This window comes from Cohnella xylanilytica (genome assembly GCF_014212175.1).
Classification (GTDB): Bacteria; Bacillota; Bacilli; order Paenibacillales; family Paenibacillaceae; genus Cohnella; species Cohnella xylanilytica.
Genome location: NZ_JACJVR010000084.1, coordinates 1 through 57,671, shown reverse-complemented (window position 1 = coordinate 57,671; position 57,671 = coordinate 1). Strand labels below are relative to the sequence as shown.

General features: G+C 62.5%; 47 protein-coding genes (1 of these 47 running past the window's edge). 39 read left to right on the top strand and 8 right to left on the bottom strand.

Going from position 1 to position 57,671, the window contains the following annotated elements; translation table 11 throughout:
• The 3 genes in view from abc-f to H7B90_RS21925 are tightly spaced (at most 53 nt apart) and all read left to right on the top strand, a layout consistent with a single transcriptional unit that may run on beyond the window.
• Positions 1 to 848: the end of a ribosomal protection-like ABC-F family protein gene (gene abc-f / locus H7B90_RS21935; RefSeq protein ID WP_185138038.1), read on the top strand. 1,072 nt of this gene lie to the left of the window's left edge; the window shows 848 of its 1,920 coding nt (coding positions 1,073-1,920); its start codon lies beyond the left edge, outside the window; the stop codon is at positions 846 to 848.
• Between the two features lie 53 nt (positions 849 to 901).
• On the top strand, positions 902 to 1,600 hold the full coding sequence (locus H7B90_RS21930) for a hypothetical protein (protein WP_185138037.1): 699 nt from the start codon (positions 902 to 904) through the stop codon (positions 1,598 to 1,600).
• A gap of 13 nt (positions 1,601 to 1,613) precedes the next feature.
• Positions 1,614 to 2,381 carry a nucleotidyltransferase domain-containing protein gene (locus H7B90_RS21925; protein ID WP_185138036.1) on the top strand — a complete coding sequence of 256 codons (768 nt, stop codon included), beginning with the start codon at positions 1,614 to 1,616 and terminating at the stop codon, positions 2,379 to 2,381.
• A gap of 132 nt (positions 2,382 to 2,513) precedes the next feature.
• Here the strand turns inward: H7B90_RS21925 and H7B90_RS21920 are convergent, their stop codons facing one another.
• The 5 genes from H7B90_RS21920 to H7B90_RS21900 all read right to left on the bottom strand — a co-directional run bounded on the left by H7B90_RS21920 (position 2,514) and on the right by H7B90_RS21900 (position 6,131).
• On the bottom strand, positions 2,514 to 3,236 hold the full coding sequence (locus H7B90_RS21920; RefSeq protein ID WP_185138035.1) for a DUF4386 domain-containing protein: 723 nt from the start codon (positions 3,234 to 3,236) through the stop codon (positions 2,514 to 2,516).
• Positions 3,233 to 3,466, bottom strand: coding sequence for a helix-turn-helix transcriptional regulator (locus H7B90_RS21915; RefSeq protein ID WP_185138034.1), 234 nt, complete (start codon positions 3,464 to 3,466; stop codon positions 3,233 to 3,235). The genes H7B90_RS21920 and H7B90_RS21915 overlap by 4 nt, the downstream gene beginning before the upstream one ends.
• Before the next feature lies 1 nt (position 3,467).
• Complete coding sequence (locus H7B90_RS21910; protein WP_185138033.1) at positions 3,468 to 3,914, bottom strand: hypothetical protein; 447 nt, start codon at positions 3,912 to 3,914, stop codon at positions 3,468 to 3,470.
• A gap of 155 nt (positions 3,915 to 4,069) precedes the next feature.
• Entirely contained in the window at positions 4,070 to 4,528 is a 459-nt protein-coding gene (locus tag H7B90_RS21905; protein ID WP_185138032.1) for an AraC family transcriptional regulator, read from the bottom strand.
• Between the two features lie 148 nt (positions 4,529 to 4,676).
• Complete coding sequence (locus H7B90_RS21900; protein ID WP_185138031.1) at positions 4,677 to 6,131, bottom strand: glycosyltransferase family 4 protein; 1,455 nt, start codon at positions 6,129 to 6,131, stop codon at positions 4,677 to 4,679.
• A 423-nt stretch (positions 6,132 to 6,554) separates the two neighbouring features.
• On the opposite strand from H7B90_RS21900, the gene H7B90_RS21895 reads away from it, so the two are divergent.
• From H7B90_RS21895 to H7B90_RS21845, 11 genes are all read left to right on the top strand, one after another.
• Positions 6,555 to 8,342 carry a cache domain-containing sensor histidine kinase gene (locus H7B90_RS21895; protein WP_185138030.1) on the top strand — a complete coding sequence of 596 codons (1,788 nt, stop codon included), beginning with the start codon at positions 6,555 to 6,557 and terminating at the stop codon, positions 8,340 to 8,342.
• Positions 8,314 to 9,951: a response regulator gene (locus H7B90_RS21890; RefSeq protein ID WP_185138029.1), complete on the top strand. Its 1,638-nt coding sequence runs from the start codon at positions 8,314 to 8,316 to the stop codon at positions 9,949 to 9,951. Before H7B90_RS21895 ends, H7B90_RS21890 begins: the two co-directional genes overlap by 29 nt.
• Before the next feature lie 79 nt (positions 9,952 to 10,030).
• Positions 10,031 to 11,569, top strand: coding sequence for an ABC transporter substrate-binding protein (locus tag H7B90_RS21885; protein WP_185138028.1), 1,539 nt, complete (start codon positions 10,031 to 10,033; stop codon positions 11,567 to 11,569).
• A 292-nt stretch (positions 11,570 to 11,861) separates the two neighbouring features.
• Positions 11,862 to 12,731, top strand: a complete 870-nt coding sequence (locus H7B90_RS21880; RefSeq protein WP_185138042.1) for an ABC transporter permease — start codon at positions 11,862 to 11,864, stop codon at positions 12,729 to 12,731.
• 14 nt (positions 12,732 to 12,745) lie between these two features.
• Positions 12,746 to 13,630 (top strand): carbohydrate ABC transporter permease, encoded by an 885-nt coding sequence (locus H7B90_RS21875; protein WP_185138027.1) that lies wholly within the window; start codon positions 12,746 to 12,748, stop codon positions 13,628 to 13,630.
• A 25-nt stretch (positions 13,631 to 13,655) separates the two neighbouring features.
• Complete coding sequence (bglX, locus tag H7B90_RS21870; protein WP_260411152.1) at positions 13,656 to 16,205, top strand: beta-glucosidase BglX; 2,550 nt, start codon at positions 13,656 to 13,658, stop codon at positions 16,203 to 16,205.
• Positions 16,206 to 16,220: 15 nt separating this feature from the next.
• Positions 16,221 to 18,506, top strand: a complete 2,286-nt coding sequence (locus H7B90_RS21865; protein ID WP_185138026.1) for a glycoside hydrolase family 3 C-terminal domain-containing protein — start codon at positions 16,221 to 16,223, stop codon at positions 18,504 to 18,506.
• Entirely contained in the window at positions 18,503 to 20,458 is a 1,956-nt protein-coding gene (locus tag H7B90_RS21860; RefSeq protein ID WP_185138025.1) for a beta-N-acetylhexosaminidase, read from the top strand. The genes H7B90_RS21865 and H7B90_RS21860 overlap by 4 nt, the downstream gene beginning before the upstream one ends.
• Before the next feature lie 305 nt (positions 20,459 to 20,763).
• Positions 20,764 to 22,254 (top strand): DHA2 family efflux MFS transporter permease subunit, encoded by a 1,491-nt coding sequence (locus H7B90_RS21855; RefSeq protein WP_185138024.1) that lies wholly within the window; start codon positions 20,764 to 20,766, stop codon positions 22,252 to 22,254.
• On the top strand, positions 22,251 to 23,738 hold the full coding sequence (locus H7B90_RS21850; RefSeq protein ID WP_185138023.1) for a multicopper oxidase family protein: 1,488 nt from the start codon (positions 22,251 to 22,253) through the stop codon (positions 23,736 to 23,738). Before H7B90_RS21855 ends, H7B90_RS21850 begins: the two co-directional genes overlap by 4 nt.
• A gap of 24 nt (positions 23,739 to 23,762) precedes the next feature.
• Entirely contained in the window at positions 23,763 to 24,623 is an 861-nt protein-coding gene (locus H7B90_RS21845; protein WP_185138022.1) for an NAD(P)H-binding protein, read from the top strand.
• 133 nt (positions 24,624 to 24,756) lie between these two features.
• Here H7B90_RS21845 and H7B90_RS21840 read toward each other — a convergent pair whose 3' ends face one another.
• Positions 24,757 to 25,152 carry a VOC family protein gene (locus H7B90_RS21840; protein ID WP_185138021.1) on the bottom strand — a complete coding sequence of 132 codons (396 nt, stop codon included), beginning with the start codon at positions 25,150 to 25,152 and terminating at the stop codon, positions 24,757 to 24,759.
• 248 nt (positions 25,153 to 25,400) lie between these two features.
• Between H7B90_RS21840 and H7B90_RS21835 the strand changes: the two genes are divergently transcribed.
• The 9 genes from H7B90_RS21835 (at position 25,401) to H7B90_RS21795 (ending at position 32,498) form a co-directional block, all read left to right on the top strand.
• The gene (locus H7B90_RS21835) at positions 25,401 to 25,868 is read left to right on the top strand and encodes a MarR family winged helix-turn-helix transcriptional regulator (RefSeq protein WP_260411151.1); all 468 of its coding nucleotides are present in this window, start codon (positions 25,401 to 25,403) and stop codon (positions 25,866 to 25,868) included.
• A complete protein-coding gene (locus H7B90_RS21830) occupies positions 25,865 to 26,185 on the top strand; it encodes a luciferase domain-containing protein (RefSeq protein ID WP_185138020.1) in 321 nt (106 codons plus the stop codon). Before H7B90_RS21835 ends, H7B90_RS21830 begins: the two co-directional genes overlap by 4 nt.
• Positions 26,186 to 26,188: 3 nt before the next feature.
• Positions 26,189 to 26,557 (top strand): VOC family protein, encoded by a 369-nt coding sequence (locus H7B90_RS21825; protein WP_185138019.1) that lies wholly within the window; start codon positions 26,189 to 26,191, stop codon positions 26,555 to 26,557.
• A gap of 105 nt (positions 26,558 to 26,662) precedes the next feature.
• Positions 26,663 to 27,316 (top strand): GntR family transcriptional regulator, encoded by a 654-nt coding sequence (locus tag H7B90_RS21820; RefSeq protein WP_185138018.1) that lies wholly within the window; start codon positions 26,663 to 26,665, stop codon positions 27,314 to 27,316.
• A 291-nt stretch (positions 27,317 to 27,607) separates the two neighbouring features.
• Positions 27,608 to 28,426 (top strand): metallophosphoesterase family protein, encoded by an 819-nt coding sequence (locus tag H7B90_RS21815; RefSeq protein ID WP_185138017.1) that lies wholly within the window; start codon positions 27,608 to 27,610, stop codon positions 28,424 to 28,426.
• Between the two features lie 36 nt (positions 28,427 to 28,462).
• Positions 28,463 to 29,251, top strand: coding sequence for a tyrosine-protein phosphatase (locus H7B90_RS21810; protein ID WP_185138016.1), 789 nt, complete (start codon positions 28,463 to 28,465; stop codon positions 29,249 to 29,251).
• 36 nt (positions 29,252 to 29,287) lie between these two features.
• Positions 29,288 to 30,652, top strand: a complete 1,365-nt coding sequence (locus H7B90_RS21805) for an ABC transporter substrate-binding protein (RefSeq protein ID WP_185138015.1) — start codon at positions 29,288 to 29,290, stop codon at positions 30,650 to 30,652.
• Positions 30,653 to 30,684: 32 nt separating this feature from the next.
• Complete coding sequence (locus H7B90_RS21800) at positions 30,685 to 31,656, top strand: carbohydrate ABC transporter permease (protein WP_185138014.1); 972 nt, start codon at positions 30,685 to 30,687, stop codon at positions 31,654 to 31,656.
• Between the two features lie 23 nt (positions 31,657 to 31,679).
• Positions 31,680 to 32,498: a carbohydrate ABC transporter permease gene (locus H7B90_RS21795; protein ID WP_185138013.1), complete on the top strand. Its 819-nt coding sequence runs from the start codon at positions 31,680 to 31,682 to the stop codon at positions 32,496 to 32,498.
• Positions 32,499 to 32,548: 50 nt separating this feature from the next.
• On the opposite strand, the gene H7B90_RS21790 is transcribed toward H7B90_RS21795, so the two are convergent.
• Positions 32,549 to 33,196 (bottom strand): GntR family transcriptional regulator, encoded by a 648-nt coding sequence (locus H7B90_RS21790; RefSeq protein ID WP_185138012.1) that lies wholly within the window; start codon positions 33,194 to 33,196, stop codon positions 32,549 to 32,551.
• A gap of 172 nt (positions 33,197 to 33,368) precedes the next feature.
• Between H7B90_RS21790 and H7B90_RS21785 the strand changes: the two genes are divergently transcribed.
• The 16 genes from H7B90_RS21785 (at position 33,369) to H7B90_RS21710 (ending at position 56,505) form a co-directional block, all read left to right on the top strand.
• Positions 33,369 to 34,262, top strand: coding sequence for a phosphate/phosphite/phosphonate ABC transporter substrate-binding protein (locus H7B90_RS21785; protein WP_185138011.1), 894 nt, complete (start codon positions 33,369 to 33,371; stop codon positions 34,260 to 34,262).
• A gap of 37 nt (positions 34,263 to 34,299) precedes the next feature.
• Positions 34,300 to 35,085: a phosphonate ABC transporter, permease protein PhnE gene (gene phnE / locus H7B90_RS21780; RefSeq protein WP_185138010.1), complete on the top strand. Its 786-nt coding sequence runs from the start codon at positions 34,300 to 34,302 to the stop codon at positions 35,083 to 35,085.
• Complete coding sequence (locus H7B90_RS21775; RefSeq protein WP_185138009.1) at positions 35,085 to 35,876, top strand: PhnE/PtxC family ABC transporter permease; 792 nt, start codon at positions 35,085 to 35,087, stop codon at positions 35,874 to 35,876. The genes phnE and H7B90_RS21775 overlap by 1 nt, the downstream gene beginning before the upstream one ends.
• A gap of 24 nt (positions 35,877 to 35,900) precedes the next feature.
• On the top strand, positions 35,901 to 36,707 hold the full coding sequence (phnC, locus tag H7B90_RS21770; RefSeq protein WP_185138008.1) for a phosphonate ABC transporter ATP-binding protein: 807 nt from the start codon (positions 35,901 to 35,903) through the stop codon (positions 36,705 to 36,707).
• Between the two features lie 27 nt (positions 36,708 to 36,734).
• Positions 36,735 to 37,538 carry a tyrosine-protein phosphatase gene (locus H7B90_RS21765; protein WP_185138007.1) on the top strand — a complete coding sequence of 268 codons (804 nt, stop codon included), beginning with the start codon at positions 36,735 to 36,737 and terminating at the stop codon, positions 37,536 to 37,538.
• Positions 37,539 to 37,777: 239 nt separating this feature from the next.
• Entirely contained in the window at positions 37,778 to 38,482 is a 705-nt protein-coding gene (locus H7B90_RS21760) for a CTP synthase C-terminal region-related (seleno)protein (RefSeq protein ID WP_185138006.1), read from the top strand.
• Positions 38,483 to 38,757: 275 nt separating this feature from the next.
• Entirely contained in the window at positions 38,758 to 40,548 is a 1,791-nt protein-coding gene (locus H7B90_RS21755) for a sensor histidine kinase (RefSeq protein ID WP_185138005.1), read from the top strand.
• On the top strand, positions 40,523 to 42,118 hold the full coding sequence (locus H7B90_RS21750; RefSeq protein WP_185138004.1) for a response regulator transcription factor: 1,596 nt from the start codon (positions 40,523 to 40,525) through the stop codon (positions 42,116 to 42,118). The genes H7B90_RS21755 and H7B90_RS21750 overlap by 26 nt, the downstream gene beginning before the upstream one ends.
• A 202-nt stretch (positions 42,119 to 42,320) precedes the next feature.
• Positions 42,321 to 46,259, top strand: coding sequence for a sugar-binding protein (locus H7B90_RS21745; protein WP_185138003.1), 3,939 nt, complete (start codon positions 42,321 to 42,323; stop codon positions 46,257 to 46,259).
• Positions 46,260 to 46,397: 138 nt separating this feature from the next.
• Positions 46,398 to 48,404: a hypothetical protein gene (locus H7B90_RS21740; protein ID WP_185138002.1), complete on the top strand. Its 2,007-nt coding sequence runs from the start codon at positions 46,398 to 46,400 to the stop codon at positions 48,402 to 48,404.
• 871 nt (positions 48,405 to 49,275) lie between these two features.
• On the top strand, positions 49,276 to 50,247 hold the full coding sequence (locus tag H7B90_RS21735; protein ID WP_376701745.1) for an ABC transporter permease: 972 nt from the start codon (positions 49,276 to 49,278) through the stop codon (positions 50,245 to 50,247).
• Positions 50,248 to 50,263: 16 nt separating this feature from the next.
• Positions 50,264 to 51,184 (top strand): carbohydrate ABC transporter permease, encoded by a 921-nt coding sequence (locus tag H7B90_RS21730; RefSeq protein WP_185138001.1) that lies wholly within the window; start codon positions 50,264 to 50,266, stop codon positions 51,182 to 51,184.
• Between the two features lie 80 nt (positions 51,185 to 51,264).
• Positions 51,265 to 52,845, top strand: a complete 1,581-nt coding sequence (locus H7B90_RS21725) for an ABC transporter substrate-binding protein (RefSeq protein WP_185138000.1) — start codon at positions 51,265 to 51,267, stop codon at positions 52,843 to 52,845.
• Between the two features lie 152 nt (positions 52,846 to 52,997).
• Positions 52,998 to 55,208, top strand: a complete 2,211-nt coding sequence (locus tag H7B90_RS21720; RefSeq protein WP_185137999.1) for a GH92 family glycosyl hydrolase — start codon at positions 52,998 to 53,000, stop codon at positions 55,206 to 55,208.
• Between the two features lie 173 nt (positions 55,209 to 55,381).
• A complete protein-coding gene (locus H7B90_RS21715; protein ID WP_185137998.1) occupies positions 55,382 to 55,918 on the top strand; it encodes a DUF5946 family protein in 537 nt (178 codons plus the stop codon).
• Between the two features lie 2 nt (positions 55,919 to 55,920).
• A complete protein-coding gene (locus H7B90_RS21710; RefSeq protein WP_185137997.1) occupies positions 55,921 to 56,505 on the top strand; it encodes an MBL fold metallo-hydrolase in 585 nt (194 codons plus the stop codon).
• Between the two features lie 35 nt (positions 56,506 to 56,540).
• Here H7B90_RS21710 and H7B90_RS21705 read toward each other — a convergent pair whose 3' ends face one another.
• Positions 56,541 to 57,467: a type II CAAX endopeptidase family protein gene (locus H7B90_RS21705; protein ID WP_185137996.1), complete on the bottom strand. Its 927-nt coding sequence runs from the start codon at positions 57,465 to 57,467 to the stop codon at positions 56,541 to 56,543.
• Positions 57,468 to 57,671: the final 204 nt, after the last annotated feature.

Sequence of the window (57,671 nt, the reverse complement as noted above, 5' to 3'; positions counted from 1 at the left end):
TTTACGGCGAGAGGGCGATGCTGATCGGGGAGAACGGCTCCGGCAAGTCGACCCTTCTGAAGCTTCTGCTTGGGGAGACCTCCGCGGACGGCGGGGAAGCGCGGCTCGGCTCCCGGGTCGACGTCGGGTATCTCTCCCAGCAGCAGCTGCCGGACCGTCCGAAGCAGTCCGTGCTGGACTACTTCCGGGAGCAGGCCGGAATGGAAGAAGGGGAGGCCCGCGGCCGGCTGGCGGCCTATCTGTTCTACGGCGCGGACGTGTTCAAGCCGGTCGGCCTGCTCTCCGGCGGCGAATGGACTCGCCTTCGGCTGGCGCTCCTCGTGATCCGGAAGCCGAACCTGCTCGTTCTGGACGAACCGACGAATCATATGGACATCGCCTCGAGGGAGGCGCTCGAGGAGGCGCTGGACGATTACCCGGGGACGATTCTGATCGTCACCCACGACCGCTACCTCATTAACCGGTTGGCGCAGAAAATATGGGAGCTGGACCGGGGGCGCCTCTCGGTCTACCTGGGCGGCTTCGACGATTACAAGGCCGAGAGCGCGCGGAGGAAGGCCGCGGCCATCGCCGGCGAGACGGATGAGCGGTCCCGGCCCCGGCGGCCCGAGCCGAATCGGACCCCGCGAGCCGAGGTGCGAGGCGAGCGAGACGACCGCGCCGGCGAGAAGCTCGAAGCGGAGATCGCGGAGGCGGAGCGGAGGCTGGCGGAGCTCGATGCCAGGATGGAAGAGTGGGAGCCGAGGGCGGAAGCGGCCTCCGAATTGGAGAGAACCTGGGCGGAGCGGGAGGCTCTCCGGGAACGGCTGGAGCGGCTGATCGAGCGATGGGTCGAAGTACAGGGATGACCGACGGATGGACGGATCCCCCATAATCGAGGAAGAGGAGGCGAGGCGCGGCGATGATACGGCGATGGATGTACCGGGCGGAGTGGAAGGACGGGCAAGAGGAGGAAGGCGTGCAAGCGCTCCGGAGGAGCGGGGAAGCGCAGGCGCTGAATCAAGTCAAGCGGGGCCGATTGATGACGGTTGCCGCCTTCAGCTGGAAGAACAACGTGTTCCTGTACTACGAGTCCATAGACGGCCATGCGGAGCCCGACGAGATCGCGGGGGAAGCGGAGCCGTACTTGAAGGATTGGCCGGGGCGAAGCGAGCCGCGGAAGTGGATCGAGATGATCGACGTGTTCCACTTCAACGAGCCGGCCGATGCCGAGCATTGGCTGCGCAAGCACCCGGTCGAGAGAAGGGCGGGGAGAGTCGCGCATCTGAAGCCGGAGAAGGTCGCGAGCTACGTTTACTACCACTATCAGCTTCAGGAAGAGAGGGCCTTCCCCGGACCGAAGTACGAGATCATCGGCATTCACGAGAACCTGCTCTTCGGCTATCAAGAGTTCCCGAGCGTGACGGAGGAGCCCGTAGTGCCGGGACGCCTGAGCACCAAGGGGACGCCCGACAATTGGAGCGACTCGCGGATGGACTTGCACTTTCAGCCGTGGGAAGACGGGCATCTGTATTTCAAGCCGATCGACACCGTCTTTGCCTACTACATCGGCGAAGCGGCAGGAGACGCGCATCAAGCGAATGAAGGATGGAATAAATAAATGAGGTGATCCGATGGGGAACCATCAGCCGGAACAATCGTGGATCGAACATATAGCGGAGCGGCTCGCGGCCGTTCCCGGAGTCCGGGCGGTGATGCTCGGAGGGTCCCGGGCGACGGGCGAGCACCGTCCCGACAGCGACTTCGACTTCGCCGTCTATTATCGCGGGCGCTTCGAGCCCCAGGACATTCGGCGATTGGGATGGGAAGGGACCATCTCCGAGATCGGAGGATGGGGCGGCGGCCTTATGAACGGAGGGGCTTGGCTGAAGGTCGAGGACCGTCCGATCGACGTTCATTACCGAGATCTGGACGAAGCGGAGAGGTATGTGGAGGAGGCCGAGCGGGGGATCTTCCACGTCGAGCGTCTTCCGTTCTACCTAGCCGGCATTCCCTCCTACGCGATCGTCGGGGAGCTGGCGTTGGGACGGACCTTGGCCGGCTCTCTTCCCAAGCCCGAGTATCCGGCCTTGCTTCGCGAGAAGGCGCATCACTTCTGGCACGAGTCCGCGCTGCTCAATCTCTCCTATGCGGAGGGGGCGTACGCGGCCCGAGGCGATGCCATCGGCACGGCGGGAGCCTTGGCCCGAGCGGTCGTCGAGGAATCCCACGCGCGATTGGCGGCTCGGGGAGAGTGGGTTCTGAACGAGAAAAGAATCGTGCAACGGGCGGGACTCGCCCATCTGGGTTCTTCATTCGCGAGCCTGTCCGAGGAGCCTGCCCGTCTCCAATCCGTCATTCGGGAGATTCGGGACGAGATCGCGAAGGCCCCGAACGGATAAGCTGCGGGGCGGCATGCCGCCTCCGCAGCCATCCTGTGTTCCGCGTCGACGACCTCGGCTTCCGTCAGGAGAGGTCCGGCGCGAGCGATCTTGTAAACGCGACACGATACGCGGTTCACGCCGGCGGAGCGCTTATCCGGCAAGCGCTTCGCTTTTTCTTTTGGACAAGGACAGGGAAGCCAGCGCGGATTTATCGAACCCTCTCGCGAGGAGCCATACGGCCAGCGTCATCTCGTTGGCGAATACCGGAAGCGACAGGATCGCTCCCCACGCCGACACTTGGGGGAAGACGCCGAACATCTCGAGCATCGCCGCGACAAATACAAGGGCGGCCCCCGTCATCCCCAGGATAGGGATAAACCTCGGCAGCAGCCTGGACCGATAGAATACATAACTGTACATCATCGTATTGATCCCGAGCATGAAGTTGGGGCCGAGCAGGAAGGTCCAGTCGTGCACGCCATGCATCAAGGTGCCCGCGGCCCGGTAAGAGGCCGCGTCGAGCGCCCCGCCCGCCGCGAACTCGCGGCCCAAGGTGAGCAGCGACAGAACCCCGACGATGCCGATCGTGATGACGACGGCCTCGAGGAAGCGGAAGCAGACATGCCAGAGAGCGATCGTCTCGTTATATTTTCTCAGCAGCGGGAACATCGTCGTCGCGGTGCCGACCGCCGACACGACCAGAATCAACTCCATGACGGCTCCCAGCACGATCTGATTCCCGTGTTCGGACCCCTGCTTCAGATAGTCGTCTCCGTTCAGGATCGGGCCGTACAGCAGAAGACCGACAATCGACGATACGGCGGCCAGAATGAACAGGACTCCCGTTATTCTCGCGGCTTGGTTCGTACTCATGGGGCGTTGCCTCCCTCGTTATCCTCGTAATAGAATACCTCTTCCAGCGGCAACCCGAAGGCGCGGGCGATCCGGAAGGCCAGCTCCAGAGACGGGGAGTAGTTCCCCTTCTCGAGGGACACGATCGTCTGTCTCGTGACTCCTGCCTTGTCAGCCAATTGCTGCTGCGTCATCTCGTTCTGATTGAACCGCAATCTTCGGATATGATTGCCGACAAGATTTTTGCCCATCTTAGACCCCTCTCCGATAGTGATAAAGCCGGGATAGCGAGCCCGTCACGTCGGACAGGAATCCGGAAGCGACCAGAATCATGAACATGAGCGGCGAAGGCTCGCTTGCGACCAGCGAGGCCATGGCCAGAAGGAAGCCGAGCACGAACACGGCGAACGAGTTCCGGATCGACTTCAAGCGGATGAGCTTATCGAGCTCGTCCTCGAACGTCGGCTCCTTCTCCCCGGTCGTCATCCGGAAGACGATGTTGAAGACGATGCTGATGAGAATGTGCGCGACGAGGGTCACCGCCGTCAGTACGAGGACGAAGGAGCCCCAATAGCGGAAGGTGTCGGCCGACTCCAGCCCTCCTTCGGGATGCTGAGGGTACCTGTACAAGCAGTAGACGGTGAAAATAAGGATTGCACTGATCAAATTTAGAATGCTTTTCTTCTCCTGGTAAGTCATGATCGATTCCTCCCGTGCGTTCTCGTCCGCATCGAAGTAAAGTGTCCTGCACATAATGTAATACAAAGTATCCACGATGTAAAGTACATTTTACATTGATGGCCGACGAAGGACGAGAAACGCGGGGAGAACGGGGATGAGGATTTAACGGCTTGTTATGAAAGTTTTAGGGGGACGCATATCTCGCACCATTCATTGAGAATCATCTCCCCGGAATACCGCTCGAGAATCGGCCTGCCTTCGTTGATGCGATATCCGCCGCTTCGGATCGCCGGAATAAGCTCGGCCCATGCCCTTCGAACCTCTTCGGCCGTATGCCGGATCAGGCAGATCATGTATTCTCCGCCGGGCAGCTCGGCGACGGCGACGGTCTCGTCGGCCGGATCGTCTTCCGCGAGGACGATGCAGGCGTCGAATCGGCAGGCGTCGGGCGGGGTGGAGGCGGGGTCGTCCTGCGGGACTCCGAGGAGGATGGCCGATTCGGTGAGCAGATTTCGGCGTGCGGCCCATCCCTTTAGCTTCTCCATGGCTTGAACGTTGGCGGGTCCGTAAGGACCGGTCTGCCGCACGTAGGCGACGCGGTAATTCGGCAGGGTCTCGACTCTCGTTTGCATCGTGAACACCATTCCTTTGACGGGTAGTTTGGGTACAATTCGTAGGCTAACATGATATAAAAGGAAATTCATCCCTTTTTTTGAATCAAGAAGAAGAGCCTCCGGCATCCGCCGGGGGCTCTGCTCGGTTAGCGCAAGATACTCTCGATTAGAGGGCATGGGCGAAATAAACGTTCTCATAGGCGAACGCCTCGTCTTCGACGGTCCGCGTCGGCGTGTTCCGGAGGTTCCTCTTGAGCGAATTCAGAAGGGCGGGAGCCTTGAGGAGCCGTTCGATCCGCCGGGCCAGATCCCGCGCGCTTCCTGCTTGGAACGTCAGTCCGTTGATGCCGTCTCGAACGGCTTCCGCCATCCCGCCGATATTGGAGACGAGGGCGGGAACGCGGGACGCCAACGCTTCGTTCAGCGCGAACGGATAGTTCTCATACCAGATCGACGGGACGACGGCGACGTCGCTCTCCCGATAGATTCGCGGAATGTCCGCCTCCGAATACGGTCCGTAGAACGCGATTCGCGGGTCCGCGGACGCCATCTCCCGCACGGCGTTCGTGTACTCGGGATCTCCGGAACCGTATATCCGCAGCCTTAGCCTGGAGGACGGGACCCACGACATGGCCTGGACCAGCACATGAACGCCTTTGTGCCGGGTAATCGAGCCTCCGTACACGAGCGTCAGGGGCGAACGTTTATCGTAAACCTTCGTATTGGGGACTAACGATTCCGGGCGCAAGCCGTGGTTCAACACGTCGACGCGAAGCGAAGGATAAACGTTCCTTACCATCGAGGCCAGGAACGCGGACGGAGACAGCAGCCGGCTGGCCGATTCCAGAATAGGCAGGTAATTCGCGAGTCGTTCCGAGACGTTCGCCAACCCGCAATGGGCCAGGCAGGCGGCCCCGCCCTCGGGACCGGAGCACAGCTCAAGATTATCCCGAAGCAGGAGGGATTTGGGGCAGACCATCCAGAAGTCCGTCAACGTGATCACGTAGGGGATGCCTCTCCGCTTCGCCGCTTGCGCGAAGTCGAGAGCCCTCGAGGGATGGCCGATGTGAACGATCGACGGCTGCTCGCGTTCCAGGATATGCTCGGCAAAAGCGGGAAGGCTGGCGTCCGCGATCTGGAAGCTCGCTGCCGGATCGAGCCGTCGATGGCGGTACGCCAGCACGGGAACGCCTTCATACTCGCTCCAGACGACGTCCCCGATCGCGTTCAGGCTGTCTTCCGCGACCGTCTGGCCGCAGGTGACGACCTTGACGCGATGTCCTTTGCCCTGCATCGAGCGGGCCATGTTCAGCACGAACTTCTCCGTTCCCGTGAAGGACTCCGGATAGAAGACATGCACCAGATACAGAATGCTCAGCCGTTCCCCGGAAGCTTGGCGGCTATTCGGCTGGGGAACGTAAACATGGGGATCCGGCGCCGGGGTGAAGCGTTCGGCGCGGTTTGCGACCTTTTGTCCCGCCCTTCGCTTGCTGTCCGGCCGTCTCGGCTGTCCCCGGGAAGATCGTCGTCCTCCCGGCTTGATGCCGCTCCTCCGGGGTCTCTTGGCGCGGGAGCGGCGGATGGCCGTTCGCGTCGCGCGGCGTCTCCTGATCCGGACCACGAGGCAGCCTCCCTCCTGATGAATCGCCTATTCGAGCTTAGATCATCCTATGTTTGCGGCGCGGCCATGCTTGGGTAGACGTCCAATCCGTTCGGGTACCGCTTTCCGGATTCCGAGGATTATCGGTTCACGTTCTCCTCTCCAAGCGGATCGATTTCGAAGCCGCCTTAACCTACGCGCCCGGGCGAGGGGCTTCCGCCGGAATTCCGGACCGATCGTTCGACTTCCCGCGGCTCCTCCGAAGTTGTCGTCAAAGCGCAAGAGAGTAGTCGGGTTACGCATAGACCATCCTGACGGCGTCCTGTATCCTATTAAGGAACGGCCGGCCTCGGAGAGCGCCGGCCGATTCGCCCGAACAGGGATTGCATCCCCGCGAATCCGGGATATGATGATAAGATCATCTCTTCGATCGGGGGTACCCGAATGCTCAAGCGCCTGACGTCCATTCCGTGGAATTCGATTCCGGTCAAGCTCGTGCTTGGCCTATTAGGCATTACTCTTCCGCTGATCGGGCTGCTGCTCTACAACAATTCCTATAGCGTGAACGTGATTCATAGCCAGGTCGCCGCTTCGAACAAGAATCTCATCTCCATCTACATGAAGCAGATCGACGACCAACTAACGGAAGCGGAGCGCCACCTCGCCGGGCTGACGGCGACCGACCTGAACGTTCAGGCCATGGCCGAGCCGGTGGCCGAGGACGACTATGTTCTCGCGAGAAGCGCCGTTTACCGCCGGCTGACATCCGATCTATCGGTCTACCCTTACCTCGACGGGTTCTACGTCTATTCGTTGGCAAGGCGCGACGGCGTGGAGGCTTATAAAGGCCGGCTAACCTACGAAGAGCTGGAGGGGATCCGCCGAACGATGAACGACGAAGTCTCCGAATTGGCCAAGCGGCCGCGATACGAGAACGTCGCATGGAAGGTGAGGCGAGTGGGCGGAGAGTACGTCCTGATTCGGCTCATTCGCGACGGGGGTCTGTATGCCGGAGCCTGGGTAAGGGCCTCCACGCTGCTGGAGCCGCTCAAGGGAATGCGCACCGGCGAGACGGGCGCCGTCCTGCTCGTGGACGATCGGGGACGCGCGCTGCATGCGACGAGGAGCCTCGAGGCCGAGGATCTGGATCTGACGCGGGGATTCCGGAATTATTACCTCTCCGGCCGGAAGGACGATTATCTGATCGTCGGGGAATCTTCGGCCAAGGGCGGGTTCAGCCTGGCCGCCGCGATACCCGACCGTTCCATTCTCGAGAATTTGCCCTACCTGACCAGGGCTGCCGGCATCGTCATTCTGCTGGCGCTGCTCATGCTGCCGCTCGGCTTCTTCGCTCTGCGCCAGGCGATTCTGCTGCCGCTGCGGAGAATGGTGGCCGCAATGCGGCTGATGGGCGAGGGCAACCTCCATATCCGGATCGATTCCTCGCGCGCGCCGGACGAGATTCGGCTCGCGAACCGAACCTTCAACACGATGATCTCGAAGATCCAGGAACTCAAGATTCACGTCTACGAGGAGCAATTGCGCAAGCAGCGGGCGGAGCTCAGGCAGCTCCAACTGCGGGTCAACCCGCATTTTTTCATGAATTCGCTCAACATCCTGTACAACTTGGCGCAAGTCAGGCAGTTCGAGCCGATCCAGGAGATGACGATGAACCTGGTGCGCTATTTCCGCTACATGTTCCAGAGCCATCCGTCGCTGGTGCCGCTAAGGGACGAGCTCCGGCATATTCGTCATTATCTGCGCATCCAACAGATGAGGTTCCCGAATACGTTCCGAAGCGAGATCCGGATCCCCGAGTATCTGGAGACGTTCGCTCTCCCCCCGCTCTTGCTGCAGACCGTCGTCGAGAATTCGATCAAGCACGCCGTCAAGCCGGACGAGCCGATTCTGCTCGCGATCGAAGCCGAGTTGGATGATCTGGCCGAGGAACCGTTGGTGCGCATCGCGATCCGGGATACCGGCGAAGGCTATTCCGAGCGGGCCCTCGCGGATATCCGCGAAGGCCGCGTTCCGGTCGACGAGCGGGGAGAACACATCGGTCTCTGGAGCATAAAGGAACGATTGAAGCTGCAATACGGGGACAAGGCCTGGATGGAGTGCTACAACGACGATCCCCACGGAGCGGTGACGGAGTTGGCCATTCCGCTGAACGCCGACCCGGAGCCGAAGGAGGGAACCGACCATGCGGAGCATTCTGATCGTGGACGATGAACCGATCGCCGTGGAGGGCCTAAGGTCGGGGGTCGACTGGCCGTCCGTCGGAATCGGCCGGGTGATGGCCGCCTACGGCGTCGATCAAGCGAAGGAGCTGTTCGGCCGGGAACGGGTCGATATTCTGCTGTGCGACATCGAGATGCCCAGGGGGACGGGACTCGAGCTGCTCGAATGGGTGCGTCGGCATCATCCCCGGACCGAGACGATCTTCCTGACCTGTCATGCCGACTTCCATTACGCGAGACAGGCGATTCAGCTGGGCTGTCTGGATTATCTGCTGAAGCCCATACCATACGAGGAGCTCAAGGTCGTCCTCGCCAAGGCGATCCGCAAGCTGGACGAGGATGAGCACCGAAGCGAATTCAGCCAGTTCGGCAAGTTCTGGCTCCAGTATCAGCCGATGCTGATCGAGCGGTTCTGGCTCGACATTCTGAGCCAGGCCATCCCTGCGCGGGCGGAAGCCGTCCGGCAGGCGGCCCGGGAGCGCAACATTCCGTATTCCGAGGAGCTCGTGTTCCTTCCGATCCTTCTGCGCATGCGCCGCTGGTACAAGGAGTACACTCTCCGGGACAAGAAGACGATGGAATACGCGCTGCGCAAGGCGGCCGAGGAGACGCTTATGCAGCGGCCGGATCTCGGCCTCTTGATCCCCGCCGGGGACGACGCGATGCTGTTCATCCTGAACGGCGGGAAGGAAGCCCCCGATCCGGTCGAGCTTCGGCGGCGGTGCGAATCGTACATCGCCTCCTGCCGGGAGTACTTCCAATGCGACGTGTCCTGCTACATCGGCGAGCGGGTCCGGGGACACGAGATGGCCGCCATGCTTCAGCGCCTGCTGCGGCTCGATGCCGACAACGTCGCGAGCGACGATCGCGTCGCCTTCCTCGGCGAGCTTCCCGTCCCCGCCTGCTCCTATACGCTTCCGGATATGGGACTCTGGGGCATCATGCTGAAGGAAGGGGCCCGGGACAAGGTGATCGGGGAAGCCGAGAGCTTCATCCTGCGGCAAGTGAAGGAAGGCCGACTGACGCCGGAGCTTCTGACGCTGTTCATTCAGGACTTCCAGCAGATGGTTCATTACGTGCTGCAGGTGCAAGGGATTCAAGCCCATCGGTTGCTCGGCGATCGCCAGTCGGCGGACCTGTACGCGCGGGCCGGACGCTCGGCCAAGGACGCGTTGAACTGGATCCGCCATGTCGTCGGGAAGTCGCTGGACTTCGCCGCTTCGCTCGAACAGGCGCCGAGCGTCGTAGAGCGGGCGAAGGCCTACATCCGGGAGCGCTTGGCCGAGGTCATCTCCAGGGAGGATATCGCCGGGCACGTGTATCTCAACCCGGATTATCTGACGCGAGTCTTCAAGAAGGAGACCGGTCTGTCCATCTCGGATTATCTGCTGCAGCAGCGCCTTGGCATCGCCGCCGAGCTGCTGGCGAACACGGACCTCTCCGTAGGCGCGATCGCCGCCCGGATCGGGTATGCGAACTTCTCGCACTTCTCCCGTATCTTCAAGAAGTATATGGGCGTCAACCCGCTCGATTACCGGCAATCCCGGATACAGCCGGGTGCATCGGGCGAAAGTCGGGAAAGTGACAAAGGGAAGTCGTGAGAACGGCGGAGGGGGGCGTCCCGCCTGCCTACAATGGAGTTAGCTTCGCAGAATATAAGCAAAGGCGGGGAACACAACCATGAAGAGATCGGCAGCGGCATCATCGGCGTTGCTGCTCGGCTTGACGCTGGCCTTGTCGGCGTGCAGCGGCAGCAACGGCAGCGATGGCAGCAATGAGGGGAGCGCCGCCGCGAGCGGCGGGGCTTCGGCGTCGGCGGCGCCGGGCGGACCGGTCGAGGAGCTGACGGTAGCCTTCCCGAGCACGAGTACGCCGAAGGACATGCAGATGGTAGAGGACGCGATCAACCGGATCGCGGAACAGAAGATCCAGGCCCGTGTCAAGCTGAATCCGATCAGCGCGGGCGAGTGGGTGCAGCAGACCAACCTGATGTTCACGAGCAACGAGAAGCTGGACCTGATGTTCGTCTCCGGCGCCCTCTATAACAACATGGTAGCCAAGGATCAGCTGGTTCCGCTGGACGAGCTGCTGGACCGGTACGGCGACGGAATCAAGACGGCCATCGGCGAGGATTACCTTCAAGCGGCCAAAGTGAACAACAAGATCTACGCGGTTCCGACCGTCCGGGATATGGCTTCGAGCTACGGCGTGTCGATGCGCAAGGATCTGGTCGACAAGTACGGCATCGACATCGGGGCGATCAAGTCGCTGGACGATCTGGGCAACGTCCTGAAGACCGTCAAGGACGGGGAAGGCTTCGCGCCGCTGATTCCGTCCTCGCCGGGCCAGACGTATCTGGAAAATTACCTGTTCTACGACAAGCTGGGAGACGGCATCGGCGTGCTCCCGAACTACGACAACGGCCTGAAGGTAACCAACCTCTACGAGATGCCGGAATACAAGGAGCTGCTGACGAGGCTGCGCGACTGGTATCAGAAGGGATATATCCTGAAGGACTCCGCTACGAGCAAGTCGACTCCCTGGGAGCTGATCCGCTCGAACAAGGGCTTCGCCTACTTCGCGGGAATGAAGCCCGGCTTCGCCGCGCAGGAATCCCAAGCCGCCGGCACGGCGATGGTTGCCGCGGAGCTGCTCCCGCCCGTCGCCATGACCGGCACCGTCACGGGCGCGATGTGGGGCGTACCGGTCAATACGAAGCTGGAGGACAAAGCCGTCCAGTTCCTGAACCTGATGTATTCGGATAAAGACGTCGTCAACTTGCTCGACTGGGGCATCGAGGGCACGCATTACGTGAAGACGGCCGGTCAAGACAACGTCATCGAATACCCGGCCGGCGTCGATTCTACGACGAGCGGGTACAACATGCCGCTCGGCTGGATGTTCGGGAACCAGTTCCTGTCCTACGTCATGAAGGGGAACGACCCGGACATCTGGAAGACGACGGACGAATTCAACAAGGCCGCGAGCCGCTCCAAGGCGCTCGGCTTCGGATTCGACCCGACGCCGGTCAAGACCGAATACGCCGCCGTCTCGAATGTCATCACGCAATACGAGATGCCGCTCGAGACCGGCAGCGTGGATCCGGAGAAGGTTCTGCCCGAATTCATCTCCAAGCTGAAGGCGGCGGGTATCGACAAGATCATCGCCGAGAAGCAGAAGCAGCTGGACGAGTGGGCCAAGGCCAACTCCGCGTCTTAATCGATTCAACCCGATTCAACCCAATTCAACCCGATCCAAGCCCGATCCACCTAGCGTGGGCCGGGCTTGCTTGGCGTTCGGATTCGGCGTGCGAAGACATCCCCGACGCGAAGGTCGGCAAAGCGCAAGGCGGAAGTCGTTCGGGCGGTAGAGGGCGGACGCGCGAGTCCGCTAACATGGGGAGGTAATCGGCAGACGCCGCACAAGAAAGGGGAGAGACGCGGTGACCACCACCACCCTAGCTCGCCGCAGCAAACGAAGAAGCCTACGCCGGTTCCTGCCGCTGTATCTCATGCTGGTGCCGGGACTCGCCTATCTGGCCGTCAACAACTACCTGCCGCTGTTCGGCCTCGCGATCGCCTTCAAGGACATCAACTACCGGAAGGGGATCTGGAACAGCGACTGGATCGGGTTCCGGAACTTCGAGTACCTGTTCAAGACCAGCGACGCTTGGCTGATCACGCGCAATACGCTGCTGTACAACGCGGCGTTCATCGTGCTCGGGCTCGCTCTCGCCGTCGCCATCGCCATCCTGCTCAGCGAGATCCGCAACCGGTTCGCCTCGAGGCTGTACCAGAGCATCATCCTTCTGCCGTTCCTGATCTCCATCATTCTGGTCAGCTACCTCGTCTACGCGATGCTCAGCATGGATACCGGCTTCCTTAACAAATCGGTGCTTCCGGTGCTGGGTCTCGATCCGATCGACTGGTACTCGGAGCCAAAGTATTGGCCCTTCATTCTGACCGCCGTCCATCTCTGGAAGGGCGCGGGGTATTCCTGCATCGTCTTCCTGGCCGCCATCGTCGGGATCGATCCGGAGTATTACGAAGCGGCCAAGCTGGACGGAGCTTCCAAGTGGATGCAGATCCGCAAGATCACGATGCCGATGATCACGCCGGTCGTCATCATGCTGACGCTGCTGGGCATCGGGCGCATCTTCTACTCGGACTTCGGGCTGTTCTACCAGGTGCCGATGAACTCGGGCGCCCTCTTCGAGACGACGAACGTCATCGATACCTACGTGTTCCGCGGGCTCATGCAGCTGGGCGACATCGGAATGTCCTCGGCGGCCGGCTTCTACCAATCGCTCGTCGGCTTCGTGCTCGTGCTCGTCTCCAATTACGTCGTCCGCACCATCAATAAGGAGAACGCCTTGTTCTAAGGAGCGATCAATCTATGGATCAAGAAAATAAGGCCTGGCAGTGGACGGCGCATCTGGTCATGATCGTCCTCTCGGCCGCGTGCGTCCTTCCGTTCCTGCTTCTGTTCATGGCCTCCGTCACCGACGAGAAGGCGATCGTGAACGACGGCTACACGCTGTTCCCGTCCGCCTTCAGCCTCGGTGCCTACGAGTATTTGTGGAAGCAGTCCGGGCAGATTTTCCACGCTTACGGCATTACCGTTCTGGTCACGGCCGTCGGGACGCTCGCGAGCCTGCTCGTCACGTCCCTGCTGGCGTATCCCTTGTCGCGCCGGGACTTGCCGGGCAGCCAGACGCTGGCCTTCATCGTGTTCTTCACGCTGCTGTTCAACGGGGGCCTCGTGCCGACCTACATGGTTTACACGCAGGTGTTCCATCTCAAGAACACGCTGTTCGCGCTGCTGATCCCCTGGCTGCTCATGAACGGCTTCAACGTGCTGCTGATGCGCACGTTCTTCTCGACGACGATCCCTTCGGCCGTGCTGGAATCGGCGAGTATCGACGGGGCGGGCGAGTTCCGGACGTACTGGCGCATCGTCCTGCCGCTGTCGCTTCCGATTCTGGCGACCATCGGTATGTTCCAGGGGCTCGGCTATTGGAACGATTGGAACAACGGGCTTGTATTCGTCACCAATCCCGATCTGTACAGCCTGCAGAACGTGCTTAACCGGATCATGAGCGACATTCAGTTCCTGACGGCCAACAACCGGATGGGGACAGGCCAGGCTCTGGCTCAGCTTCCGGGAGAGACGTTCCGGATGGCGATCGCCGTCATCGGCGTCGTTCCGATTCTGGTCGCGTACCCGTTCTTCCAGAAGTACTTCGTCAAGGGCATGACCATCGGTGCCGTCAAAGGCTGATGCTGGAATTCAACCGGAGAGAGGGATGGATAGTATGATCGGCATGTGGCACGCGATCGCGGACTTGCCGCGGGCGAAGCTGAAGGTGCAATTCAAAGTATCGAAGAGGGCGGGTTACGCCCTGGATGCCGTCATGGAGCCGTACCCGATTCCGCTGCGGTTCGATTCGGTTACGGCTGAAGGGACCAAGCTTCGGGCAACGGGGAAGTCGTTCCTGAATCCGGCCGAGGAAGTCTTCGCCGAGCTGGAATTCGGAGAGTCGACGTTCGAGGGGCTCCTTCACGCGCCTCCGCTCGGCACGCTGCCGCTTCATGGGGAGAGAGGGCGCGGTCCGTTCATGTCGGAATCGCTGATCGAAGAGGTGAAGCCGTATCGGAAGAGGGAGGCAGCCCCCCGTTCGGACGAAGAGATCCGGGAAGCGACGGAGGCGCTGCTAAGCCGGATGTCGCTCGCCGATAAGGTCGGCCAGATGTGCCAGTGCATGGCCTCGAACTTCTCGTTCGGGGGGGCAGTCGATTCCGATCCGCCGGAGAAGCTGATCGCCGAAGGGCGCGCGGGCTCGGTGCTCGGCGCGTTCGATATCCGCCGCGTATTCGAGCTGCAGAAGATCGCCGTCGAGCAGTCGCCGCACGGCATCCCGCTGCTGTTCAACGCGGACATCATCCACGGTTCGCAGACGATCTTCCCGGTCCCGCTCGCATGGTCCTGCAGCTGGGACATGGACGCGATCCGGGAAGCTTGCGCGATCGCGGCCAAGGAGGCGACCGCTTCGGGCATCGTATACAACCACGGCCCGATGGTCGACGTCTCCCGCGATCCCCGTTGGGGAAGGGTCGTGGAGGGCGCGGGCGAGGACCCGTTCCTGGGAGGCTTGATCGCGAAGGCGCAGGTGGAGGGCTATCAGGGCCCGGGCACAAGCGAGTCCTGGTTCAGCGAGGAGACGATGATCGCCTGCCTGAAGCACTTCATAGGGTACGGAGCCGCCGAGGGAGGCCGGGACTATAACACGGTCGATATCTCGGAAGGGACGCTGCGCAACGTCTACCTTCCGCCGTTCCGGGCGGGGATCGAGGCGGGGGCGGGCTCGGTCATGAATGCGTTCAACCTCTATCAAGGCGTGCCCGCCGCGGCGAACGCCTTCCTGTTGAAGGATCTGCTCCGCGGCGAGCTCGGCTTCGGCGGCATCCTCATCTCGGACTACGGAGCGGTCGACGAGATCGTGAAGCACGGCTGCGCCAAGGACGCCAAGGAAGCGGCCGGACTGGCGGTGAACGCGACGATGGACATTGAGATGGTGACCCGGTCCTTCGACTATATCCCGAAGCTCGTCGAAGAAGGGAAGCTGTCCGAGGCGCAGATCGACGAGGCGGTTCGGCGCCTTCTCTTCTTCAAATACAAGATCGGCCTTATGGACGATCCGTTCCGCTACGTCCGCCCGGAGAAGGAACGAGAATACCACTTCCGCGCGGAGCATCTGGAGGCGAGCCTCGAGCTGGCGCGCAAGTCGGTCGTGCTTCTGAAGAACGACGGCATTCTGCCGATTCGTCCGGAGACCGCCGGCAAGGCGGCGCTGATCGGCCCGTTCGCCGACAGTAAAGACCTGCTCGGGCCGTGGCAGTTCACCCGCTACGGCCATGAGACGGTCACGCTCTACGAAGGCTTGCGGGACCTGGGCTTCGAGGAGGATCGGCTGCTGTACGCGGCGGGAAGCGGAACGGACCGGGCGCTGGAAGGCGGCATCGAGGAGGCGGTCGCGACGGCGGAGCGGGCCGATCTCGTCGTGCTGGCGCTCGGCGAGAGCAGCGACATGTCCGGAGAGGCGGCTTCCCGCCTGAGCCTCGAGCTGCCCGAGGCTCAGCTTAGGCTCGCCGAAGCGGTCGTCGCCGTCGGCAAGCCGACGATTCTCGTGCTGACGAACGGCCGCCCGCTCGTGCTCGATTGGTTCGAGCGGAACGTCGGAGCCATCGTGGAGACCTGGTTCCTCGGTTCGCGGGCGGGACGCGCGATCGCGGACGTGCTGACGGGAGAATACAACCCGTCGGGCAAGTTGACGATGAGCTTCCCCGCGCACGCTGGCCAGGTTCCGGTCTACTACAGCCACTTCCGGACCGGCCGCCCTCTGACGGAAGAGAACGCGTCGGAGAAGTTCGTCAGCAAGTATCTGGACGGTCCGAACGAGCCTCTCTACCCGTTCGGCTACGGTTTAAGCTATACGCGGTTCGAGTACGGCGATGTGTCGCTCGACCGGACGGCGATCCGGGGCGAAGAGAAGCTGCGGGCGAGCGTGACGGTGACCAACGCCGGAGACCGGGCCGGCGAAGAGACGGTGCAGCTATACATCCAAGACGTGTGCGGCAGCGTAGCGCGTCCGGTTCGGGAGCTGAAGGGCTTCGTCAAGACGGCTCTCGCCGCGGGGGAGAGCAGGGAGATCGTCTTCGAGATCGGGAGCTCCGATCTGGCGTTCTGGTCTCCGGGAAGAGGATACGCAGCCGAGCCGGGCGAGTTCCGCGTCATGATCGGCCCCAACAGCCGGGACGCGAAGACGGCCTCGTTCGAATACTTCGAATCCGAATAAAGGGAGGACAACGGGATGAGCGTGAACGAGACGAGAGACATCAAGGCGCTGATCGCGCGGATGACGCTGGAGGAGAAGGCGAGCCTGTGTTCGGGAGCGGATACGTGGCATACCCGAGGCATCGAGCGGCTCGGCATTCCGTCCGTCATGCTGACGGACGGTCCGCACGGCCTGCGCAAGCAGAGGGGATCCGCCGATCATCTCGGCCTCTTCGACAGCGTGCCCGCGACCTGCTTCCCGTCGGCGGCGGGCGTCGCCAGCTCCTGGAACCGGGAGCTGATCCGGCGGATGGGCGAAGCGCTCGGCCGCGAATGCCAGGCGGAGGACGTCGCCGTCCTGCTGGGGCCGGGAGCGAACATCAAGCGCTCCCCTCTGTGCGGCCGCAACTTCGAATACTTCTCCGAAGACCCCTACTTGTCTTCGGAGATGGCGGCCCACCATATTCTCGGCGTGCAGAGCCAGGGCGTGGGGACTTCGCTCAAGCACTTCGCGGCGAACAACCAGGAGCACCGCCGCATGACGTCCGATTCGATCGTGGACGAGAGGACGCTGCGCGAGATTTATCTGGCAAGCTTCGAAGGCGCCGTCAAGAAGGCCCGGCCCTGGACCGTCATGTGCGCCTATAACAAGGTGAACGGCGAGTACGCTTCCGAGAACGGGACGCTGCTGACGGACATCCTCAAGAACGAGTGGGGCCACGACGGCTTCGTCGTGTCCGACTGGGGCGCGGTCGACGACCGGGCGCGCGGCCTCGCGGCCGGTCTCGAACTGGAGATGCCGGCCAGCCACGGAGAAGGCGAACGCCGCATCGTGGAAGCCGTTCGCAGAGGCGAACTGGACGAGGCGAAGCTGGACGAAGCGGTCGAACGGCTGCTGACCGTCGTGTTCCGGGCCGCGGACGGGCGGCGGCCCGGGGGGTCGTTCGATCCCGAGGAGCACCATCGGTTAGCCCGCGAGGTCGCCAGGGAGAGCATGGTTCTGCTCAAGAACGAGGAGGGGCTTCTGCCTCTGCCGAAGGGCGGCAGGATCGCCGTCATCGGCGCGATGGCCCGGGAGCCCCGGTACCAGGGCAGCGGCAGCTCCCAGATTCGGCCGACCCGAATGGACGACATTCTCGAAGAGCTGGCGAGGTCGGCGGGAGCGGAAGCGGAGCTGCGGTATGCGCCAGGGTACGACCTCGACGCGGAGGAGCCGGATGCAGATCTGGCCGCGGAAGCGGCGAGAGTCGCTTCGGAAGCGGAGGTCGCGGTTCTGTTCGCGGGGCTGCCGAAGCGGTACGAGTCGGAAGGCTTCGACCGCAAGCACCTGCGGATGCCGGCGAACCAGGTCGCGCTGATCGACGCGGTGGCGGCCGCGCAGCCGAATCTCGTCGTCGTTCTGTCGAACGGCGCGCCGGTCGAGATGCCGTGGCTCGGCAGCGCCAAGGCCGTGCTGGAAGCTTACCTCGGCGGCCAGGCGCTCGGAGGAGCGGTCGCCGACCTGCTGTTCGGGGACGAGAATCCGTCCGGCCGACTCGCCGAGACGTTCCCGGTTCGGCTGAGCGACAACCCGTCCTACCTGTTTTTCCCCGGAGAGGGGGACCGGGTCGAATACCGGGAAGGGATCTTCGTGGGCTACCGGTACTACGACAAGAAGAATATCGAGCCGCTGTTCCCGTTCGGACACGGTCTCAGCTATACGACCTTCGGCTATTCGGAGTTGACTGTGGACAAGAAGACGCTGTCGGACACGGAGGTCCTGCGCGTGTCCGTGAGGGTCGCCAATACCGGTTCCCGCGCGGGGAAGGAGGTCGTGCAGCTGTACGTGCGCGACCCCGAGAGCTCCGTCATTCGGCCGGACAAGGAACTGAAGGGTTTCGACAAGGTGGCGCTAGCGCCTGGCGAATCCCGGGTCGTGACGTTCGAGTTGGATAAGCGCAGCTTTAGCTATTATGATCCCGAAGCCCGGGAGTGGACGGTCGAGACAGGAGAATTCGAGCTGCTGATCGGACGGTCGTCGCGGGACATCGTCTTGTCCGAGACGGTGACGGTTCGGTCGACGGCGGCGCGCAAGCCAGTCTTCCGCCGCAACTCGACTCTGGCGGAGGTAGCCGCGACGGACGCGGGCGAAGCGTTCGTCCGCCAGCTGACCGAGAGCCTGCCCTTCGCCTCCGGGCTCGCCCCCGAGCACGCTGCCATGCTGCTCGCCTTCATGGAGCAGATGCCGCTCCGCGGGCTGCTCTCGTTCAGCGGAGGCAAGTTCACCGAAGAGGCGCTCTCGGCGCTGCTTCGGCGGTTGAACGGAGAGGAGGAGCCGGCATGAGCGCTCCGGTCTATCTGTACCCTCAGCCGCGAAGCTATCGGCTGACAGGAGGAAGCTCGCCGGCGGCGGCCGGCTTCGACGTGCGGGCGGACGGCGAGGAGGCCGCCCTGCTGGCGGAGGAGGCGGACGTCGCCGGGCGTCTCGAAGCGTCCTTGCGGGCCGCGGAAGCGGCGTCGGGGGAGCCGAGGGGGCGGCGTCCGGCGCGCGCGGCGGCGGTCGTGGAATACCAGGCCGAGCTGCATCCGCAAGGCTATGTTCTGAAGTGGGACGCGGACGGGCTGGGCTTGAAGGCGAGCACCGCCCAAGGGCTCCACTACGCGCTGCTGACGGCTGCCCAGTTCTTCGAAGGATTGAGCGGAAGCGCGGAATGGCCGCACTGCCGCATCGACGACGAGCCGGACTTCGCGGTCCGGGGGGTCATGCTCGATATCGGAAGGAACAAGATTCCGAAGATGGAGACGTTGTATGCGCTCGTCGACCGGCTCTCCGAACTGAAGTTCAACCATCTTCAGCTATACATGGAGGGCTTCTGCTTCGATTACGCGAAGTACGCCGCCCTCTTCCCGGAAGCGACGCCGATCACCGCCGCCGAATACCGGGAGCTCGACGCTTACGCGGCGGCGCGCTACATCGACCTCGTGCCGAACCAGAACTGTCTCGGCCATATGGGCCCCTGGCTCGCGAAGCCCGAGTTCCGCGATCTGGCCGAGCATCCGGACGGCATGCCGACTCCGCTGCCGTTCAAGCTGCCGCCGGCGACCCTGAATCCGGCCGACGAACGCTCCGCCGCGCTGGCGAAGGATCTGTTCGACGAGCTGCTGCCCTGCTTCTCGTCCCGATACGTCAACCTCAACATGGACGAACCGTTCGGTCTCGGCACGGGCGGAAGCAAGGCGCGGGCCGAAGAGATCGGCGTCGCCGGGCTGTATATGGAGTACGCGGAGAGAATGTTCCGCATCGCGCGAAGCCACGGCAAGAAGCCGCTTCTGTGGGGCGACGTGCTCGCCCGTCATCCGGAGCTGATCGAGCGTCTGCCGGACGACGCGACCGTGCTTCACTGGAACTACGACGAGCCCGTTCCGTACGAACCGGCATGCCGAACGCTGAGCGAGAAGGGAGTTCCTTATTATGTCTGCCCGGGAACGAGCTCGTGGTCTTCCCTGTCGGGCCGCACGGACAACATGCTGGGCAACGTCGCCGACGCGGCGAGGAACGGTCTGGCCTACGGCGCCGGCGGATTGATCGTCACCGACTGGGGAGACTCCGGGCATTGGCAGGCGCCGGCCGTCAGCTTCCCGGGCTTCGCTTACGCGGCGGGCGCGAGCTGGCGCGCGGCCGCGAATCTGGACCGGCTTGAGCCCATGGAGCATCACGTCTCGCGGCGGATGCTTCAAGACCGAACGGGCAGGGCCGCCCGGCTTCTGTTGGAGATGGGACGCTATTACCATCTGGAGCGATGCACGATCGAGAACGGAACCTACACGAGCTACCTGCTGAACCGGGGGCTCTCTTCGCGGGAGGATCTGGAGCGGGATACGTCGCGACTGCCCGACATCGCCCGGCTGCTCGGCGGAGCCGGAACGCCGTTCCGGCTGGACTACCGCTACGCGGAGATGGAGGAGTGGCTGCGGGAGCGCCGCGAAGAGCTGGACGGCCTCGCGTTGACCGGTCCGGATGCCGCCATCGTCAAGGACGAGCTCGCGAACACGCTGCTCTTGATCGAGGCGGGGGCGGGACTTCATCGCTATATCTACCGTCAGGACCTGCCGGACGAAGAGGCCGAGGCCGAATGGCTCGGGCGGCTTCGGACCCGGCTTGAGACGGCAGTCCGGGAGTTCAGGCGGCTGTGGCTGGCCCGCAACCGGGAGGGCGGGCTGGACGCCAGCGCGGCGGCGTTCGACAGGCTGCTCGGGCAGTACGGGGGACGGCTGCGAGAGTTAAAGCGGGGATAGAGAACGGACAGGCGATCGGGAGATGCCGGCGGCTGTTGTCCTTCTATCCGGGCGACAATAGCCGGCCGGCCGTCTTCCAGAGGCGGTCGGCCGGCTGTTTTATCCGCCAAGGCCTGATTTTGAAATTTGTAATTGACTAATCACTAATGAGGTGGTACATTGAGTTCAAGAGTTGTAATTGATCAATCACTAACAAAGTGAGGAGCGGCGAAAGGAGGTTCCGCCGCGAGCGGCAGACTTGCAAGAAGCCGGCTGGCGGCTCCAACTGTGATTGATCAATCAATATCCATAAGGAGTGGATTGTCTTGAGAAAATCAACGGTACCATCGAACGCGGCCGCCCCGGGCGCCGCCTCGCATCGCTGGTGGGCGCTTCTCGTGCTGGCGCTGGCGCAATTCCTGGTCGTTCTGGACGCTTCGATCGTCAATATCGCGCTTCCCGCTCTGGGCGAAGAGCTTCGCCTGAACACGAATCTGCTCAGTTGGGTCATCACCGCTTACGTGCTGCCCTTCGGCGGCCTGCTGCTTCTCGGCGGCCGGCTGGCCGACCGGTTCGGGCACCGGCGGCTGTTCCTGGCCGGCGTCGCCGGATTCGGGGCGGCCTCTGCGGCGGCCGGGCTGGCCGACTCGGGCGCCTGGCTGCTGACGGCGCGCGCGGTGCAGGGAGCATCGGCCGCGCTGCTCGCTCCGGCCGCGCTCGCGCTCGTCACCAGGCTATTCGCGAATCCGCGGGACCGCGCGCGGGCTCTCGGGATCTGGGGCGCGGTGGCGGGCATCGGAAGCGCGGCGGGCGTGCTGCTCGGCGGCGTGCTGACCTCCTCCTTCGGCTGGCCATCCGTGTTCTACGTGAACGTGCCTGTCGGCATTCTGGTTATTCTGGCGTCGCCGCTGCTCCTCCCGAAGGATGCCGCCGCCGAGCGGGCAAGCCTGGATATGCCGGGAGCGGCGGCGGTCACGGCCGGTATCGTCTCGCTCGTGGCGGCGCTGTCCGGCACGGAGCGGGTCGGCTGGACTTCTCCGCAGACGCTGATTCTTGCTGGGCTGGCCGTCGCGCTGATCGTCGCCTTCGTCATTCGGGAGAGCCGCGCCGCCAACCCGCTGATGCCTCTTGCGATCTTCCGCAACAAGTCGGTCTCGGGAGGCAATCTGGCGATGTTCCTGATCGGCGGAGCGACGACGGGCCTCTTCTTCGCCTTGTCCGTCTACATGCAGCAAGTGCTTCATTACGATGCCATGAAGGCGGGCCTGACCCAGCTTCCGCTGGCGGGAGCGCTGGTCGTCGTCGCGGGGGCCGTTCCCGCGGCGGTCCGAGCGTTCGGGACGCGCCATACGCTGACCGGTTCGCTGGTTCTGCTGGCAGCCGGCCTCATCTGGCTCTCGATGGCGCCGAGCGACGCCTCGTTCGCGGCCGACCTGCTCGGCCCCAGCCTCGCGATCGGAATCGGCCTGGGCGGCGCCTTCGTCTCCGGCACGGAGCTCGCGGTGCATGGAGTCGCCGACGGGGAAGCGGGGCTGGCGAGCGGCCTCGTCAATACGAGCCAGCAGATCGGGGGCGCCATCGGTCTCGCCGTTCTGACGACGTTGTCCCTGGCGCGAACGGACAGCCTGCTGGGCGCGGGGAAGGCCGAGCCCGAGGCGCTGACGGGCGGCTTCGCCTGGGCTTTCCTGGGGGCCGCGGCGCTCGCGCTGATCGGAGCGATCCTCGTGTTCGTAACGGTACGAACGAAGCCTTCTTCGCAAGCGGTAGTAATTGATCAATCAATCTCAAAATTGAAAAGGAGGGAACCATCGGCATGACTCCCAAGCGGAAAAAGAAACGCCGGCTCTACGTCGTCGTTCCGTTAGCGCTGCTTGTTCTCCTGATCGGCGCCGCGATGGCCGTCTACTTCTGGCAGATTCGGCTGCAGAAGCCGGTCGAGATCGACATGTCGGGGCATCGTCACGGCATGGACGCGACGGCGGCCGCCGCAGGCGCGCACTATCATGCGCCCGCCGGACAGAGCGTGTCCTGCGATTCGCTCGTCGCCGGGGAGACGTCCGGACCGACGCGGACGTTCGAGCTGACGGCGTCGCGCAAGACGCTGAAGCTGGACAGCGGCAAGACGGTCGAAGCCTGGACGTTCAACGGCTCCTCCCCGGGTCCCGAGCTCCGCGTCAAGGAGGGCGATCGCGTCGTCGTAACGCTGCGCAATCGGGATATCGCGGACGGCGTCACCCTCCATTGGCACGGAATCAAGGTTCCCTGCTCGCAGGACGGCGTCGCGGGAGTGACGCAGGACGCCGTCCTTCCGGGAGAGGAGTTCACGTACGAGTTCGTCGCCGGGGAACCGGGCACGTACTGGTACCACTCCCACCAGATGAGCTCGGTTCAGGCCAAGAAGGGGCTGATGGGCTCCTTGATCGTGGAGCCGAAGGCGGAGTCCGGGACGATCGCCGCCGATGCGGAGGCATCGGCCTTCTACCAGAGGCTGGACTCCTCCCTTCTGCTGAACGGAAGCGCTCGGGGATTCAACGTTCCGGCGAAGGGAGGCGAGGAGGTCCGGCTGAGAATAACCAACGCGGACAACGAGACGATGAAATTCTCGGTCGACGGGGCTTCGTTCCAGGTCGTCGCGATGGACGGACACGACCTGCACGAGCCGGGATGGCTCGAAGGAGCGATCGTGGCGGTAGGAGCGGGGCAGCGCTACGATCTGCTCATCCGGCTTCCCGAAGCGGGGAAGGCCGTCGTCCGCAGCCCGTCGGCCGACGATCCGGCTATTACTTTAGGGAGCGGCCCCGAACCCGAGAGGGCGGAGGGAGGCGTACCGTTCTCGTTCCTCGATTACGGTACGCCTCTGCCGGAGGACCCGGAACGGGAAGCGAAGCCGGATCGGCGTTACGAGCTGAAGCTGGGCCAGTCGCTGTTCGTCAACACGATCAACGGCCGCTCGTTCCACGAGATCCCGCCGCTGACCGCGAAGGCGGGAGAGAAGCTGCTCGTCGCGATCTCCAACGAAGGGGGCGGCGACCATCCGTTCCACATTCACGGGCACACCTTCCGCGTTCTGAGCAAGAACGGCGTTCCGCTGCGGGGGAGCCCGGTCGTGCTCGACACCCTGCTCACGCATAAGGGCGACGTCTACGAGGTGCTGGTGAACGCCGACAACCCGGGCTTATGGATGATGCACTGCCACAATCTCGGGCACGCCTCCATGGGCATGAGCATGATGCTGAATTACGAGGGCTTGACGACGCCTTATCGGGTAGGAACGAAGTCCGGCAACCTGCCGGATCTTTAATCACAATATAGAGGAGCGATGAGAATGAGAAAAGCATTGGTCGTAAGAGCGGGACGGGGAATCGGAACGGCGCTGGTCGAGAGGCTGATCGGAATGGAGGCGGACGTCGTCGCCTATTCCGGATCGCCGAAGAAGCTGGCGAGGCTTCGGGAGTCGTTCTCCGATTCGCCGGGATTCCGCGCGGCGCAGGGAGATGCGTGCGATCCGGACGAACTGCTGGCCGCGGCGGAAGGGGCGGACGTCATCGTCTGCGGAGTCTATCTGACGTATGACGAGAAGCCGGAGAAGGCGCGGCGGATGCTCGAAGCGGTCGGGATCGTCGCGGAACGGACGGGGGCCAAGGTCGTCATCCTGGAGGGAATCTACCGCCCTGCCGGATGGTCGCGCCCGGAGACGCCTGCCGGATCGCGTGACCGGTATCTTCGGATCTCGGTTCCCGAGCTGTACGGGGCGGCCGCGGCCGATACGCTGACGCATTACGCGATTCGCCAGGTCGCGCGGGGGAAGCCGGTGAAGCGGCTGGCCGATCCGCAGGTCCGCAGGGAGTACCTGTACCTGGACGACGCCGCCCGCATGGCGGCGGAACTCGCCTCGACCGAGTCCGCCTACGGGAGAAGCTGGCGCCTGCGCGGCAACCCGCCGATCTCGGGGGCGGAGCTGCTCGGCATGGCGGGTGCGGCGGCGGGCCGCCCCGTCCGGTACGAGCGGGTCGGCGGCTGGATGCTTCGCCTGCTCGAGCGTTACGAGCCGGGGGCCATGGAGCTGCTGGAGCGCTACAACCGGGGCGAAGAGGAAGCCGGGGGCGACGAAGCCGAGTATGCAGGCGGACCGGCAACCTCCTACGAAGCCGGAATGGCCCGGACGGTGGCGAGGCGGAACGGATAGAGAATCGAGGCGGGACGAATCGGGACCCTCAACGCGTAGAGCCGGGCAGCTGCCCGGCCCTTTTTTTCTACCGTTGACCACTCGCATACAGGCTCCATTATCCATGATTAGGTCCACATCTTCGGCTTGGTCCTTATGCCAACGGCTCCGCAATCTCCCAGGCATGTCCTGCCGGATCGAGGAATGAAGCCGTACGAACTTCCCACGGCCGGTCGATCGGACCATTAAGCAGAGCAACCCCGCGTTGTGCCAATTCATCGCAGACCGCGTCCACGTCATCGACCCGAATGGTGAGCAGGAAGCGGACTCCGGATTCGCGCGCTGCGACGGTTCCCGGTGTCATCAATTCGTGCGACTGGGAAATATCCAAGAGGTTTACGCTCATATTCCCGAAAGGAAACACCGACGAGACCTCGTCCTCATATACGGCTTGTAATCCGAATACTTCCTCATAGAACGCCTTCGTCTTCTGTAAGTCCTCGACAAACAGCGTAATGACATCCACATTCGTAGATCCTAAACTCTTCATGTGCAAGCCCTCTCCTTTGAATTGGATAGTATTCTCTCAGCACTAAACGTTGTCGTTCATTCGAGCATAGCAAATAGGAAAACGGATATTTCTTATCAATTGCTTTCTTTTCGCCAAAACGCTAATCAGTAAGAAACAATCGCGCTTCGAAGTTGGATCGAAAAAAATAGTTGCAATAACACCCTATCTGGCGTATGACGTTTCCAAGATAGTTGCAATAACATCCTATCTCGAGAGGAGGAGCTCCGTTGAGCGAACGGGAGAAGCCGCCGGGCAAGGGGACGGCGGAATCGCACGGCCAGTACATCTCGGCGATCTACCGCCATATGCAGATCTTGATCTCGGCCGAGCTGGCGCCCTACCGGATCGGCAGCGGCCAATATATTTTCCTGATGGCGATCGCCTTCCGGGAACCGATCACGCAGAAGGCGCTGAGCGAGAGCCTGCTGATCGACAAGACGACGACGGCCAAGGCGATCGCCAAGCTGGAAGCGGAAGGCTACGTGCGCAGGGAGACCGATCCGGCCGACAACCGCTATCAGCTGCTGTACTTGACCGAAGAGGGGCGGGAGGTCGTGCCGAAGGTGCGGCAGGCGCTGGACCGGGTCAAGGGCAAGACCCGGCAGGGCATCTCCGACGAGGAGTACGACGTGCTGCTTCGGCTGCTGAAGATCGTGCTTCGCAATCTAAGCGGGAGAGAGGGGAAGCCGGAATGAGCGGGAACGGCGCAGCGGGCTTGACCGAGGAGTTGGCCTCATGGGACGGCGTGGAGACGCACCCTCATCGATTCGGCGGGATCGAGTTCCGGGTGGACGGGAAGGAGATTGGGCACCTGCACGGAGACCGGCTGTTCGACCTGCACCTGACCCCGCCCGAGCGCGACCGATGGATCGGGGAAGGGAAGGCGGAGCCGCATCACGTCTATCCCGAATCCGGCTGGGTGTCGGTGTACTTGAATACCGAGCAGGACGTGGCGAACGCCATCGAGATGGCGCGCGCCAAATACGATCGAATGGTTCGAAGGAGGAGATAGACGATGATTGCGCTTCCTTTTATCGTGCTGGACAATTGCAAGGACGAGATCCGGTTCTATCAAGGCGTATTCGGCGGCGAGATCGAGATTCTGCGCAAGCAAGGGGACGAAGTGCTTAACGCGGACCTGCACGTCGATGGCGCGACCTTGAAGTTCGCCGACGCGCAGGCGGCGAAGCCGGAGGCGAAGGGCGACTATGTGCGCATCTTCCTGAAGATCGAGACGGAGGAAGCGTACCGCCGGATCTACGGCGAGCTGGCGGCCGGAGGGACGATCGTCCGGGAGATCTACGAAGCGCCGTTCGACGGGCTGCTCTCTATCGTCTCCGACCGGAACGGCGTGAGCTGGGTTCTGTCGTACTACCGGAGTTAGACGCCGGGGGCGAATCGTATTTTCCTCCAATTGTCAGTCCTTCGGGCATTCTGTATACTATGATGAGCTTATCTTGTCAGAGAAGTAACGGAGGATTGCGCACCGATGTCCGAATCGCCTCTTGTCGACGTCGCCTACCAAGCGATTCATCATAAGCTGCTTAACGGAATCTATCTGCCGGGCATGCTGCTCTCGGAGAGCGAGCTGTCCGAGGAGCTGGGGATGAGCCGGACGCCCGTCCGCGCGGCGGTGTCTCTTCTGGAGAAGGAAGGCTTCGTCCGGACGCTGAAGAAGCGGGGAATTCTCGTTCAGGGCGTCGAGGTTCAGGAATTGTACGATATTTACGATCTGCTCACGGCTCTATACGTGTTCGCGCTGGATCGAATCGAAGAGTATCACTACGAGATGGACCTGGAGACCCTTCGCGTCTACCTCGAAGAGATGAACCGGGCCAGCGAGAACAAGGAGAACCGGAAGTACTACGAGTGCGGCCTCATGTTCATGAGAACGATGCTGTCGACGATCGAGAACCGCAGCATACTGGAGACGTTCGACCGGTACAAGGATAAATTGCTGTTCTTCGTCGTCGCTTACCGTTCGACCGCCGGGTCCAACCGGCCCTACACCGGCAAGCGGCTGTACGCCGAGCTGCTCAGGCATTTTACCGACAAGAACTACTCGGAGGCGAAGAAGTACCTCCAGCATTTCAAGTTGGGTTCGCAGGAAGAGCTGCTTCGGCAGCGCCAATCGTTAACGTAAACTTAATACGGGAGAGATTGAGCCTCGGAACCTCGAAGCCCCTGATGGGGCCTTCGGGGTTTTTTGCCGTTTTTGCCGAGAAGGCGCGAATGGTAGACCGGGATCGACAGAGCGGATGCCGATCTCTGTTAATCGAAATTCTGCGCAGGGTTAACGGAGAACAATCAGGATTAACAGAAGCCGACGGTTCCGTTTATCCCGCCTTTACATACAAGATTAATAATTCTTGTATACAAGATGAACGCGAGAGCCGACATCGCTAATCCATCTATCCAACGGAGGGGAAAAAACATGAAATTCATTCATCTGACGGACACCCACATGAACGCGGCGGGCAAGCAGGACGGACTGTTCGCGAAGGTCCACATGGCGGATAACGTAAGGAAAGTTATCAATCACGCGAAGGAATCCGGGATCGAGCCCGCGTTCGTGCTGATCACGGGCGACTTGTCCCACGAAGGCGACGCGGCGGATTACGCCTACATCCGCACGGTTCTCGACGAGTGCTCGGAGCGGATCGGGGCGCCCGTTCACGTCGTGCTCGGCAACCACGATCACCGCGGCCCGTTCCGCGAAGGGTACCTGATGGAGGCGCCCTCCGAGGAGCCGTATTATTACTCGGTTATGTACGGCGGGCTGCGCCTCATCGGGCTCAACACGCAAATTCCAGGCGACCATGCCGGCGAATTGGACGAGCGGCAGCTGTCCTGGCTCTCCGAGCAACTGAAGGAGGCGGCTCCTCAAGGGACGATCATCGGCCTTCATCACCCCGTTCTGTCGATCGAAGGAATGGATGGCAGCCATCTGCTGAAGAACCGCGCCGTCTTCGGGGATCTGATCGCCGGCACGGACGTGATCGGGGTCCTGGCGGGCCACGTTCATTCGAACAACGTCGGCACCTTCCGCGGAATCTGCGCGGTTGCGGCCTCCGGCACGGCGTTCGCCGGGGAGCGGGCGGACCCGGACACCTATGCCATGGTCAACGCGATCGGCTATAACGTCGTTAGCGTCAACGCGGGCGAAGGCATCACGGTTCGCACGGTCGAGCTTCCGACGGGACGCGAGGAGCTGGTGCGCTTCCCGATCGCCCTGCTGGCGGCTCAGCATTAATCGCGAACGAACTTCTATCTGAACGGAGGGCTTCCCATGTCCACGCAACACGCCGCCACAAGCACGCTTCTTCCTCTCCAGGGCGCCTTCAACTTCCGCGATATGGGCGGTCTTCGCACGGCGGACGGCCGGACGGTGAAGCGCGGCCTTCTGTTCCGGGCCGCGGAGCTGACCGGACTGACGCCGGAGGATCTCTCGCTCCTCGAGTCTATCGGGCTGAAGCATATCTTCGATTACCGCAACCGGGGCGAAGCCGAGGAGAAGCCGGACCCGCGAATCGGCGAGGCGGTCCATATCCGCGTGCCGGCGAACGAGGCGGCCGAGCAGGCGCCGCACGTGACGCTGGAGCAGCTGTTCGCGAGCGGCCGCCATCAGGCGTTCACCGAGGAGATGCTGGAGAAGCTGTACGCCGATCTTCCGATCGGGAACGCCTCCTATAAGAGATTGATGGCGCTGCTGAGCGATCCCGAGGCGAATCTGCCCCTCGTCCAACATTGCGCCGGAGGGCGGGACCGTACCGGGGTCGGCAGCATGCTCATCCTGATGACCCTCGGCGTTCCGTACGAGACGGTCATGGAGGATTATTTGTACTCCAACGTGACGCTGGAAGAGTACCACCGCCGGCTGTTCGAGATGGTATCCAAGCATATCGGCCCGGACGAGCTGCATGCCCTCGAGCAAGCGATGCTTCTGCGGGAGCGTTATCTGGACGCGTCCCTCCGGAGCATCGAGCAGGCCTACAGAACGTTCGAGCGTTATCTCGCGGAGGAGTTCGGCATCGACGACGCCGTCCGCGCCCGCATACAAGCCTACTGCCTGGAATAGGCGGAGGCTCCAACCCAAAGGAGGCCACCACATCCCATGCAACGTTGGACAAAAGGAACCAGCCTTATTATGGCGATTGCCGCCGCATTCGGACTGACCGCCTGCGGCGGACCGAACAACGATCCGGACGGCGCGGCCGCAGCGGAAACCCCGTCCGCGGCATCCGAAGCCTCCGCAAGCTCGTCGCTTCCGGCGCTGGATCCGGCGAATCCGACCAAGGTCACGTTCTACTCCTACAGCCTCGCCCTTCCGACGATGAAGGCGGGAATGGAACAGCTGATCGACGAGTTCAACGAGACGGCCGGGAAGGAGAAGGGCGTCGTCGTCGAAGGGGTTCCCGACGCGACCTTCCAGCAGTACAAGGCGGACATCTCGGCGGGCAAGCCGGTCGACATCGTCCAGCATGCCTTCTCCACCTTGGACAGCTCCCGTCTGAGCTTGGGCTTCAAGGCCTACGAGGACGTGTTCCCCAAGGAAGAGCTGGACAAGCATCTGGAGGGCATCTCCCCCAACGCGCTGGAGCTCGGCAAGATCGACGGCAAGATGTACGGCCTCGCGTTCACGTTCAGCACGCCGATCCTGTTCATCAACGGCAAGCTGTTCGAGGAAGCGGGCCTCGATCCGAACACCCCTCCGAAGACGTGGGACGAGGTGAAGAAGGCCGCTCTGCAGATCAAGGAGAAGACCGGCAAGGACGGCTTCGGTCTCGCCCCGAACAACGGCTGGACGACGGAAGGCATTATTCTGAGCAACGGCGGAACCATTCTGTCCGCCGACCGCAAGCAGGTCGAATTCGCGGGCGACAAGAGCGTGGAGGCCATCCGGATGTGGCAGGACCTCTATCATAGCGGAGCGCATGCCGTGGGCAGCGACACGGAAGTGTCGGAGCAGTTCATGGCGGGCAACTTGGGCATGCTGATCCAATCGACGTCCATGCACAGCGGCATCAAGAAAGCCTCGGAAGCCGGAGGCTGGAAGGTATACGGGGCGGGACTTCCGCAATTCGGCGACCAGCCGTCCATTCCGGTCAACTCCGGCAGCGTGCTCGCGGTTCGTCCGGACAGCGACATCAAGGCCGCGGCCGTGTGGGAATTCGTCAAGTTCGTCACCGGCAACCGGGGGTACACGATCATTACGTCGCAGATCGGTTACCTGCCGCTCCGCACGTCGCTGGCGGACGATCCGAACGGCCTGAAGGACTTCGTCGAGGCGAACCCTCTGTACCGCATCAACCTGGACCAGCTGTCCCGCATCCATCCGGTCGCGATCTGGCCGGGCGAATACGCGGCGGAGATCGCCACGGCCTTCACCGACGCGATCGTGAAGTCCGTCATGACGGACGCCGACGTGAAGGAGACGCTGACCAAGGCCCAAGACGATATCAACGGCATGCTGAAGTAATCCGTTCAGCGGGAAAGGAGTGATCCGCCGCCATGAGTCAATCGATGGAATCGCCGGCGTTACCTCCCTTGGCGGGGACCGTCCCGAGGGCTCGCCCGGCCGTCAGCCGACGCGCGCTGCTGGCCCGCAGGCTGAAGCCTTACCTGTATCTGCTGCCCGCGGTCGTCCTGCTCGGCATCTGGATGTACAGGCCGCTTCTCTACACGTTCTATCTAGCCTTCCAGAAGTGGAGCATGATTCCCGGCACCGATCCGATCTACGTCGGGCTGGACAACTTCGCGCGCTTGTTCCGGAACGAGGCGTTCGCGGACTCGATCGGCAACACCGTCTTTTACACCGTCGGAATGCTGCCCTTCTCGATCCTGATTCCGCTCCTCCTCGCCTCCGTCACGGACGGGATGAGCGGCAGGGCCAAGAACGTCTACCGGGCGATCTTCTTCGTCCCGATGATTCTCGCTCCCGTATCGGTCGGCGCCATCTGGCGCTGGCTGTTCCATCCTTCGAACGGGCTCGTGAATCTCGTCCTGATGAAGCTGGACGCCATCCGGCAGCCGATCGCCTACTTCTCCGACCCGGACTGGGCGAAGTGGATCATCCTGTTCATCACGGGCTGGAAAATGATCGGCTTCAGCACGCTCATGTTCTCTTCTGCGCTGACGGGAATCAATCGGGAGTATTACGAGGCCGCGGCGATCGACGGGGCCGGCCGGTTCCGGACGTTCCTCCGCATCACGGTGCCGCTCGTCTCTCCTATGATCCTGTTCATGCTGACGATGAGCATTCTGTTCGCCAGCCAGTCGACGTTCGCTTACATCGATATCCTGACGGCCGGCGGGCCTTACGGCTCTTCGACGAACGTCTACTACGAGATGTACAAGTACGCGTTCGGCAACCTGAACGTCGGCTTCAGCGCGGCGGCCTCTCTCGTCTTCTTCGTCGTATTCGGCGTCATCGCCCTGGGGCTGAACGGGCTGTCCCGGAGACTGTCCTTCTACGACAACTAGCAACAGGATAAAGGAGACTTGCCATGAACAAGCGCTCGCCCGCGTTCGCGACGCTGCAGCACGGACTGCTCGCCGCCATGTGCGTACTAGCGGTATTCCCGCTGTACTGGATGCTGATCTCCTCGTTCAAGAACGAGGCGGAGATCTTCACGTCGTCCCTAGTTCCGATGAAGCCGATCTGGAACAATTACCGCTACGCCTTCGAGCAGATGCCGATCTTCCGCATGATGTTCAATTCCTTCGCCGTGGCGGCGCTGATGACGGTTTTCCAGCTGGCGACGAGCCTTCTGGCGGCTTACGCGCTCGTCCGGTGGCGGTTCCGCGGCCAGACTCTGATCTTCGCCCTGCTCAGCCTGACCTGGCTCATTCCGTACCAGTCGATCATGATTCCGAATTACGTGCTCGTGAACGACATGGGGTTGAACGAGACCCTGATAGGCGTCGTGCTTCCGTTCGCGGTGTCGACGTTCGCCATCCTGTCGCTGTATCAGAGCTTCCAGTCGTTCCCGAGAGTGTTGATCGAGGCGGCCTGCATCGACGGGCAAAGCGACTTCGGCATTCTGACGAACCTGATTCTGCCGAACATCAAGTCCACGGTCGCCTCGCTCGGCATTATCCTGTTCCTGAACGGCTGGAACGAATACCTCTGGCCCATGCTGATCACGAGGAAGATGGAGAACTCTCCGATCCAGATCGGCCTGAAGCTGTTCGTCAATTCGGATACGAACATGTGGGGCTCGCTGATGGCGGCGACGACCGTCTCGTGCATCCCGATTCTGCTCATCTATATCGCGCTGCAGAGGCAAATCGTCGATTCCTTCGTTCGGTACGGAGTGAAGTAGACGCCCGAGAAGCGCAAGAAGACCGTACTCCGCGAGGGATACGGTCTTCTTCAGATCCGGGCCAACCTCAACATTCGCTGCTGATTCCGGTTGTGGGCATCGGTGATCGTCTGGAGTATGGCGTCGTAATCTTCCTTCAGAAGCGCCTCATAGATCGATGGATGCTGCCGATTGGCGGAATAGTGCGGCTCGTGCGGCGTTCGGATATAGTTGACGGTGCCGTAGAGCACCAGCTTCTCCACGCTGATATCCACGATTCTGGAGATCGCCGTATTGTTCAGAACCCGGGTGAAGCAGCCGACGAATTCCATCGCGCTCTCGAGATAACGGCTGTATTGATTGTGCCGCTCCGCCTCGAGCTGACGATCGATCAGCTCCTTCAATCTCTTGAGGTCGGGCTTCTCCCCTCCGTCCTTCATCTGCTCGACGGCCTGCTTCTGGAAAATGAACAGGAGCTCGACCGTGTCCATGGCTTCCTTCAACGACACTTCCTTGACCAGCACGCCCCGGTTCTTCAGCGTGGCGAGCAGCCCTTCGGTCTCCAGCCGCGAGATCGCCGCGCGAATCGGAGTGCGGCTCATGCTCAGCGCTTCGGCCAGCTCGTTCTCCGACAGAAGCGTTCCGGGCAGCAGCTCGCCGGCGCGAATCTTGTTGCGAATATACGTGTATGCGGACTCGATCAAATTGGAATTGGCCATAGAATCAAGGGTTCCTCTCTCTCAACCTACCCGTATCTTATGACAACCCGGAGAGTTTTCGCAACTTTTGCGTTATTTACAATGCGTTGACTTTTCTTTAATATCTCCCGAATAGAATACAAGTAGAATCCAAGTTGTACACAAGCTGTATATTACATGAGGGGGTTCTACCTTGAAAAAGACGTTATGGCTCGTCCTGTCCGCCTTCCTGCTTATCTCGGTACTGGCCGGCTGCGGCTCGAGCGGGAGCGCGCCGAAGAAGTTCACGATCGTCTACCTTCCGCAAGAGACCGACGAGAAAGGCCAGCAAATCAATAAAGACTTCGAAGACAAGCTGTCCGACAAGCTGGGCATTCCGGTCGAATCCATCAAGGCGACCAGCTACAACGCCGCGATCGAAGCGATGAAGAACGGCAAGGCCGATTACGCGATGTTCGGACCGTTCTCCTACATCGTGGCCGTCGACCGCGCGAAGGTGGAGCCGATCGCCGAAATCACGATTCCGGCGATGGCGAATTCGCCGGCCTCGGTCATCGTCGTTCCGAAGGATTCGCCGATCCGGACCGTCGCCGATCTGAAGGGCAAGACGTTCGGCTTCGTCGATCCGGTCTCCACGACCGGCCACCTGCTTCCGAAGGCGACCATCGTCAAGGAGCTGGGCATCGATCCGGAGGAGCTGGACAACGGCTTCTTCAAGGACGTTCAATTCGCCGGCGGCCACGACAAAGCGATTCTCGGCGTCGCCCGCGGCCAATACGACGCGGCCGGCACCGCGGGAATGATGATCGGCCTGCTGGAGAGCAAGGGCGTCATCGAGAAGGACTCCCTCCGCGTCATCGCGGAATCCGACCCGCTGCCGGGTACCGCGATCGGCATCCGCGGCGACCTTCCGGACGACGTGAAGGCGAAGGTCAAGGAGTTCCTGCTGAGCTACGACAATCCGGAGTACTTCGAGCTGCTGGGCATGACGGGCGCCAAGTTCGTGGAAGCGAACGACGGCAACTACGACAAGCTTCGCGAGATCGCGAAGAGCCTGAAGCTGAGCTCCGACGAGCTGCTCAAGTAGGGATTAGCCTTAAATCCAGCAAAGAGGAGATAGCTTCATGAAGCGCGCCGATACCATCGCGCGGCAGAAGAAGGCGAAGCGGCTGCTGTCGCTTCTCCTCTTTGTCGCCGCGACGATTTTCTCCATCTGGTTCATCGAGTTCGATATCGCGGAGTTTATGGGCGGCATCCCGCTGTTCCTGAACTTCCTGTTCGTCGACTTCATGCCGCCTAACGTCAACGATCTGGCGAAGTACGTCCGGCCCGTCCTCGATACGCTCGCGTTCGGAGTCGTCGCCACGGTGATCTCTTCCGTCATCGCTCTCGTCATCGCGTTCCTGATGGCCCACAATACCGCGCCCCACCCGGCCGTCAGGGTCGCGCTGCGCAGCGTCGTCTCTTTGGTCCGCAACGTGCCGTTCCTCGTATGGGCTTCGATTCTCGTCGTCCTGTTCGGGGTAGGGACGATGCCGGGAATCTTCGCGCTGATCCTGCTCGGGATCGGATTCCTGGCCCGGCTGTACGCCGAATCCATCGAGGAGATCGACAAGCATGCCGTGGAGGCCGTCGAAGCGACCGGGGCGACTTACTTGCAGAAGCTGAAGCAAGCGATCATTCCCCAGTTCATGCCCGGCTACATCTCCTGGACGCTGTTCATGTTCGAGATCACGATTCGCGCTTCCGCCATTCTCGGCTTGGTCGGGGCGGGAGGGATCGGCTCGCAGATCAAGCTGACGATGGATCTGTTCCAATACGGCAAGACGGCGACCGTCGTCACGATCATGATCCTGATGATCCTGGGCGTCGAATACGTTACGCAGCGAATAAGGGAGCGTCTACTCTGATGAAGATTCCGATCTCGCATAAAGCGACCCGACGCAATCAACGATGGTTCTTCGCCGTGATGATCGTCTTGTTCGTCCCGTGCGCGTTCTACCTCAAGCTCAGCTATTCGCAGTTCGCGGACGGCGTCGGCCGAATTCCCGATATCGTCAAGCAGTTCCTGCAGATCTCGCCGGAAGACCTGCCGGTCTTGCTCCGGGAATTGCTGACCTCCTTGATCATCGCCTTCCTGAGCGTCGTCATCAGCGTCTTCCTGTCGCTGCTGCTGAGCTTCCTCATCGCCGATACGACGGCCCCCAACCGCTGGATCGCCAAGGGCTTGCGGCTGATCGTCGTCATCGTTCGTACGATCCCGACGACGATATGGGTGCTGCTGGCGGTGGCGAGCATGGGCTTCGGTTCCATGGCGGGCGTTCTCGGGCTGCTGTTCCCGACGACCTCCTTCCTGATCAAGTCGTTCACGGCCCAGATCGACGAAGCCGGCAAGGAACCGGTCGAAGCGATCCGGGCGCTCGGAGGCACCTGGTGGCACGTCGTGTTCAACGGCGCCATCCCGACGCTCTATACGACTTTTCTGGCGCTGATCGCCTTCAACTTCGAGATTACGGTCGCGGAGACGGTCATCCTGGGGATGGTGGGCGCGGGCGGCATCGGCGTGCTGCTGCAGGAGTATATCAGCTACTACGAATTCGCTCCGCTGCTGATGGGCATTCTCGTCGTCTTCCTCACGCTGTTCGCGCTCGAGCTCATGACCAACCGAATTCGCAAGCGTCTCGCCCGCGGCGCGCGCTAACCGAGAACATAAGGAGGCTCCGTTATGTCATCCTTCCTATTGGAGATTAAAGGGCTGACGAAGAAGTATAGCGCCGGGACGATCGCGTTAAGCGGCATCGATCTGCAAGTCAAGTCCAAGGAATTCATCGCGGTGATCGGGCCGAGCGGCGCGGGCAAGTCCACGCTGCTCCGGTGCATCAACCGGCTGGTCGAGCCCTCGTCCGGCAGCATCGAATTCGCGGGCGACCGCGTCGACCAGGCGAATGCGAGAGAGCTTCGCCGCGTTCGTTCCCAGATCGGCATGATCTTCCAGCACTACAACCTCGTCAACCGGTTGAGCGTGCTCGAGAACGTCCTCCATGGCCGCCTCGGCTATATGAGCTCGATCGCCGGCATGTTCAGCCGCTACAGCGAAGAGGACAAGAAGAAGGCGATCGCCCTGCTGCGCAAGGTCGGCTTGGAGAACGAGATGTACAAGCGGGCCGACGAGCTGTCCGGCGGCCAGAAGCAGCGCGTCGGCGTCTGCCGGGCGCTCGCGCAGCAGCCCCGTCTCATCCTGGCGGACGAACCGATCGCCTCGCTCGACCCGAAGTCCTCCGCCGTCGTCATGGACGCCATTCACCGGAACTGCGCCGAGCAGGGCATCGCCTGCCTCGTCAACCTTCACCAGGTCGATGTCGCCAAGCGCTACGCCAGCCGGATCATCGGCATCAAGAACGGCAAGATGGTGTTCGACGGACCGCCGGAAGCGTTGACCGACCACCATGCCGCCCTCATCTACGAAGGCAAAGAGAGCCAGATGTACCAGCAGCCCGTCGGCGAAGAGCCGCAAGACCGCCGTTACGCATAACCATACGAGAGAGGGGATTCTCCGCTTATGACGACTCAACCCGCCTTGAACGATTTATCCGATCTGGCCGACCGCGTGCTTCCCTTTGAAGGCGTTCTGAACTTCCGCGACCTGGGCGGATACCCGACGGAGGACGGCCGCCGGGTCAAGCGCGGCATTCTGTTCCGCGCCGCCGAGCTGACGGGGATGACCGACAAGGACAAGGAGCTGTTCCGGTCGCTGGGCATCAAGACGATCTTCGACTACCGGGGCGCCCGAGAGGCACAGGCGAAGCCGGACCCGGTTCTCCCCGGCGTGACGAACATTCATCAGCCGGCGATCGCCGAGGAGGTTCCCGCCGACATGCGGGACATGGTTCAGTCCGGGCATCTGGCCCACATGCTCTCGGCCGACTTCCTGACGAACATGTACCTGGACATGGCCTTCGGCAACTCTTCCTTCAAGCGGCTCATGGAGACGGTCGCGAATCCGGACAATCTGGGCCTCCTCCATCACTGCGCCGGCGGCAGGGACCGCACGGGAGTGGGCTCGGCCTACATCCTGCTCGCGCTCGGGGTGCCGAGAGAGACGATTATCGAAGACTATCTGATCTCCAACCGCACGCTGGCTCCGATGAACGCGGCCATGAAGGAGCAGATGGCCGCCTATCTGTCGGCCGAACAGACGGAGCGGATGATCGCCGCGCTCGAGCTGCGCCGCGAGACGATGGCGGCGTTATTCTCGGCGATCGACGAGAGATACGGCAGCGCAGAGGCGTTCCTCGAGCGGGAATTCGGCATGGACGCCGAGAAGCGCAGACGGTTCCAGGATTGCTGCCTGGAGACGGCTTAAGCCTTCGCGGCGGCTGCCCTCATGAGGGGCATCATGCCGGCCCTGTCGTTCATGCCCGCACAACGAACTTCGCCCGGCTTCGCTTTTTTCGGGCGGAGTTTTTTTCTATCGTCGACCCGTACCCATTCAGGCTCCGTTACCCATGTTCGGACTCAAAACTTCGCATTTAACGGGAGGAGCGAGAATGATAGGATAGAAAATGGCGAGACGATTCCATAATGAAAGGCGGCAGGAAGCGAATGATCCGAGTGGGATTGATCGGCGATTACAACCCGGACGTCAAGGCGCATAGGGCGATTCCCGAAGCGCTTCGGCTCGCGGCGGGCGAATGGGGGCGAACGGTCGAATTCGACTGGATTCCCACGCCCGACCTGGAGCGGGACCATGAGGGGAAGCTGGACAAGTATCAAGCCCTCTGGACGGTGCCGGCAAGTCCGTACGCCAGCATGGAGGGGGCGCTGAACGGGATTCGGTTCGCGCGCGAGCGGAAGGTGCCGTTCCTTGGAACGTGCGGCGGCTTCCAGCACATGCTCCTCGAGTATGCCCGCAACGTTCTGGGGCTCGCGGAAGCGGACCATGCCGAACAGAATCCCGCGGCATCCCTCCTCTTGGTCACCCCCTTGTCCTGCTCGGTAAGCGAGCAGAGCTTCGTCTTCCAGCTCGTTCCGGGCTCCAAGGCGGCGGAGGCTTACGGGACCGAAGAGGTTGAAGAACAATACGGGACGTGCAATTACGGGCTCAATCTCGAATACGCCCCGCTGTTCGAACGGACCGATCTGCGGATCGCCGGAACGGATGCGGACGGCGAGATCCGGATCATGGAGCACCGCGATCACCCCTTCTACGTCGGGACGCTGTTCCAGCCCGAACGCTCCGCGTTCCGCGAGAGAGTTCATCCTCTGATCCGGTCCTATCTGGAGGCCGCCTCCGCCGTCCCGTCCTGAGACGACTGCCGTCCGAATCCGCACCCGGCCCGCCATGTCCCTCCGCTTCGAGGACGGACATGGCTTTTTCGCGCATGCGATAGTCTCCAAAACGTTCAAAAAAGCACCGGAGGCGGTGGACGCCCCTCGGCCGGGGATGAGATAATCGGGGGTAAATCATGCCCTATATGCTCTATGCGCCCTAAACGAATTTACGCCCTATACGCCATCTACGCCGCTTATGCCATCTGCACCATCTGCACCATTCACACCACGAGCGCAAAGGAACGAGACCGATGAACGTGCTGAGATCGCTGCAGTTCAAGTTGCTCCTCGGAATATTCGCGGTGCTTGCGCCTCTCGTCGCTTACTTGCTCTACAACAATTTCTACGCGATCCACGTCGTTCGCGAGAAGGTCGCTTCCTCCAACGGCGACCTCGTCGACATGTTCATCCAGAGCAAGGTGGATCAGGTGCTCGAGGACACGGGCAAATACCTGCTCACCCGAGCCGGCAGCGACCCGGACGTCATGTCCCTCAACCTGTTCGATTACAACGACGGGGAGTACCAGCTGCGCAAGGTGCGGATCATCAACCGGTTCCGGGACGACCTCGTGCTGTACAATACGATCGACACGTTCTTCGTGTACGCGCGCAACGCCCGCGACCTGACCGTCACCGAAGGCAGCTCCGAGAGGCTCGCCGGATTCGCCGACTGGCTCGACAAGAACGACCGGAGCGCGAACTCGCGGTGGACGGTGTTCCCGAACGGCTCCGAATACGGACTCGTCACGACGGTCCAAGCGTCCCCGGACGTCATTCTCGGCGCCTGGATCGACCTCGGCAGCCTGCTCGAGCCCTTCCGCCAGCTGAACCTCGGGGGAGGCGGCGAAGTGACGATCGTCGACGCGCAGGGCCGGCCGCTCACGGCGACGACCCTTACGGAGGAAGGGCTCGAGTATATTCGCCCCCGCCTGGCCCAGCTCGACAGCGATTACCTGCTGCTGGACGAGCCGAGCGGCAAGCGCCTGGCCGTCGGCACGAAGTCGCGGCTGTCGGACATCCGGGTTCTCGTGCTCGTGCCGGAGCAGAACCTGCTGTCCCGGCTTCCCTTCTTCCTGCGGGCGGCGTGGATCATCCCGATCGGCGCCGCGCTCGTGCTCAGCCTCTACGTGCTGCTGCTGAAGCGGGTGCTTTTCACCCCTCTTCGGGATCTGATCCGCGGCATGCGCCGCATCATCCAGGGGGACCTGAACTTCCGGCTCGCCGAAGACCGGTCGAGGGAGCTGTCGTTCCTCGCTTCCACCTACAACAGCATGGCCGACCAGATCAAGCAGCTGCGCATCGGCATCTACGAGCAGGAGCTGCTCGTGAAGAAGGCGGAGCTGAAGCATCTGCAGGTGCAGATCAATCCCCATTTTTATCTGAACAGCCTTCATATCATTTATAACTTGGCCACGCTTCAGCTTCACAAGAACGTGCAGAAGATGTCGCTGTATCTGGCCGATTACTTCAAGTTCACGATTCGCACGCATCGGACGCACGTGACGGTGGGCGAGGAGCTGAAGCATATCCGGAACTACCTGGAGATTCAGAAAATGAGGTATCCCGATCAGCTCGACTACGAGATCGAGATCGAAGAGCCGTGGAGCGGGCAGCCGATTCCGGCGCTGTCGGTGCAGCCGTTCGTCGAGAACGCGATCGTGCACGGGATGAGCATGGACGGGGAGACGTTCCGCGTCCGCATCCAAGCGAAGGAGCATCCCGAAGACCCGGAGAGGTTCGTCCTGACGGTGAGCGACAACGGACCGGGGTTCCCGCCCGAGTACCTGGAGAAGCTGAGGTCCGGCCGTTACGCGGAGGAGGGCGAGGGGGACCACATCGGCATCTGGAACGTCATCCACCGGTTGAACTTGTACTTCGGGGACCGGGCGAAGATCGAATTCGCGAACGGGCCGGACGGCGGGGACGGCGATAACGGCTTGAACGTCGGGGCGCAAGGCGCGGTCGTGAGGCTCGTGCTGCCGCTCGCCGGCGACATCTCAGAGGGAGGCGACGACCATGTACAATCTGCTTATCGTGGATGACGAGAAATACGCGGTCGCGGGCATCGCCCAAGGCATCGATTGGACGGATCTTCCCGTCGCCAACATCTTCGAGGCGTACAGCGCGAAGCAGGCCAGGGAGCTGATGGAGCGGGAGCCGGTCGACCTGCTGATCTCCGACATCGAGATGCCGGGGGACAGCGGGATCGAGCTGCTCGAGTGGACGCGGACCCATTATCCCGAAGCGGAGACGATCTTCCTGACCGGGCACGCCAACTTCAACTACGCCCAGCAGGCGATTCGCCTCGGCAGCTACGAGTACATCGTCAAGCCGATCGATTACGACGAGCTGAAGAAGGTCGTCGCCGTTGCGCTTCGGGATATCGGGGAAAAGAGGGAGGCCAAGGCGTACCAGGAGACGTACCGCCAATACCACGACAAGTGGATGCGGCAGAAGCCGCTGCTCGTCGAGCGGTTCTGGCAGGACCTGCTCGGGCTGCGCATCTCCTCGTCTCCAGAGAAGATCGAGGAAGCGATCCATCTCTATAATCTGCCTCTTCATGCTAGGCAGATTGTGTTGCCGATTCTGATCAGCGTGGAAGAGTGGAACCAGCCGCTGAACGCGCGCGACGAGGAGATCATGGAGTACGCGATCCGCAATTCGGCGGAGGAGATTCTGCTGGCCGGAAGCCCCGGCGCGGTCATCCAGGACCGCTCGGGCGTGAACGTCGCGCTCCTGTACGGCGACGCGGGGGGCGAGGAGGGGCTGGAACGCCTTCGCGGACGCTGCCGCGAGCTTCTGGCCGCCGCGAACCGGTACTTCTATTGCCAGCTCTCGTGCTACATCGGAGAAGCGGCGGAGCTGTCGAAGCTGCCCGAGATGTACAGGGCGCTGCTGGAGCGGGAGCACGACAACGTGGCGGAGACGAACGCGGTGTTCGCGCTCGGCGAGGGGGCGGCGGCGAAGGCGCCGCATTCGATTCCGTACGCGCCGGCGGAGGAGTGGCTCGTTCTGTTCGAAGCGGGGCAGAAGGCGGAGCTGCTCCGGCGGATGGAGGAGACGATCCGGGCGATCCGCGAGAGGGAGGCGACGGCGGAGACGCTGGACGCGCTGGCGGCTTCCGTCAAGCATATGCTTTACAGGGCTTTCCACCGCAAGGGGCTGCCGATCGCCGGGGGGAGCGCCGCGTCGAGGGGCGGGATCCGGACGCTCGCGCAGCTTCGGACGTGGGCGCTCGAGGCCGTGGAAGAATCGTACGAGGCTTACCACGGGCAAATTCCGGATACGCGGGCCGTCATCGACAAGATCCACCAGTACGTGGCCGACCATCTGACGGAGGAAGAGCTGAAGCGGGAGGAGATCGCCCGGCACGTGTTCCTGAATCCCGCCTACTTGTCGAGGCTGTACAAGAAGGAGACGGGCATCGCCTTGTCGGAATACATCCTGCAGGCGCGCATGGAGAAGTCGAAGGCGCTGCTGGCCGAGACGAACCGCAAGGTGTCGGACATCGCCGAGACGGTCGGGTACGCGAACCTGTCGCACTTCGCCAAGGTGTTCCGCAAGACGGTGGGCATCGGGCCCAAGGAGTATCGGCAGAAGTATCAAAAATAGAGGGGCGCGGCCTCCGGCCTTCGGGTTCGGAGGCTTTTTTTGCGGGTCGGGCGTGCGCGGCGGCCGATAAAAAAGTAACCGGGCCGTTCAAACGGTCACGGGACTTCGTAGTGTAAGCGCTTGCTTGTGGTCTATCATTCAGGTATTCATAGACCGCCGAGGGCCGGAGAGCCTGAAGCCGGCGGACAGAGGAGGAACCCGAATGGGCAAGAGGATCATCGCGGGCGCCGCGGCGAAGGGGCTGCTGGCGGCTCTGCTCGCTGCGCCGCTCGCCATGCCGGCGCCGGAGGCCGCGGCAGCGGACGCCGTCGCCGAAGCCGGCGCCAACGCCGAAGCCAGCGCCGCCAATGCCGCTGCCGATGCGCCGGCGACGTGGACGAACGGCTTCGATCCGGATGTTTTTAGCGGATGGGGCTTATGGGCCGGCGAGGGCAGCGCCGTGTCCAAGAAGATGGTAGAAGGCGTCTCCGGCCAGGCGGTGCGGATCGATTACGACCGCTCCCCGCTCGGCTGGGGGCTGGTCGCGCACGCGGAGCTCCCGCCGGATTGGACGCTGGCCGGAACGCGGACGTTGCAGTTCTACGCCAAGGGGGACGGGGAGGAGCAGACGTTCTTCGTCGGCGTGGAGGAGAAGGAAGGCGGGGACAAGTTCCGCAAGCTCGTCTCGATCGGCGGGCGAGACTGGACGCTCGTGACGATCTCCGCGGACGAGCTCGAGTACCAGGAAGGCGGCGACGGACGGCTTGATTGGGACAAGGTCAATTCAATCAACATCAGCCCGGAGATCGACCGCGCCGGCCACGTGACGATCGACGACTTCACGCTCGGGGCGTACGAGCCGAGCCTGACGAACGGGTTCTCGCCGGACGTCTTCGCGGATTGGGGCCTGTGGGCCGGGGAAGGCAGCCGGATCGAGAGCTCCGAGACGGACGGCGCCTCCGGCAAGGGGATCCGCTTCGATTACGAGCGCTCCGCGGCCGGCTGGGGCCTGGTCGCCCACGGATCGCTGCCGGCGGACTGGAATCCGGAAGGCACCCGGGAGCTCCGGTTCCAGATTCGGGGAGACGGCACGGACCGGCGGTACTCCGTCGGCGTGGAGGAGAAGGACGGCGGGGATAAGTTTCGCCGAATCATCGAGGTGAGCGGGACGGACTGGACTCCCGTGACGATCGCGGCCGAGGAGCTGAACTATCAAGACGGCGGCGGCGACCGAAAGCTCGATTGGAACCTCGTGAACGGCATCAACATCAGCCCCGAGGAGAACGGCGCCGGCTGCTGGATGCTCGACGAGTTCTCGTTCTACAAGGGCGGCCTGCTGCCGCCGATCGTCAAGGAGCCGGCCTTGAAGCTGACCGGGCTGGCCGCCCAAGCGCCGGGATCGGCGTTCGCGGGCAAGGCGGTCTCGCTGCAAGCGAAGGTGACGAACGCGGGGACGGAGCCGGCAGCGGCCCGCCAATTGAACTATACCGTGACCGACGCGGAAGGCACGGATACTCTGTCCGGCACGGCGGACGTCCCGGCTCTGCCGGCAGGAGGCGAAGCGGCCGTGGAGCTGGCGTTCGAGGCGCCCCGGTACGGCTTCTATACGGTCCGGGCGAGCGTCGAGAGCGAAGGCGGCGCGGAATCCGCGGCGGCGACGTCCTTCGCGGCCGTGGCTCCGCTCTCCGGAGTCGAGGACGGGCGGGGCCCGGACCAAGACCCGGATACGCTTGTCGGCTTTTCGACCCATTACGACTTCCTGGGTAGCGATGCCCTGCGGGAGCAGGAAGCGGAACTGATCCGGCTGTCCGGCTCGAAGCTCGTCCGCAACGACTTCCTGTGGGACAAGATCGAGCCGCGGAAGGGCGAATACGACTGGTCGCTCTACGACGATATCGTCGCGGCGAACGAAGAGAACGGGCTGAACCTGATCGGCCTGCTGGCGTATTCCGCGACCTGGGCGAGCTCGGGACCGGAAGGCGCCGAGATGCGCGAGCACTATCCGCCCCGCACCGTATCCGAGTACGCGGACTTCGTCTACCGGACCGTCTCGCGGTACAAGAAGTCGGTGCACCTGTGGGAGATCTGGAACGAGCCGAACCTGGACGGCTTCTTCCGGCCGACGCAGGACGCGGAAGCCTACGTCGAGCTGCTGAAGGCGGGCTACCTCGCCGCCAAGCGCGCCGATCCGATGGCGACCGTCGTCATGAGCGGCCTCTCGGGAACGGGCGGCGGGTATCTGGACGAGATGGTCCAGCTCGGCGCGGCGGACTACACGGACGCCGTCGTCATCCATCCGTACCAGGCCGGCAACCCGGAAGCGGGCGACTCCTTCGTGCACGACATCGCGAGCGTGCGGGCCAAGATGCCGGGCAAGCCGGTGTGGCTGACCGAGTGGGGCTGGAGAACCGACGAGCAGGGGGCCGGCAACCAGGCGCTGTATACGGTCAAAGGCTACTTGCTGGCGCACGCGATGGACGTGGAGAAAAACGCGCTTTACTCGTTCAACATCGCGACCGATACGCAGTTCGGCCTCGCCGACTCGAACGTCGGCGGCGAAGTGAAGCCGGTCTATCCGGCGGTGGCCGCCCTGAACCGGGCGCTCGCGGGCCGCTCCTACGCCGGCGACGTGCCGCTCGGCTCGGACGGAGTCGCCGCCCTCGCCTTCGAAGGCCGCGGAATCGACCCGGTTCTCGCGCTCTGGTCGGCGACGCCGCAGACCGTGAAGCTGGCCGCGCGCCGGAGCTTGAAGGTGTACGACTTCTACGGGAACGAGACGACGCTCGAACCGGCGAACGGCGAAGCGGCGATCTCGGTCTCGGAGCGGCCGGTATACGTGAAGGGCGACCTTCGGTCGTACGTCCGCCAAGCCGTTCCGCGCACGGAGACGTCTTCCGCGGGCCGCGGCGGCGGGAAGCCGAACCGTCCCGATACGGCATGGCTCATGAAGAGCCCCTACTATGAGCGGGGAAACGCGAAGCTGACTCGCGGCTTCGCCAACGCGTTCTCCGTCGAGGTCTACAACTACGGAAGCCAAACGATCTCCGGCCAGCTGCGCCTTCAAGGCGTGCCGGCGAGCTGGTTCGCTTCGCCGTCGGCGGCGACCGTCGCGTACGAAGCGAAGCCGTATTCGAGCACCACCGTCACGTTCTCGCTGAAGCCTCCGGCGGACGCGGCGATCGGCGCCGTAACCGCGACGGCGGCGGAGACGGGGCGCCGTCCTGCGCTCGCCGCCAAGGCGTTCGCGCTTGAGGTCGTGCCGAGATTGGCGGTACAGGCCGACAAGAAGGCCGTTCGGCTGACGAATACGACGGCGTCGCCGATCTCCGGCACGCTGGAGCTGGCGGAGCCCGAGGGCTGGACGCTGACCGCAGCGGGGGCCGGCGAGTTCACGGTCGCGCCCGGCGAGACGGCGGCGATCCCCTACGCGCTGTCGCCGAAGACCGGGACGAAGGCGGCGGGCACGCTTACGCTGACCGGAAGCGTCAGCGCCGACGGCGAGACGATTCCGTTCCGCCAGGCGCTTAGCGCGGTGACGGCCTCCGCCGCGGCGCAGGCTCCCGTCATCGACGGGCAGGCGGACGCGATCTGGCAGTCCGCTCCCGCCGCCGCGGCCAGCGAAGCCTGGCAGGTGAGCGCGGACTACCGCGACGCTTGGACGCCCGGCGATTTGTCCGCGAGCGTGCGGCTGCTGTGGGACGCGTCCCGCCTGTACGTCCTGGCGGAGGTGAAGGACGATAAGGCCTCGCAGGCGCAGTCGGGCGGCGGCATGTGGCAGGGCGACTCGCTGCAGCTCGCGTTCGACGCGCGCAACGAAGGCGGTTCCGGCTACGGCGCGCAAGTCTACGAGCTGCAGATCGGCAAGCCGGACGGCGCGGCGCCGCAGATTTTCAAAGGCATGGGCTTCGCGAAGCCCGGCCTCATGGAGACCGGCGAGATCGCGGTCGTCCGCGACGAGGCCGCGGGCGCGACCGTCTACGAGCTGAGCATCCCGTTCAGCGAGCTGGAGGGCTTCGACGGAATCGCGGCCGGACGGGCGGCGGGCTTCTCCTACCTCGTCAACGACAGCGACGGCGCCGGCCGCGAAGGCTACATCGAGTGGTCGTCGGGCGTCGGCGGCTCCAAGAACGCCTCGCTGTTCGGCACGTTGTGGTTGAACTAGTTCGACGATCGGCTTGATCGCGCCGATATAGGCGTTAGAAGTCAGGCAGCGCGGGAGAACGGCATGCGGGCAAGGCGGCGGACGTTCTCCCTCTCTATACAGCTGCAAAAAAATACGCAAAGGAAAGGTGGCATCGTAATGAAAACCGAAAGACGGGCATGGGCAAGACGCATGGCGGGCGCCGCTCTCGCGGCGGCGATCGGACTCGGCTTGACGCTCCCGGCGAGCGTCAGCTTCGCGGGCACGGCCGCGACGATCACCGTCGACACGGCCTCCAACGCGGGAACGGTCAATCCGTTCGCGTGGGGCGTAGGCGCGCCGGACAAGTACGGCTGGTGGGCCGGCAACGCCGCGCTCAAGACGAGAATCAGCGACGCGAAGATCAAGCTCGTCCGGGTCAATCCGATCCAGAACATGCTCTATAACGGAAGGGACCCGTATCCTTCCGCCGGAACCTGGTCCCTCGCGGACATGGACGCGATCCTGAACACGATCTTCGACGCGGGCGCGGAGCCGCTCTTCGTCATCGCCGGCTTCCCGGCGGGCGTGCCGCATACCCGCGACGCCGACGGCAAGATTACTTCCGCCGACTGGACCGAATACGCGAAGTTTATGAAGGGAGTCGTGAAGCGCTACAACACGGACCGCGCGCTCGGCTCGTCCAAGACGATCCGGTACTGGGAGCTGTGGAACGAGCCGCAGATCGAAGGGGACGGCAAGTTCGCTTCCCAAGCCGACTATATCTCGTTCGCCCGGACGGTCGGCAGCGCCATGAAGGCGCAGGATTCGACCATCAAGCTGATCGGTCCGGTCGCGGACTCCTCGTGGGGCATCGACTCCCCGGCCGGGTACGTCTCCGTCGCGGCCAAGCAGCTGGAGAGCCAGATCGACATTCTAAGCTGGCACGACTACGGCCCCTCCCCGACGGATTCGGACGCGGCGCGGTTCGCCTGGACGAAGGAGCATTACCAGGACAACGTCGCCATGGTCAAGTCCGGCGGTCCGGGCGACGTGTTCAAGGGGCCTTCGGGCAAGCTCTACGGAGCGGCCGTCACGGAATACAACATGAGCCACCAGGACGGGGGCAGCGCCTACAACGCCAAGTACCACAGCGAATTCAACGCGGTGTACGCCGCCAGCGCCATCGTGAACGCGATGAAGGGCAACGCGGACATGCACTTGTTCTATAACCTCGCCGAGACCGGGACGAACCTGCTCGGGCTGCTCGACAACGCGACCTATGCGCCGTACAAGCCGTATTACACGTTCCACCTGTTCGGCAATCGCTTCGGCAACCGCAAGCTGACCGCTTCCGGCGGCGCGGCGAACCTGGAATTCGTCGCCTCGAAGGATACGTCCACCGGCCGCACGTACGTCATCGCCGTCAACAAGGACGCGAGCGCGACCTACGACGCGACGGTACAGCTGCAAAATATCGCTTCGGCCTCGGGCGCCGTCAACGTCTGGAAGCTCGACGCGGCGACGAATCCGACCTCGAGCACGGCGATCGCCTACTCCGGCGGCCAATTCGTCTATTCGATCGCACCGATGTCCGTCGTCGCGTTCGAGGTCGTGCCGGGGGCGGCCGGCCCCGTCCTGTTCGCCAACGGGTTCGAGAGCTCGGACGCTCCTCCGACCTGGCTGGACACGCTGGACGGAAGCGAGAACGTGTCCGGCTACGAGGCCGGAATCGGTCCGGAATGCTCGCCCCGGATCGAGACTCCCCATACGGGAATCGCGACGCTTCTGTTCTCCGGCACGGATAACAGCGCGACGACGTCGTACGCGAAGTGCAAGGTGTTCGACGTCGACATTCCGATCACGTCCGCGACGAAGCTCGGCTACTGGCTCTATCCGCAGACCGACAACGCCCGGTACGTGGCGATCGACCTCGTCATGACGGACGGGACGACGCTGCGCGACAGCGGAGCGGTCGACTACAACGGCTACAGCGTGCACCCGAACGCCGGCCACGGCGGGGCGATCCCGCTGAACGCCTGGACGCCGATCAAGTCGAACATCGGCACCGTCCTCGCGGGCAAGACGATCGACCGCATTCTCGTCAACTACGACCGCCCGTCGAATACGGGCCCGTATCGCGGCTATATCGACGATCTCATCATCACGAACGGCACCTTGCCTTAATAGAGAGAGTCTTGTCGACTATGAGCGACGCCTCCGGGGGGGGGGGGGGATCCGCCTCCCCCGGAGGCTTTTTTCTATACCCGACCATCGATAGCCCCCTCAGCCAGCCGAAATACTCGATTTTCTAGAACAACGCCCCTCCGAAAGTCTCCCAATCAGCCGAGATGTTCGATTTTCTAGAACAACGCCCCTCCAAAAGTGTCCCAGTCCGCCGAGATGTTCGAATGATTCGAGCAACACCCCTCCAAAAGTCTCCCAATCAGCCGAGATGTTCGAATGATTCGAACAACGCCCCTCCAAAAGTGTCCCAGTCCGCCGAGATGTTCGAATGATTCGAACAACGCCCCTCCAAAAGTCTCTCAGCCAGCCGAAATGCTCGATTTTCTAGAACAACGCCCCTCTAAAAGTCTCTCGGTCAGCCGAAATACTCGATTCTCTAGAACAACGCCCCTCCGAAAGTCTCCCAATCAGCCGAGATGTTCGAATCTATAGAACAACGCCCCTCCAAAAGTCCCTCGGCCAGCCGAGATACTCGAATCTATAGAACAACACCGCCCTAAACCCCCTTCAGCCGTCCGAGATCCTCGATATTCTAGAATATCTCGTTCCTCCCGAACGCCTTGCTGCGCGGAAGGAGGAATGAGTTCGTTCGAAGAGCAACCCCAGCCGAAGCCGAAGCCGCAACCGCAGCCGCAGCCCAGCCGCAATTGATTAAACCGCCGCCCCTGCCGACCCGCCCATGTCACCAATCCGTCCTTCTTGTCACGGGCCTGCGTAGAGGGGGGCACGGCCGGTTCCCTATAATTCAAGTAGGACGGAGAGATACACGCCGCGACACTTAGAGAGAAAAGAGGCCAAGAACGTGAAGCCGATAACCGCGAACGCCGAAGCCGCCGCCTTGGCTCGCCCCCGAGCGGCCCCGCGCGGCGCCGGCCGCCGGCGCCGGGCAGCGCGCTTCGGGATGCTCTACCTGATGATGCTCCCGACGATCGCGCTCGTCATCCTCAACAACTACCTGCCGATGTTCGGCGTCCTGATCGCCTTCAAGAAGATCAACTACGAGCAGGGCATCCTCGGCAGCCCCTGGGTCGGCTTCGAGAACTTCAAGTTCCTGTTCGCGACGACGGACGCCTGGGTCATCACGCGCAACACGATTCTGTACAACGCGGCCTTCATCGCGACGAACCTCGCAGTCGCGATCGCCTTCGCGATCATGCTGAACGAGCTGCGCAGCCGGGTGCTCGCGAAGTTTTTCCAGAGCGCGATGTTCCTGCCCTACTTCCTGTCCGCCGTCGTCGTCAGCTACCTGGTGTTCGCGATGCTCGGAGAAGAGAACGGGTTCGTGAACAACGTCCTGCTGAAGGCGCTCGGGATCGATCCGATCTCCTGGTACGCCGAGCCGAACGCGTGGCCGTTCCTGCTGCCGATCATCAACGCTTGGAAAAACGTCGGCTACTACTCGGTCGTCTACCTCGCCGCCATCGTCGGAATCGACGAGGAGTATTACGAAGCGGCGCTTATCGACGGGGCGAGCAAGCGGAAGCAGATGACGAGCATCACGCTGCCGCTGCTCATGCCGGTCATCGTCATCATGACGCTGCTTCAGATCGGGCGCATTTTCTACGCGGACTTCGGGTTGTTCTTCCAGGTGACGCTCGACACCGGCGCGCTGTACCCGACGACCAACGTCATCGACACGTACGTCTACCGCTCGTTCATGGTCATGGGGGACATCGGCATGTCTTCCGCGGCGGGACTCTACCAGGCGGCCGTCGGACTCGTGCTCGTGTTCGGCTCCAACTACGTCGTCAAGAAGATCAACCGCGACAATGCCCTGTTCTGAGGAGAAGGAGGACCCCATGCAAGCCACCCGCGCGCCCTACTCGCCCAATGCCATCTCCAGACGCTCCAACGCGCTCGTCCAAGGCGTCTTCTGGTTCTACACGATCCTGTGCGTGTTCCCTCTGCTGCTCGTGATCATGGTCTCGTTCACGGACGAGATGGCGATTCTGCAGAACGGGTACCAGCTCATCCCGAAGGCGTTCAGCCTGACGGCCTACGAGCTGCTGTTCGCCGACTCGGGCCAGATCGTCCGCTCCTACGGCGTATCGCTGTTCGTCACCGTCGTCGGAACGATTCTCAGCCTGCTGCTGACGGCGGCGTTCGCCTACCCGATCTCCCGCAAGGATCTGCCGTACCGCAACGGCTTCGCCTTCTTCATTTTCCTGACGATGCTGTTCAACGGGGGGCTCGTTCCCTGGTACCTCGTGTATACGAAGTACCTCCACCTGGGCGATTCGATCTGGGCGCTCATCATCCCGATGCTCGTCCAGCCGTTCAACATCCTCATCATGCGCACCTTCTTCCAGACGACGATACCGGCCGCGCTCATCGAAGCGGCGACGATCGACGGGGCGGGGGAGCTTAGGATCTTCATCCGCATCGTCCTTCCGCTGTCGCTCCCGGTCATCGCCACCATCGCGCTGTTCAACACGCTGATGTATTGGAACGACTGGTTCCTCAGCCTGATCTTCATCAGCGACAACAAGACCGTCAGCGTGCAGTACCTGATGTACAAGACGATGCTTAACATCCAGTATCTGACCTCCAACGTGCAGGCGTCGGAAGCGCTCACCCGCGGGGGCGGCACCGTCCGGCTCCCGAGCGAGGCGATCCGGATGGCGATGGCGGTCATCGGCATCGGGCCGATCGTTCTGGCTTATCCGTTCTTTCAGAAGTATTTCGTGAAAGGGCTTACGATTGGGGCTGTCAAAGGCTGATCCCGGCAATCTATACTAGCCTTACGGGTTGTCCGGTTGGCATATACTCACTTTTTTTCGAATATGGGGAGGGTTCTGGAATGGTCTGGGGCACCAAAAAAGCATATCCCGCGTTCGTCGTCCTGTGCACGCTCGGTCTCGTCCTGGCGGGCTGCGGCGCCAATAACGAGAACGGGTCTTCTCCGTCGGCTTCGGCAAGCCCGAGCGCATCGCCGTCGGCATCCGGGTCCGCGCCGGCATCCGGCTCGGCGTCTCCGTCCGCGGCGTCGAAGCTGGAGGAAGTCGAGCTGACGCTGTATTACCCCGGCACGCCGCAGAAGGACGAACAGGTCGTCGAGCAGGCGATCAACGAATACCTGAAGGATAAGATCAACGCCAAGGTCGATCTGAACCCGATCGATTGGGGCGCTTGGGACAGCAAGATGAACCTGATGATCTCCTCGTCGCAGCCGGCCGACATTATCTTCACCGCGGCTTGGAACGGCTTCACGGTGAACGTGGGCAAGGGCGCGTTCCTGGATATCACCGATCTCATCGATCAGTACGGCAAGGAGATGAAGGCGGAGCTGAACCCGGCGTTCCTGAGCGGCTCCAAGATCAACGGGCGCAACTACGCCGTGCCGACGAACAAGGAGCTGGCCGCGACCCGGGGGCTGCTGCTCCGCAAGGACATCGTCGAGAAGTACGGCATGGACCTGAGCTCGATCAAGACGGTCGCCGATCTGGAGCCGATGCTGAAGACGGTGAAGGAGAAGGAGCCGGGCATGACCCCGTTCTACGTCTCCAGCGACAGCGGCCTGCTGACGAACCTGAACTTCGACTCGCTCGGCGACAACTCGGTGCCCGGCGTCCTGCACAAGCTCGGCACGGAGACGACGATTCTGAACGAGCCGGCCACGCCGGAGTTCAAGGAAGCGGCGGCGCTGAGCCGCAAGTGGTACCAGGCGGGCTACATCAACAAGGACGCGGCGACGACCAAGGTCAAGCCGGACGAGATGATGAAGGCGGGCAAAGTGTTCGGGTATACGGCCGCGCTGAAGCCGGGGGCGGCGGAAGAGGTCATGCGCTCGGTCGGCGTTCCTCTCGTGCAGGTGGAGCTGACGGAGCCGACGATCACGACCGGCGACACGACGGGTTCGATGCTCGCCATCTCCCGCACGTCGAAGAATCCGGAACGCGCCATGATGCTCATCAACCTGCTTCACACCGACAAGACGCTGAACAACCTGGTCAACTACGGCATCGAGGGCAAGCACTACGTGAAGGTGGAAGGCTCCGACAACGTCATCCGCTACCCGGACGGCGTGGACGCGGCGACGTCGACGTACAGCCCGGGCACGAACTGGCAGCTGGGCAACCAGTTCCTGAACTACCTGTTCGACACGGAGAATCCGAAGAAGTGGGAGCTGTTCAAGGCGTTCAACGATTCGGCGAAGCCGTCCATCGCGCTCGGGTTCTCCTTCAACAGCGACAGCGTGAAGAGCGAAGTGGCCGCGTGCGTCAACGTGTACAAGGAATATTTCGGCACGCTGAACGCGGGCATTGTCGATCCGGAGAAGTATATCCCGCAGTTCCTCGACAAGCTGAAGGCTTCGGGTGTGGAGAAGGTAATCGCCGAGAAGCAGAAGCAGTTCGACGAGTGGCTGAAGACCAAAGGGTAATCGTTGCAAGGGTAATCGTACGTTACGGATATGCGGCGAGCCGCCTCTCCCCGGGGGGCGGCTCGTCTATGAAGGCGTAAGCCGGGAGGCTTCATGAGCTCCATGAGCTGCAGGGGTTCCATGAGAGCGAATAGAGAAGGAGAGAGCAAACCATGAACACGAGACCGACGGCTTGGGTCGATCCGTTCATCGGAACGGAGAGTCCCGGCCATTGCCTGATCGGCCCTTACCTGCCCTACAGCATCGTGAGGCTCGGACCGGATTCGATCCGGCCGCAGCCCTCCAACGGCTACGAGATCGCGAAGCCCATTCGCCGGTTCAGCCATACCCACGTCAGCGGGACGGGCGGCGGCGGGCGGTACGGCAACGTCGGGCTGCTGCCGTTCGGCGGCCTGCCCCGGTTCGAAGCGGAGTCGACGGGCAAAGAAGGGGAAGCGGCTTCGGCCGGCTACTATACGGTGAAGCTCGCGCCGTGGAATATCGAGGTCGAGCTGACCTCGACGCCGAGAGTCGGCGTTCACCGGTACCGGTTCCCCGCGGGCGAGACCGCCAACCTGCTGATCGACGTCGGCTCCGTCGTGCAGGTCGGCGCCGATCATCCCGGCGAAGACACGGGGTACTCGACGGGAGGCTTCTGCGAGTTCGTCTCCGAGACGGAGCTGATCGGGCGCGGCGACTTCCGGGGAGGCTGGGGGCACAAGTTCCCTTATTCGGTGTACTTCTACGCCAAGTTCGATGCGCCGGCGACGTCGCGGCTCGTGCGGAACGCGGCGGGGATGTTCCCGAAGCTGGCGGTCGACGGGCCGAACTGCATGGCCGTCGCCCACTTCGGCGACATCCCGGAGCTGAACGTGCAGGTCGGCATCTCCTACGTCAGCATCGCCAAGGCGCGGGAGAACGTCGAGCGGGAGACGGCCGGCCGCGGCTTCGACGACATCCGGGCGTCCGCGGCGGCGGAATGGGACCGCTACCTGTCCCGGATCGAGGTCGAGGGCGGAACGGAGGAGCAGCGCAAGCTGTTCTACACGCTGTTCACGCGTCTCGTCTGCATGCCGAGCGACTTGGGCGTCGACGACGAGAACGCCTTCTGGAAGTCGGGCAAGCGGCACTTCACCGACTTCTACGCGCTGTGGGACAGCGTGCGCAACGCGAACTCGCTCATTAGCCTGTTCGATCCGAAGCTGCACGTCGACATGCTCAATTGCCTGCTCGACATCGCCGACCATATCGGCTGGATTCCCGACGCCTGGATTCAAGGCCACAGCGCCATGATCCAGGGCGGCAGCTCGGCGGACATTCTGCTCAGCGAAGCGGCGCAGAAGGGCTTCGCCGGCATCGACTACGAGAAGGCGCTGCTCCAGATGCGCAAGAACAACGAGGTCGAGTCGCCGGATCCGTGGCTGTACGGGCGCCACCTCTGCGAATACCGCGACAACGGGTACCTGTCGACGAACATCCGCAAGAACTGCGTGTCGCGGCACATGGAGTACGCATACCAGGATTGGTGCATCGGCCACCTGGCGGAGCGGCTCGGGCAGACGGACGTGGCGGAGACGTATTACGAGAGCTCGCGCAAGCTGTGGAACCTGTGGCGCGAAGACATCCGCTTCTTCGCGCCGAAGCATCCGAACGGAGAGTGGGCGAACCCGTTCGAGCCCGGCAAGTGCTATGCCGACAGCTGGAACGATCCGTACTTCTACGAGGGCACGAGCTGGCAATGGTCGTTCAGCGCGCACCACGACTTCGCGGGGCTGGTCGAGCGGCACGGGGGAGCCGAGGCGTTCGTCCGGCACCTGGACCGCTTCTTCGAGGAGGGGCATTTCTATCCGAAGGAGACGATGCTGCACGTGCCGTACCTGTACCATTACGCGGGACGGCCGGATCGGTCGGCGGACCGGGTGCGGGAGATTCTGGCGGCGCGCTACCGCCCGGAGCTCGGCGGGCTGCCCGACAACGAGGACATGGGCTGCCAGAGCGCCTTCTACCTGTGCGGGGCGATCGGGCTGTATCCGGTGATGGGGCAGGATCTGTATCTGCTGTCCGCGCCGCTGTTCCGGCGCACCGCGATTCGGCTCGGCGAAGACGGAGGCGAGCTCGTCATCGAGACGGAGGGAGCGGACCCGGGCGCGGACGGCGTCCGGATCGCAGCCGCGACGTTGAACGGCGCGCCGCTCGACCGCGCCTGGGTGAGGCACGCGGAGATCGCGGGAGCGGGGGGCGCGGTACTCCGTCTGACGCTGGCCGCCTCGCCGAGCGACTGGGGAGCGGGCGAGGAGCGCGTGCCGCCTTCTCCGCTGCGGGAGCTGCGGAACCGGAGCCGGAGCCGGATCGAGAGCGAGGTCGGGAGCGGGAGCGGGCAATGAGCTTGACTTCATAGGAACGCGGAGTTGCCGCGAAGGTGGCCGGCGCTCTCCCGATGGGGGGGAGCGCCGGCTTTCCCGTATTTGCGCGGAGCCTATGAGGGGAGCGAGTCATTTCTATTGACTTTAACGCTGCGTGAACCTGTACAGTGGGATCAAAAGGAGGCGGCGAATCCATGCAGGATATCGAACGGCAAGCGCGGAAGAAGGGGATAAAGCTGGAGCGTCGGGGGCGGTGCCAATTTTGCGGCTCGAACGTTGAAGGCGGCGTTTTTGAATGTTTTGAAGTCTTTATCGAGACGGGAGGCCGCTTGGCGGAGATCGGCCTGCCCCCGTTCATGTACGCCGATGCCCACTGCTTGCAGCATACGGAGGTGCATGGCGACTGGAATAACAATCTGCATCTCGCCAGACAGTATCTGACGCTCGAGCGCGAAGTCGTCTGGAATTATTCGAAGACGCCTCTGCTGAGCCGTGTCATGGACGACTACAAGCTGGCGCGCCCGGATTCCCGGATTCCGGCCTTGCCCGTCCTGGAGAGAGGGAATCTTACCGTGACCGACCTGATCGGGCTCGAGCAGCAAGAGCTGGAGAGGGTATTGGAGTCATGGGCGAGGGGCGTATACCGGTCCTATGAACGATTCCATCCGATCGCCAAGGCCATTGGGGACTTGTATATAAGCAAGTACGAAAAAGAAAGCAAGGAGGGGTAAAATTGAACGCGATCCATCTCGGCTACGATTCGACGAATTATTATGCGATTCCCTGCGGCAAGAAGTATCTTCTCATCGACGCGGGCATGCCGGGAACGCTCGGGAAGATGAAGAGCCAATGGCGGAGATGCGGGATCGATGCCGGAGATATTCGTCACTTGATCGTCACTCACTTCCACCCCGATCATTGCGGGATCGCCCAGGAGCTGCAGTCGATGGGCATCGACCTGATCGTCGGCCGAATGCAGTCGGAATATGCGGATCTCGCGAACAAGTCGATGGCCAAGCTCCCCGGCTTCCGGGAGATCGTCTTGAAGCCCCATAATCTGCTGGACGAGAACGATAAATTCGCATTCGAGAAAAGAATAGGCGTACCCGGGTACATCCTTCATACCCCCGGCCACTCGGACGATTCCATCAGCATCGTCATCGAAGGCTTGGGCGTGTTCACGGGGGACCTGCCGCCGTGGGGGCTCATGTCCATGGAGTCGAACGAAGAAGCGGAGAGAAGCTGGTCGCTCATCCGGAGTACCAACGAGAGAAGGGTTTTCCCGGGGCACGGCGACAGCTTCGAGCTTCGGGTCTGATCTTCGAGGTCCTGCTTCAGGATGGCCGAGGAGCGTTACAGGAAGAATTGCTTGGCCAGGAACGCCAGGATGGCCAAGAGGATCGGGATCGTCCAACTCGCAGGACCGTCTATTGCATGAGGCGGGCGGTCCTTCGCCGATTTTCCGTTCGGTGCCGTCATCCGCTTCATTCGCTTCAGCAGAGCCGCGCACAGGATAATGGCCGGAATCGAGGCGGCGCCCGTCAGGAGCATCGTCGTCCAAGGCACGGAATGGCCGTTGCTGGAGATCCCTTGGACCAGATCCCCTTGGCGCGCATAAGAGCCGATGACGTACGTGATATTCGTGGCCAGGTGGACGGCGATGCCGGGCCAGATCGACCCCGAATAGAGAACGATAAGGGCGGAGACGAGAGCGGCGACGAACAGCTCCAGCAGCCGGTACGGATTATCGTGGAACAGCGCGAACAGGAAGGAGCTCGCGACCGCCGCGAGCATCGGGCCGCGCCCTTCGTACCCGGTCAAGAGCACGCCGCGGAAAAGAAGCTCTTCGCAAATCGGCGGCAGGACGCCGATGCATACGATCAGAATCGCCAGCTCCGCCGGACTGTCGGCGATCGGATAGACGGACGCCTCGTAGGCGTCGCCGACGGAAGCCAGCACGGCCTCGGTCGCCTGATGCAGGAACAAGAGCGGCACCTGGCTCGCGACGCAGACGGCGACTGCCATCCCGAGTACGGATGCCGGCAGGCTCCTTATTCGCAAGGTCGAGGCCAAGGACAACCCCCGCAGCCGGCTCCACGCCACGCCCGGAGACAAGTTGAGACCGACTTGTCCGATCGCCACATAGGCCGCGAACAACCCCAGACCGCCGGCTTCCAGCCAGCCGTTCCTGTCGAAGATCTCCGATAAAACGATTCCCGCGACATAAGAGAATAGAAAAATCCACCCCGCCTGCGAGGCGTTCAACGCACGGCTTCGCATGATAGCAACCTCTTTTGCCGCCTCATGCGGCCGTCGATATGGTTCCTCTACCATTCTATCTTCCAAGTTTGCGAAGCTTCAATGCTATCGGAATCGTCACCGCCTAAAGATCTTCTAAAAAAAACGACAGTTGTCCAATCCGTGCAGGATCGGAATGCAGGCGGTTTAACGAGTGTGATGTTTCGAATAAAATCGTCGAAATAA

Coding starts and splice junctions, on each gene's coding strand:
- H7B90_RS21765 (WP_185138007.1), top strand. CDS start 36,735: ATGACGACTCAACCCGCCTTGAACGATTTATCCGATCTGGCCGACCGC.
- H7B90_RS21925 (WP_185138036.1), top strand. CDS start 1,614: ATGGGGAACCATCAGCCGGAACAATCGTGGATCGAACATATAGCGGAG.
- H7B90_RS21875 (WP_185138027.1), top strand. CDS start 12,746: ATGGATCAAGAAAATAAGGCCTGGCAGTGGACGGCGCATCTGGTCATG.
- H7B90_RS21895 (WP_185138030.1), top strand. CDS start 6,555: ATGCTCAAGCGCCTGACGTCCATTCCGTGGAATTCGATTCCGGTCAAG.
- H7B90_RS21750 (WP_185138004.1), top strand. CDS start 40,523: ATGTACAATCTGCTTATCGTGGATGACGAGAAATACGCGGTCGCGGGC.
- H7B90_RS21740 (WP_185138002.1), top strand. CDS start 46,398: ATGAAAACCGAAAGACGGGCATGGGCAAGACGCATGGCGGGCGCCGCT.
- H7B90_RS21915 (WP_185138034.1), bottom strand. CDS start 3,466: ATGGGCAAAAATCTTGTCGGCAATCATATCCGAAGATTGCGGTTCAAT.
- H7B90_RS21930 (WP_185138037.1), top strand. CDS start 902: ATGATACGGCGATGGATGTACCGGGCGGAGTGGAAGGACGGGCAAGAG.
- phnC (WP_185138008.1), top strand. CDS start 35,901: ATGTCATCCTTCCTATTGGAGATTAAAGGGCTGACGAAGAAGTATAGC.
- H7B90_RS21800 (WP_185138014.1), top strand. CDS start 30,685: ATGAGTCAATCGATGGAATCGCCGGCGTTACCTCCCTTGGCGGGGACC.
- H7B90_RS21890 (WP_185138029.1), top strand. CDS start 8,314: ATGCGGAGCATTCTGATCGTGGACGATGAACCGATCGCCGTGGAGGGC.
- H7B90_RS21725 (WP_185138000.1), top strand. CDS start 51,265: ATGGTCTGGGGCACCAAAAAAGCATATCCCGCGTTCGTCGTCCTGTGC.
- bglX (WP_260411152.1), top strand. CDS start 13,656: ATGGATAGTATGATCGGCATGTGGCACGCGATCGCGGACTTGCCGCGG.
- H7B90_RS21715 (WP_185137998.1), top strand. CDS start 55,382: ATGCAGGATATCGAACGGCAAGCGCGGAAGAAGGGGATAAAGCTGGAG.
- H7B90_RS21775 (WP_185138009.1), top strand. CDS start 35,085: ATGAAGATTCCGATCTCGCATAAAGCGACCCGACGCAATCAACGATGG.
- H7B90_RS21720 (WP_185137999.1), top strand. CDS start 52,998: ATGAACACGAGACCGACGGCTTGGGTCGATCCGTTCATCGGAACGGAG.
- H7B90_RS21910 (WP_185138033.1), bottom strand. CDS start 3,914: ATGACTTACCAGGAGAAGAAAAGCATTCTAAATTTGATCAGTGCAATC.
- H7B90_RS21795 (WP_185138013.1), top strand. CDS start 31,680: ATGAACAAGCGCTCGCCCGCGTTCGCGACGCTGCAGCACGGACTGCTC.
- H7B90_RS21850 (WP_185138023.1), top strand. CDS start 22,251: ATGACTCCCAAGCGGAAAAAGAAACGCCGGCTCTACGTCGTCGTTCCG.
- H7B90_RS21745 (WP_185138003.1), top strand. CDS start 42,321: ATGGGCAAGAGGATCATCGCGGGCGCCGCGGCGAAGGGGCTGCTGGCG.
- phnE (WP_185138010.1), top strand. CDS start 34,300: ATGAAGCGCGCCGATACCATCGCGCGGCAGAAGAAGGCGAAGCGGCTG.
- H7B90_RS21825 (WP_185138019.1), top strand. CDS start 26,189: ATGATTGCGCTTCCTTTTATCGTGCTGGACAATTGCAAGGACGAGATC.
- H7B90_RS21860 (WP_185138025.1), top strand. CDS start 18,503: ATGAGCGCTCCGGTCTATCTGTACCCTCAGCCGCGAAGCTATCGGCTG.
- H7B90_RS21760 (WP_185138006.1), top strand. CDS start 37,778: ATGATCCGAGTGGGATTGATCGGCGATTACAACCCGGACGTCAAGGCG.
- H7B90_RS21920 (WP_185138035.1), bottom strand. CDS start 3,236: ATGAGTACGAACCAAGCCGCGAGAATAACGGGAGTCCTGTTCATTCTG.
- H7B90_RS21755 (WP_185138005.1), top strand. CDS start 38,758: ATGAACGTGCTGAGATCGCTGCAGTTCAAGTTGCTCCTCGGAATATTC.
- H7B90_RS21865 (WP_185138026.1), top strand. CDS start 16,221: ATGAGCGTGAACGAGACGAGAGACATCAAGGCGCTGATCGCGCGGATG.
- H7B90_RS21880 (WP_185138042.1), top strand. CDS start 11,862: ATGCTGGTGCCGGGACTCGCCTATCTGGCCGTCAACAACTACCTGCCG.
- H7B90_RS21830 (WP_185138020.1), top strand. CDS start 25,865: ATGAGCGGGAACGGCGCAGCGGGCTTGACCGAGGAGTTGGCCTCATGG.
- H7B90_RS21730 (WP_185138001.1), top strand. CDS start 50,264: ATGCAAGCCACCCGCGCGCCCTACTCGCCCAATGCCATCTCCAGACGC.
- H7B90_RS21790 (WP_185138012.1), bottom strand. CDS start 33,196: ATGGCCAATTCCAATTTGATCGAGTCCGCATACACGTATATTCGCAAC.
- H7B90_RS21885 (WP_185138028.1), top strand. CDS start 10,031: ATGAAGAGATCGGCAGCGGCATCATCGGCGTTGCTGCTCGGCTTGACG.
- H7B90_RS21810 (WP_185138016.1), top strand. CDS start 28,463: ATGTCCACGCAACACGCCGCCACAAGCACGCTTCTTCCTCTCCAGGGC.
- H7B90_RS21820 (WP_185138018.1), top strand. CDS start 26,663: ATGTCCGAATCGCCTCTTGTCGACGTCGCCTACCAAGCGATTCATCAT.
- H7B90_RS21840 (WP_185138021.1), bottom strand. CDS start 25,152: ATGAAGAGTTTAGGATCTACGAATGTGGATGTCATTACGCTGTTTGTC.
- H7B90_RS21845 (WP_185138022.1), top strand. CDS start 23,763: ATGAGAAAAGCATTGGTCGTAAGAGCGGGACGGGGAATCGGAACGGCG.
- H7B90_RS21905 (WP_185138032.1), bottom strand. CDS start 4,528: ATGCAAACGAGAGTCGAGACCCTGCCGAATTACCGCGTCGCCTACGTG.
- H7B90_RS21815 (WP_185138017.1), top strand. CDS start 27,608: ATGAAATTCATTCATCTGACGGACACCCACATGAACGCGGCGGGCAAG.
- H7B90_RS21805 (WP_185138015.1), top strand. CDS start 29,288: ATGCAACGTTGGACAAAAGGAACCAGCCTTATTATGGCGATTGCCGCC.
- H7B90_RS21705 (WP_185137996.1), bottom strand. CDS start 57,467: ATGCGAAGCCGTGCGTTGAACGCCTCGCAGGCGGGGTGGATTTTTCTA.